Source organism: Pseudoxanthomonas daejeonensis, from assembly GCF_022637495.1.
GTDB lineage: Bacteria > Pseudomonadota > Gammaproteobacteria > Xanthomonadales > Xanthomonadaceae > Pseudoxanthomonas > Pseudoxanthomonas daejeonensis.
On record NZ_CP093331.1, the window covers coordinates 113,927 to 169,646 of the forward strand.

54 protein-coding genes (1 of these 54 only partly in view) are annotated in these 55,720 nt (G+C 69.4%); 23 read left to right on the top strand and 31 right to left on the bottom strand.

The features are described from left to right. Positions 1-25 precede the first annotated feature (25 nt). Complete coding sequence (locus MNQ95_RS00540) at positions 26-1,834, top strand: DUF885 domain-containing protein (protein WP_241953488.1); 1,809 nt, start codon at positions 26-28, stop codon at positions 1,832-1,834. 71 nt (positions 1,835-1,905) lie between these two features. Here the strand turns inward: MNQ95_RS00540 and MNQ95_RS00545 are convergent, their stop codons facing one another. Further along, a complete protein-coding gene (locus MNQ95_RS00545) occupies positions 1,906-3,558 on the bottom strand; it encodes a serine hydrolase (protein ID WP_241953489.1) in 1,653 nt (550 codons plus the stop codon). 160 nt (positions 3,559-3,718) lie between these two features. On the opposite strand from MNQ95_RS00545, the gene MNQ95_RS00550 reads away from it, so the two are divergent. The 3 genes from MNQ95_RS00550 (at position 3,719) to MNQ95_RS00560 (ending at position 6,297) form a co-directional block, all read left to right on the top strand. Then, the gene (locus tag MNQ95_RS00550; RefSeq protein WP_162409157.1) at positions 3,719-4,546 is read left to right on the top strand and encodes a DUF72 domain-containing protein; all 828 of its coding nucleotides are present in this window, start codon (positions 3,719-3,721) and stop codon (positions 4,544-4,546) included. Positions 4,547-4,611: 65 nt separating this feature from the next. Then, entirely contained in the window at positions 4,612-5,283 is a 672-nt protein-coding gene (locus MNQ95_RS00555; RefSeq protein WP_162409155.1) for a DUF2238 domain-containing protein, read from the top strand. 45 nt (positions 5,284-5,328) lie between these two features. Continuing rightward, a complete protein-coding gene (locus MNQ95_RS00560; protein ID WP_241953490.1) occupies positions 5,329-6,297 on the top strand; it encodes a DMT family transporter in 969 nt (322 codons plus the stop codon). A gap of 27 nt (positions 6,298-6,324) precedes the next feature. On the opposite strand, the gene MNQ95_RS00565 is transcribed toward MNQ95_RS00560, so the two are convergent. The 7 genes from MNQ95_RS00565 to MNQ95_RS00595 all read right to left on the bottom strand — a co-directional run bounded on the left by MNQ95_RS00565 (position 6,325) and on the right by MNQ95_RS00595 (position 12,411). Beyond that, the gene (locus tag MNQ95_RS00565; RefSeq protein WP_162409151.1) at positions 6,325-6,747 is read right to left on the bottom strand and encodes a universal stress protein; all 423 of its coding nucleotides are present in this window, start codon (positions 6,745-6,747) and stop codon (positions 6,325-6,327) included. A 95-nt stretch (positions 6,748-6,842) separates the two neighbouring features. Continuing rightward, a complete protein-coding gene (locus MNQ95_RS00570; RefSeq protein WP_162409149.1) occupies positions 6,843-7,562 on the bottom strand; it encodes a pseudouridine synthase in 720 nt (239 codons plus the stop codon). A 49-nt stretch (positions 7,563-7,611) separates the two neighbouring features. Next, the gene (locus MNQ95_RS00575; RefSeq protein WP_162409147.1) at positions 7,612-7,932 is read right to left on the bottom strand and encodes an ArsR/SmtB family transcription factor; all 321 of its coding nucleotides are present in this window, start codon (positions 7,930-7,932) and stop codon (positions 7,612-7,614) included. Positions 7,933-8,061: 129 nt separating this feature from the next. Next, positions 8,062-8,478 carry a hypothetical protein gene (locus tag MNQ95_RS00580; protein WP_202922833.1) on the bottom strand — a complete coding sequence of 139 codons (417 nt, stop codon included), beginning with the start codon at positions 8,476-8,478 and terminating at the stop codon, positions 8,062-8,064. A 188-nt stretch (positions 8,479-8,666) separates the two neighbouring features. Further along, positions 8,667-10,619 (bottom strand): DEAD/DEAH box helicase, encoded by a 1,953-nt coding sequence (locus MNQ95_RS00585; protein WP_162409145.1) that lies wholly within the window; start codon positions 10,617-10,619, stop codon positions 8,667-8,669. Between the two features lie 114 nt (positions 10,620-10,733). Next, positions 10,734-11,933: a COG3904 family protein gene (locus MNQ95_RS00590; RefSeq protein WP_241953491.1), complete on the bottom strand. Its 1,200-nt coding sequence runs from the start codon at positions 11,931-11,933 to the stop codon at positions 10,734-10,736. A gap of 88 nt (positions 11,934-12,021) precedes the next feature. Further along, positions 12,022-12,411, bottom strand: coding sequence for an MAPEG family protein (locus MNQ95_RS00595; RefSeq protein ID WP_162409143.1), 390 nt, complete (start codon positions 12,409-12,411; stop codon positions 12,022-12,024). A gap of 241 nt (positions 12,412-12,652) precedes the next feature. On the opposite strand from MNQ95_RS00595, the gene MNQ95_RS00600 reads away from it, so the two are divergent. Then, positions 12,653-13,012 carry a DUF1428 domain-containing protein gene (locus tag MNQ95_RS00600; RefSeq protein ID WP_162409141.1) on the top strand — a complete coding sequence of 120 codons (360 nt, stop codon included), beginning with the start codon at positions 12,653-12,655 and terminating at the stop codon, positions 13,010-13,012. A gap of 137 nt (positions 13,013-13,149) precedes the next feature. Further along, positions 13,150-13,554 (top strand): GFA family protein, encoded by a 405-nt coding sequence (locus MNQ95_RS00605; RefSeq protein ID WP_162409139.1) that lies wholly within the window; start codon positions 13,150-13,152, stop codon positions 13,552-13,554. 42 nt (positions 13,555-13,596) lie between these two features. On the opposite strand, the gene MNQ95_RS00610 is transcribed toward MNQ95_RS00605, so the two are convergent. The 6 genes from MNQ95_RS00610 to MNQ95_RS00635 all read right to left on the bottom strand — a co-directional run bounded on the left by MNQ95_RS00610 (position 13,597) and on the right by MNQ95_RS00635 (position 18,140). After that, on the bottom strand, positions 13,597-14,016 hold the full coding sequence (locus MNQ95_RS00610; RefSeq protein ID WP_241953492.1) for an EF-hand domain-containing protein: 420 nt from the start codon (positions 14,014-14,016) through the stop codon (positions 13,597-13,599). Between the two features lie 163 nt (positions 14,017-14,179). Further along, entirely contained in the window at positions 14,180-14,770 is a 591-nt protein-coding gene (locus MNQ95_RS00615) for an energy transducer TonB (RefSeq protein WP_162409135.1), read from the bottom strand. Positions 14,771-14,964: 194 nt separating this feature from the next. Then, the gene (hutU, locus tag MNQ95_RS00620; protein ID WP_162409133.1) at positions 14,965-16,632 is read right to left on the bottom strand and encodes a urocanate hydratase; all 1,668 of its coding nucleotides are present in this window, start codon (positions 16,630-16,632) and stop codon (positions 14,965-14,967) included. An 82-nt stretch (positions 16,633-16,714) separates the two neighbouring features. After that, positions 16,715-17,179, bottom strand: a complete 465-nt coding sequence (locus MNQ95_RS00625) for a hypothetical protein (RefSeq protein ID WP_241953493.1) — start codon at positions 17,177-17,179, stop codon at positions 16,715-16,717. Between the two features lie 64 nt (positions 17,180-17,243). Continuing rightward, positions 17,244-17,774 (bottom strand): YybH family protein, encoded by a 531-nt coding sequence (locus tag MNQ95_RS00630; protein ID WP_241953494.1) that lies wholly within the window; start codon positions 17,772-17,774, stop codon positions 17,244-17,246. Between the two features lie 9 nt (positions 17,775-17,783). After that, the gene (locus MNQ95_RS00635; protein ID WP_241953495.1) at positions 17,784-18,140 is read right to left on the bottom strand and encodes a hypothetical protein; all 357 of its coding nucleotides are present in this window, start codon (positions 18,138-18,140) and stop codon (positions 17,784-17,786) included. Positions 18,141-18,284: 144 nt separating this feature from the next. On the opposite strand from MNQ95_RS00635, the gene MNQ95_RS00640 reads away from it, so the two are divergent. The 3 genes from MNQ95_RS00640 (at position 18,285) to MNQ95_RS00650 (ending at position 21,715) form a co-directional block, all read left to right on the top strand. Further along, entirely contained in the window at positions 18,285-19,550 is a 1,266-nt protein-coding gene (locus tag MNQ95_RS00640; protein WP_241953496.1) for an alkaline phosphatase family protein, read from the top strand. A 123-nt stretch (positions 19,551-19,673) separates the two neighbouring features. Next, complete coding sequence (locus MNQ95_RS00645; protein WP_241953497.1) at positions 19,674-21,203, top strand: AlkA N-terminal domain-containing protein; 1,530 nt, start codon at positions 19,674-19,676, stop codon at positions 21,201-21,203. After that, on the top strand, positions 21,200-21,715 hold the full coding sequence (locus MNQ95_RS00650; protein ID WP_241953498.1) for a methylated-DNA--[protein]-cysteine S-methyltransferase: 516 nt from the start codon (positions 21,200-21,202) through the stop codon (positions 21,713-21,715). The genes MNQ95_RS00645 and MNQ95_RS00650 overlap by 4 nt, the downstream gene beginning before the upstream one ends. A 53-nt stretch (positions 21,716-21,768) precedes the next feature. Here the strand turns inward: MNQ95_RS00650 and trpA are convergent, their stop codons facing one another. Together trpA and trpB are read right to left on the bottom strand one after the other, a co-directional pair. Next, entirely contained in the window at positions 21,769-22,572 is an 804-nt protein-coding gene (gene trpA, locus MNQ95_RS00655) for a tryptophan synthase subunit alpha (RefSeq protein ID WP_241953499.1), read from the bottom strand. 110 nt (positions 22,573-22,682) lie between these two features. Then, positions 22,683-23,894, bottom strand: a complete 1,212-nt coding sequence (trpB, locus tag MNQ95_RS00660; RefSeq protein WP_241953500.1) for a tryptophan synthase subunit beta — start codon at positions 23,892-23,894, stop codon at positions 22,683-22,685. A 96-nt stretch (positions 23,895-23,990) separates the two neighbouring features. Between trpB and MNQ95_RS00665 the strand changes: the two genes are divergently transcribed. After that, complete coding sequence (locus MNQ95_RS00665; protein ID WP_241953501.1) at positions 23,991-24,887, top strand: LysR family transcriptional regulator; 897 nt, start codon at positions 23,991-23,993, stop codon at positions 24,885-24,887. A gap of 41 nt (positions 24,888-24,928) precedes the next feature. Here the strand turns inward: MNQ95_RS00665 and MNQ95_RS00670 are convergent, their stop codons facing one another. From MNQ95_RS00670 to prmB, 7 genes are all read right to left on the bottom strand, one after another. Next, on the bottom strand, positions 24,929-25,582 hold the full coding sequence (locus MNQ95_RS00670) for a phosphoribosylanthranilate isomerase (protein ID WP_162409113.1): 654 nt from the start codon (positions 25,580-25,582) through the stop codon (positions 24,929-24,931). Further along, positions 25,579-26,352 carry a tRNA pseudouridine(38-40) synthase TruA gene (truA, locus tag MNQ95_RS00675; protein WP_162409111.1) on the bottom strand — a complete coding sequence of 258 codons (774 nt, stop codon included), beginning with the start codon at positions 26,350-26,352 and terminating at the stop codon, positions 25,579-25,581. Before truA ends, MNQ95_RS00670 begins: the two co-directional genes overlap by 4 nt. 19 nt (positions 26,353-26,371) lie before the next feature. Then, positions 26,372-28,093, bottom strand: coding sequence for a type IV pilus assembly protein FimV (locus tag MNQ95_RS00680; RefSeq protein ID WP_241953502.1), 1,722 nt, complete (start codon positions 28,091-28,093; stop codon positions 26,372-26,374). Positions 28,094-28,202: 109 nt separating this feature from the next. Then, the gene (locus MNQ95_RS00685; protein ID WP_241953503.1) at positions 28,203-29,228 is read right to left on the bottom strand and encodes an aspartate-semialdehyde dehydrogenase; all 1,026 of its coding nucleotides are present in this window, start codon (positions 29,226-29,228) and stop codon (positions 28,203-28,205) included. A 126-nt stretch (positions 29,229-29,354) separates the two neighbouring features. Next, positions 29,355-30,422, bottom strand: a complete 1,068-nt coding sequence (locus MNQ95_RS00690) for a 2-hydroxyacid dehydrogenase (RefSeq protein ID WP_241953504.1) — start codon at positions 30,420-30,422, stop codon at positions 29,355-29,357. A 4-nt stretch (positions 30,423-30,426) separates the two neighbouring features. Beyond that, entirely contained in the window at positions 30,427-31,542 is a 1,116-nt protein-coding gene (aroC, locus tag MNQ95_RS00695; protein ID WP_241953505.1) for a chorismate synthase, read from the bottom strand. Between the two features lie 138 nt (positions 31,543-31,680). Further along, entirely contained in the window at positions 31,681-32,610 is a 930-nt protein-coding gene (prmB, locus tag MNQ95_RS00700) for a 50S ribosomal protein L3 N(5)-glutamine methyltransferase (RefSeq protein ID WP_241953506.1), read from the bottom strand. A gap of 132 nt (positions 32,611-32,742) precedes the next feature. Between prmB and MNQ95_RS00705 the strand changes: the two genes are divergently transcribed. Continuing rightward, complete coding sequence (locus MNQ95_RS00705; protein WP_241953507.1) at positions 32,743-33,396, top strand: SCO family protein; 654 nt, start codon at positions 32,743-32,745, stop codon at positions 33,394-33,396. Continuing rightward, positions 33,393-34,241 (top strand): archaetidylserine decarboxylase, encoded by an 849-nt coding sequence (gene asd / locus MNQ95_RS00710; RefSeq protein WP_162409101.1) that lies wholly within the window; start codon positions 33,393-33,395, stop codon positions 34,239-34,241. Before MNQ95_RS00705 ends, asd begins: the two co-directional genes overlap by 4 nt. Before the next feature lie 358 nt (positions 34,242-34,599). Here the strand turns inward: asd and MNQ95_RS00715 are convergent, their stop codons facing one another. Then, on the bottom strand, positions 34,600-36,147 hold the full coding sequence (locus MNQ95_RS00715) for a lytic transglycosylase domain-containing protein (RefSeq protein ID WP_241953508.1): 1,548 nt from the start codon (positions 36,145-36,147) through the stop codon (positions 34,600-34,602). 131 nt (positions 36,148-36,278) lie between these two features. On the opposite strand from MNQ95_RS00715, the gene MNQ95_RS00720 reads away from it, so the two are divergent. Genes MNQ95_RS00720 through greB form a run of 3 tightly spaced genes read left to right on the top strand, consistent with a single transcriptional unit; the run spans position 36,279 to position 38,753 of the window. Further along, positions 36,279-37,790 carry a helicase HerA-like domain-containing protein gene (locus tag MNQ95_RS00720; protein WP_241953509.1) on the top strand — a complete coding sequence of 504 codons (1,512 nt, stop codon included), beginning with the start codon at positions 36,279-36,281 and terminating at the stop codon, positions 37,788-37,790. Between the two features lie 23 nt (positions 37,791-37,813). Continuing rightward, positions 37,814-38,236: a hypothetical protein gene (locus tag MNQ95_RS00725; RefSeq protein ID WP_241953510.1), complete on the top strand. Its 423-nt coding sequence runs from the start codon at positions 37,814-37,816 to the stop codon at positions 38,234-38,236. A gap of 1 nt (position 38,237) precedes the next feature. After that, on the top strand, positions 38,238-38,753 hold the full coding sequence (greB, locus tag MNQ95_RS00730) for a transcription elongation factor GreB (protein ID WP_241953511.1): 516 nt from the start codon (positions 38,238-38,240) through the stop codon (positions 38,751-38,753). Between the two features lie 186 nt (positions 38,754-38,939). Here greB and rimO read toward each other — a convergent pair whose 3' ends face one another. Further along, on the bottom strand, positions 38,940-40,307 hold the full coding sequence (gene rimO, locus MNQ95_RS00735; RefSeq protein ID WP_241953512.1) for a 30S ribosomal protein S12 methylthiotransferase RimO: 1,368 nt from the start codon (positions 40,305-40,307) through the stop codon (positions 38,940-38,942). A gap of 235 nt (positions 40,308-40,542) precedes the next feature. Here rimO and MNQ95_RS00740 point away from each other — a divergent pair, with 235 nt between their 5' ends. From MNQ95_RS00740 to MNQ95_RS00750, 3 genes are read left to right on the top strand one after another with little or no spacing between them, the layout of a single operon-like run. After that, positions 40,543-41,241 (top strand): dienelactone hydrolase family protein, encoded by a 699-nt coding sequence (locus tag MNQ95_RS00740; RefSeq protein ID WP_241953513.1) that lies wholly within the window; start codon positions 40,543-40,545, stop codon positions 41,239-41,241. Further along, entirely contained in the window at positions 41,238-41,648 is a 411-nt protein-coding gene (locus MNQ95_RS00745) for an HIT family protein (RefSeq protein WP_241953514.1), read from the top strand. The genes MNQ95_RS00740 and MNQ95_RS00745 overlap by 4 nt, the downstream gene beginning before the upstream one ends. 30 nt (positions 41,649-41,678) lie before the next feature. After that, positions 41,679-41,843, top strand: a complete 165-nt coding sequence (locus MNQ95_RS00750; protein WP_202922832.1) for a LiaI-LiaF-like domain-containing protein — start codon at positions 41,679-41,681, stop codon at positions 41,841-41,843. Positions 41,844-41,909: 66 nt separating this feature from the next. Here MNQ95_RS00750 and dcd read toward each other — a convergent pair whose 3' ends face one another. Together dcd and apbC are read right to left on the bottom strand one after the other, a co-directional pair. Then, positions 41,910-42,482 (bottom strand): dCTP deaminase, encoded by a 573-nt coding sequence (dcd, locus tag MNQ95_RS00755; protein ID WP_162409092.1) that lies wholly within the window; start codon positions 42,480-42,482, stop codon positions 41,910-41,912. Positions 42,483-42,632: 150 nt separating this feature from the next. After that, the gene (apbC, locus tag MNQ95_RS00760) at positions 42,633-43,706 is read right to left on the bottom strand and encodes an iron-sulfur cluster carrier protein ApbC (protein WP_241953515.1); all 1,074 of its coding nucleotides are present in this window, start codon (positions 43,704-43,706) and stop codon (positions 42,633-42,635) included. A 165-nt stretch (positions 43,707-43,871) separates the two neighbouring features. On the opposite strand from apbC, the gene MNQ95_RS00765 reads away from it, so the two are divergent. From MNQ95_RS00765 to rnfB, 5 genes are all read left to right on the top strand, one after another. After that, a complete protein-coding gene (locus MNQ95_RS00765; RefSeq protein ID WP_241953516.1) occupies positions 43,872-46,889 on the top strand; it encodes a TonB-dependent receptor domain-containing protein in 3,018 nt (1,005 codons plus the stop codon). A 156-nt stretch (positions 46,890-47,045) separates the two neighbouring features. Continuing rightward, positions 47,046-47,483 carry a DUF2147 domain-containing protein gene (locus MNQ95_RS00770; RefSeq protein ID WP_241953517.1) on the top strand — a complete coding sequence of 146 codons (438 nt, stop codon included), beginning with the start codon at positions 47,046-47,048 and terminating at the stop codon, positions 47,481-47,483. Positions 47,484-47,780: 297 nt separating this feature from the next. Next, on the top strand, positions 47,781-49,901 hold the full coding sequence (gene metG / locus MNQ95_RS00775) for a methionine--tRNA ligase (protein WP_241953518.1): 2,121 nt from the start codon (positions 47,781-47,783) through the stop codon (positions 49,899-49,901). A 215-nt stretch (positions 49,902-50,116) separates the two neighbouring features. Continuing rightward, a complete protein-coding gene (locus MNQ95_RS00780; protein ID WP_241953519.1) occupies positions 50,117-50,707 on the top strand; it encodes an HAD-IB family hydrolase in 591 nt (196 codons plus the stop codon). A 27-nt stretch (positions 50,708-50,734) separates the two neighbouring features. After that, on the top strand, positions 50,735-51,160 hold the full coding sequence (gene rnfB / locus MNQ95_RS00785; protein ID WP_241953520.1) for an Rnf electron transport complex subunit RnfB: 426 nt from the start codon (positions 50,735-50,737) through the stop codon (positions 51,158-51,160). 159 nt (positions 51,161-51,319) lie between these two features. Here the strand turns inward: rnfB and MNQ95_RS00790 are convergent, their stop codons facing one another. The 4 genes from MNQ95_RS00790 to MNQ95_RS00805 form a co-directional block, all read right to left on the bottom strand. Further along, positions 51,320-52,228 carry a TraB/GumN family protein gene (locus tag MNQ95_RS00790; RefSeq protein ID WP_241953521.1) on the bottom strand — a complete coding sequence of 303 codons (909 nt, stop codon included), beginning with the start codon at positions 52,226-52,228 and terminating at the stop codon, positions 51,320-51,322. Positions 52,229-52,261: 33 nt separating this feature from the next. Then, complete coding sequence (locus MNQ95_RS00795; protein WP_425605689.1) at positions 52,262-53,224, bottom strand: DUF1684 domain-containing protein; 963 nt, start codon at positions 53,222-53,224, stop codon at positions 52,262-52,264. After that, the gene (gene mutL / locus MNQ95_RS00800; protein ID WP_241953522.1) at positions 53,221-55,041 is read right to left on the bottom strand and encodes a DNA mismatch repair endonuclease MutL; all 1,821 of its coding nucleotides are present in this window, start codon (positions 55,039-55,041) and stop codon (positions 53,221-53,223) included. Before mutL ends, MNQ95_RS00795 begins: the two co-directional genes overlap by 4 nt. 88 nt (positions 55,042-55,129) lie before the next feature. Next, a protein-coding gene (locus MNQ95_RS00805; RefSeq protein ID WP_241953523.1) for an N-acetylmuramoyl-L-alanine amidase crosses the window boundary here: on the bottom strand, positions 55,130-55,720 show its end. 969 nt of this gene lie beyond the right edge of the window; 591 of the gene's 1,560 nt are visible here — the last part of the coding sequence; the start codon falls outside the window, past its right edge — the gene reads right to left on this strand; it ends in the stop codon at positions 55,130-55,132.

Below are 55,720 nucleotides of genomic sequence, written 5' to 3' on the forward strand. Positions count from 1 at the left end.
CGCTTCACGTCACGCTGGAATCCCGATGCGCCATTCCCTGCTCGCCCTTGCCCTCCTCGCCAGCCTGGCCGCCTGCCAGAAGGCCGAAACGCCAGCCGCGCCGGCCGCTGGCGAGACGGCCGCCGCCACAGACACCACGCAGGCCGATGCCGCGTTCGCCGACCTGTCCACGCGCGCCCTCGACGGCTGGTTCCAGCTTTCCCCGGTGGGCGCCACCCAGACCGGCGAGCACCGCTACGACGGCGAACTCGACGACCTCAGCGCCGAAGGCCGGCAGAAGTCGCTGGACTTCAGCAAGAAGATCCTCGCCGAGCTCGATGCGATGGACGCAGGCAAGCTGTCGCGCGAAAACCAGGTCGACGCGGCGATCCTGCGCAACCAGCTCGGGTACGACATCTGGAATGCCGAAACCCTGCAGGGCTGGGCCTGGGATCCGCAGTCCTACAGCGGGCTGGCCGGCAGCGCGATCTACGGGCTGATGGCGCGCGAGTTCGCGCCGCTGCCCCAGCGCCTGAATTCGGCCACTTCGCGGATGGAGAAGATCCCGGCGCTGCTGGCCCAGGCCCGTGCCAACCTCGATCCCGCGCGCGTGCCCAAGGTCCATGCGGAAACCGTGGCCCGGCAGAACGCCGGCATCCTGAGCATTGTCGATACCTTCATCAGCCCGAACCTGGGCCAGCTGGGCGACGCCGATCGCCAGCGCGCCGACGCGGCGATCGAGGGGTTGAAGAAAGCGGTAGCCGAGCACCAGGAATGGCTGGACAAGACCCTCGTGCCGAACGCCAAGGGCGAATTCCGCATCGGCGCGGACCTGTACGACCAGAAGCTGCAGTTCGCGCTGCTCTCCTCGCTGTCGCGCGCCGACATCAAGCAGCGCGCCGAAGCCGAGCTGGTGCGCGTGCGCGGCGAGATGTACGGCATCGCGCAGCAGGTGCTCAAGGACAAGCCCGGCGCGCCCGAGCTGCCCGACAACCCCACGCCCGCGCAGCAGCAGAAGGCGATCGAGGCGGCGCTGGAGCTGGCGTATGCCGAGCGTCCGGAACGCGACAAGGTGGTCGCCGACGCGGAGGCCGCATTGGCCAGGGCCACCGAGTTCGTCCGCGCCAAGGACCTGGTGACCCTGCCCGACGCACCGGTGGAGATCATCGAGATGCCGGAGTTCCAGCGCGGCGTCGCGGTGGCCTACGCCGATTCGCCGGGCCCGCTCGACAAGAACCTGAAGACCTTCTACGCGGTCTCGCCGATCCCGGAAGACTGGACCCAGGCCCAGGTCGACTCGTTCCTGCGCGAATACAACTCGCGAATGATCGAGCTGCTGAGCATCCATGAAGGCACGCCCGGCCACTACCTGGAAGGCTGGCATTCGGCCAAGTTCCCCTCGACCCTGCGCGCGGTGCTGCGTTCGGGCATGTTCGCCGAGGGCTGGGCGGTCTACACCGAGAAAATGATGGCCGATGCCGGCTACCTCGACAACGACCCGCTGTTCCGCCTGGTCCAGCTCAAGTTCTACCTGCGCACCATTGCCAACGCGATCCTCGACCAGGGCGTGCATGTGGACGGCTGGAGCCGCGAACAGGCCATGGACCTGATGGTCAACCAGACCTTCCAGCAGGAGCGCGAGGCGGCCGGCAAGTGGACGCGCGCGCAGCTGACGTCCGCGCAGCTGCCGACCTACTTCGTCGGCGTGCAGGAGCACTTCGACACGCGCAAGGCCGTGGAGCAGAAACTGGGTGCGGACTTCAACCTGAAGGCCTATCACGACCAGGTGCTGTCCTACGGCGCGCCGCCGGTGCGCTTCGTGCGCGAGCTGATGCTGGACCAGCCTATCGAGTAAGACGTACGGCCAAGCCGCGGGTTCACAACGGCCCGCCCGGGCAACCGGGCGGGCCGTTGTGCTCCTGTGGATCAGCGTACCGGCTGCAGGCGCAAGTCCTGGAAGTCGAAGCTGAAATCCGTCAGGGTCGAGGCCGCCTCCATCCGCGCCTCGCGCACCTTGCCGTCGGTGTCGAGCGCGAAGGTCACGAAGGCGTCGCCGTTGAGTGTGCGGTCGTCCCACTTCACCAGGAAGGTGTCGTGCTGCCAGTGCTGCAGGGTGCCGCTCAACAGCGGGCTGGGCTTGAAGCGCATCCGCAGCCGCCCGCCCTCCTGCACGACTTCCACGTCGCCGTACCAGGCATCGCGATACAGGCCCGCATAGCCCGCCAGCGGCAGCGATGGCTTGGAGCGCGCATCGCGCGCAGCTACCCGCTTGCGCCACGCGTCATCGGCCTTCGCCCGCGCGTTGCCGGCGGCGTCCGCGTAGGCGGCGATCCAGTCGGTACGCTCTGCCGGCTGCAGGAAGGCATCGAGGATCTGCATCGTCAGCGCATTGAACGCCCCCCCCGCCTCCTGGTTGGTCAGCACCACGATGCCCAGGTCGCGGCCGGGCACCAGCGTCACCCGCGAGACCATGCCCGGCCAGCCGCCGGTGTGCCAGACCAGCTTCTCGCCACGGTAGGACGAGGTGATCCAGCCTTCGCCGTAGCCGAGGAAATCCGGCCGCGATGGGGCCAGCGCCGGCACCGCCGGATCGGGGATGGGCATGGGCGAGATCAGCGACCACATTTCCTTTTGCCGCTTTTCCGAGAACAGTCTTTGCGAGCGGCCCTGCGCGTCGGCGAAGCTGCCACCGGCCAGTTGCGCCCGCATCCAGCGGGTCATGTCGTGCACGCTGGAGTACACGCCGCCTGCGCCCGCGGCGTTGTGCCAGGTCAGCGGAAACGTCGGGCGCAAGGTGGTGAAGTCGGCCTTCGCGTGCCCGGTGGCGGCGTTGTCGCCAGGCCGCAGCGCGTCGGCGTTGAAGCGCGTGCCATCCATGCCCAGGGGATCGAAGAAGCGCTGCTGCAGGAAGGACGCATAGGACTGGCCGGAAACCTTTTCGACCAGCCGTGTCGCCGTCGCGTACAGGATGTTGTCGTAGGCGTAACGCTCGCGGAACCCGGTCTTCAGCGGCACATCCTTCAGCCGGCGCACGACTTCTTCGTTGCTGTAGCTGCTGCCGGGCCAGAACAGCAGGTCGCCGGCGCCCAGTCCCAGGCCGCTGCGGTGGGTCAGCAGGTCGCGAACGCGCATTTCGCCGGTGACGTAGGGATCGGACATGCGGAAGTCCGGCAGGTGTTCGACCACCTTGTCGTCCAGGGACAGCCTGCCTTCGTCGGCCAGCATCGACAAAGAGGCGGCGGTGAAGGCCTTGGTGTTGGAGGCGATCGCGAACAGGGTGTGCGCGTCGACCGCTTCCGGCTTGCCGAGTTCGCGCACGCCCCAGCCGCGCTCCAGCACGACCTGGCCGTCCTTGACCACGGCCACGGCCACCCCCGGAACCTCGAAGCGTTCGCGGACCTGCTCGACCCAGGCATCGAGCTGGGCGGGATCCAAAGGACCCACCTGTGTCGCGCTTGCGGGTATTGCATCCGCCGTCCGGGCCGACGCCTCGGCCGCCAGTGCGGTCAATGGCGCAAACGCAACCAGGCACAACCACAGGAGACAACGGACGGGACGTGGCGAAGAAAACAGGCGCATGCAGGAGGCTCCGGGTACCGGGCCTCGATTCTAGGCGCTGGCCATACCCGGATGGCCAGTGACAGAAGTCCGCGCCCGGCCCCACGGCGGACGTGCACGATGCCGACGCCCTCACGCGTGCGGCGACTATCATCGCCCCACGCAACCCGGAGGCCGACCGATGCAGGACCTGTTCGCCGCACCCGCTTCCGGCCCGGCCAGGCGCATCCATGTCGGCATCGGCGGCTGGACCTATGCGCCATGGCGCGGCGGGATGTTCTATCCGGCCGGACTGGTACAACGGCGCGAGCTCGAATACGCCAGCCGCGAACTGACCGCGATCGAGATCAACGGCACCTACTACGGCGCGCAGAAGCCCGCCACGTACGCGAAGTGGCGCGACGAGACGCCGCCCGGCTTCCTGTTCACCGCCAAGGCGCCGAAGCGGATCATGGCCAGCCGGCGCCTGGCCGGCACCGGGGCGCAGATCGAGGATTTCGTCGGCGGCATCGGCGAACTGGGCGACCGGCTCGGCGCGCTGTCATGGCAGTTCGAGCGCGGCCAGGCGCCGACGCCCGATGAGCTGGCGGCCTTCCTGATGCTGCTGCCGGCGCAGGTGGACGGACGGCGCCTGCGGCATGCGCTGGAACTTCGCGAGCCCGCGCTGTTCACGCCGGACCTGCTGGCCCTGCTGCGCCAGCGCAACGTCGCGCTGGTGTTCGCCGGCTCCGACGAGCATCCGGCCTTCGCCGATGTCACCGCCGACTTCACCTACGCGCGCGTCATGCAGTCCCGCGCCGACCTCGAGCACGGATATCCCGAAGCGGAGCTGGACGCCTGGGCGGCGCGGGCGCGCGCCTGGGCGGCGGGCGGCGATCCCGCCGAACTGCCGCACGTGGGCCCGCCCCGGCCCGGCACCGCGCCGAGGGAGGCGTTCGTGTTCTTCATCGCCAGCGCCAAGGAACGCAACCCGGCCGCTGCCCGCGCACTGATCGCTCGGCTCTCGTGACCCGCACCGCGGATGGCCATGCCCATGCTTGATGCCCGCACCGGCTTGCGTGAAAGGAGGCGCCCGTGAACACCGGTTTCCAGCGGACGCCTGCCACCTCCGGCTACGCGCTGGCCCTGCTCTGCCTGTTCGTTGCGGTATGGATCGCGCTGGCCATCTCGCCCTGGTACCGCGAGGACTGGGCCCTGGAAAACGTGCTGGTCCTGGTCGCCGTGCCGGTGCTGGCCTGGGGCTGGCGACGCATGCCGCTGACAAGGCTCAGCTACACCTGCCTGTTCGTGTTCGGCGTGCTGCACGAGATCGGCGCGCACTACACGTATGCGGAAGTGCCTTATGACGCCTCCATCCAGCGTGTCGCAGGATTCTCGATCGACGCCCTGCTCGGCCTGCAGCGCAACTCCTTCGACCGGCTGGTGCACCTGCTCTATGGCGTGCTGGTGACGCCGGCCTGCATCGAACTGCTCGACCGGGTGGCGCCGCCGCGCGGGGCCTGGCGCTTCGTGCTGCCAGTGAGCTTCATCATGTCGCACTCGCTGCTGTTCGAGATGTTCGAATGGCTGGCCGCCAGCCTCTTCGGTGGCGACCTGGGCCAGGCCTACCTGGGCACCCAGGGCGACGAGTGGGATGCGCAGAAGGACATGCTGCTGGCCACCCTGGGCTCGGTGCTGGCGGTGTCGGTGCTCGGCCTGCGTGGCTGGCTGGCGCCCTGCCCGAGGAAGGTCGCCTCGCCCGGGTGACGTTCGCGCCGGGACGCACGCCCGGCGCCGGGCGATAATGCGCCGATGCCGATGACCGATCGCACCCGCGCGCAACTGCAAATCCATTTCTGCGTCCTGCTGTGGGGGTTCACCGCGATCCTCGGCAAGCTGATCAGCCTGCCCGCGCTGCCGCTGGTGTGGTGGCGGATGCTGCTGGTGGTCGCCGCACTGGCGCTGGTACCGCGGGTCTGGCGCGGACTGCGCGCGCTGCCGCCGCGGCTGGTGCTGGCCTATGCCGGCATCGGCGTGGTGGTCGCACTGCACTGGCTGACCTTCTATGGCGCGATCAAGCTGGCCAATGCCTCGGTGGCCGCGACCTGTATTGCCCTGGCGCCGGTGTTCACCGCGGTGATCGAACCGTGGGTGGCCAAGCGTCCGTTCCGCCCGCGCGAACTGGCGCTGGGCGTGGCGGTCCTGCCCGGCGTGGCGCTGGTCGTCGGCGGGGTACCGGATGGCATGCGCCTGGGCGTGGCGGTCGGCGCGCTGTCGGCGCTGCTGGTGGCGATCTTCGGCTCGTACAACAAGCGCCTGGTCGAACACGCCGATCCGCTGACCGTCACCGCGATCGAGCTGGGCGCCGGTACCCTGGCCCTGACCGCGCTGGCTCCATTGATGCCGCTGCTGCTGCCCGCCTTCGCCGGCGACCTGCTGGTGGTTCCCGGCCTGCACGACGGCGCACTGCTGCTGGTGCTGGCACTGGGCTGCACCCTGCTGCCATTCGCGCTGTCACTGGTCGCGCTGCGCCACCTGAGCGCGTACACCGTGCAGCTGGCGACCAACCTGGAGCCGGTCTACGCGATCATCCTGGCCGCGCTGCTGCTGGGCGAGCAGCACGAACTCACGCCGCTGTTCTACCTGGGCGTGGCGGTGATCCTGGGCGCGGTGTTCCTGGATCCGCTGCTGGCGCGACGACGCTCCGGTGCAGCCCCGGACGCCGAGGTGCAGCATCCGGAAATGCTCGGCACATCCGAGGCCAAGCAACTGGTCGACTGACCTGGCGCAGCCTTGCCCGGTGGAGCCTCAGTGCACGACCAGCACCGGCACCGGACTCAACGCGACCACCTTCTGCGTCACCGAGCCCAGCAGCAGGCTCTTCAGCGCGCCCTTGCCGTGGCTGCCGATCACGATCATCTCCGCCTTCACCGCCTTGGCCTCGTCGAGCAGGGTCGGCACCACGTCGCCGATCGCCTTGCGCTCCTGGAACGCCAGCCGCGCGCGCTTGAGGTGCGGGCGCACCACCGCCATCGTCGCCTCGTACTGCGCCTCGTAGTAGCGGCCCGGGCCGGCCTTGCCGAATTCCTTCTCGGCGGCCTTGGACAGCCGCGGCACCACCTGCAGCACGTGCAGCTCGGGCGGCGCCTTCAGCGCCTTCGCCAGTTTCGCCACGCGGCGTACCGCCGCAGCGCCGACCGCACTGCCATCCACTGCCAGCAGGATTTTCATGGCTTCGCTCCGATTGCCGCGTCAGGGTATGGATCGATCGTATTCCCGGCGACGGCGTCCGGGAATGATCCGGATCAAGGCCGCCCGGCCCCGCGTCACCAGTCCGGGTGCCCGGGCAGCAGGCCCTGCAGTTCGGCCTCGCTGAGGTTGCGCCACTGGCCGGGCTTGAGCGCGCCCAGCTTGATGTTGTCGATCCGCACCCGGCGCAACTGGGTCACCCGGTAATCGAAGGCGGCGGCCATCAGCCGGATCTGGCGGTTGAGGCCCTGCTCGAGCACGATGCGGAAACCGAACTTCGCGATCCGCGCGGTGCGGCATGGCAGGGTCGTCTCGCCGTGGATCCGCACCCCGCGCGACATGCCGCGCAGGAACTCGTCGGTCACCGGCTTGTTGACCGCCACCAGGTACTCCTTCTGGTGGCGGTTCTCCGCACGCAGGATCTGGTTGACGATGTCGCCGTTGCTGGTCAGCAGGATCAGGCCCTCGGAATCCTTGTCCAGGCGACCGATCGGGAAGATCCTTTGCTCGTGGCCGATGAAGTCCACGATGTTTCCGTCGACCGAGCTCTCGGTCGTGCAGGTCACCCCGACCGGCTTGTTCAGCGCGATGTAGACGTGCCGACGCTTGCCGGCCTTGGCCGTGCGCACCTTCAGCGGCTGGCCGTCGACCAGCACCGTGTCGCCCTCCCCGACCACCGCGCCCATCCCGGCCGGCTGGCCGTTCACGGTGACGCGGCGCGCGGCGATCAGGCGATCGGCCTCGCGGCGCGAACAGAAGCCGGTTTCGGCGATGTGCTTGTTGAGGCGGACGGTCATGGGTCCATTATCGACGAGCGGACCCCGCCGCGTCCCCGCTGCGGCGCGATCAGGCCGCGCCGGCGGACTTCTTCGCCCGTCGCGACTCGCGCTTGAGCGGCGCGCCGACCGGGCAGATCTCGAAGGCGAACTGGGTCAGGGTGTTGACCAGGCTGTCGGGCACCAGCCGGTAGACCACGTACTGGCCGCGACGCTCGCCGGCGATCAGGCCGGCGTTCTCAAGCACCGCCAGGTGCCGTGATACCGCCGGCGCACTCATCTCGAAGCGCGCGGCGATGTCGCCGGCCGGCAACTCCTGTTCCGACAGGTAGGCCAGGATCTGCCGGCGCGGGCTGGAGGCGAGGGCTTCGAAAATCTTGTCGGTGCTCATGGTCCGGTACGTCTGCGCTGCGGTCGCGGTAGTGATCGCGGGACGGCACCGCGATCGCGATGCCGTCCCTGCCGAAAGTATCCCGGGTCCTGTCGGAACGCCAGCGCAATCCGTGCGCGGGCGCGCGCCTCAGCGCTGCTGCGGCGGCAGCGGCGGCAGGTGCGCCGGCAGCGGCGCGCGCATCGCTTCCTGGCCGTGCGCCCAGTTGGCGACCGTGCGTCCATAGCGGGCGATCATCGCCATGTTGAAGAAGTGCATCGCGCCCAGGACCAGTACCGACAGGCCGATCTTGGCCGCCACGTAGGGAATCATGGAGGCGACCGCCCTGCCCTCGTTCCAGCCATCCATGCGCAGGGCGATGAAGCCGATGTTGACCAGGTAGAACCCCACCACCAACAGGTGGTTGGTCGACTTCGCGAGCTGTTCGTCCTGGCCGAAGCACTTGACCAGGAACACCTCGCCATTCTTAGACAGCGTACGCGCCACCCAGATGGTCATGGCGATGGAAACGCCCAGGTACAGCAGGTATCCCAGTTCGAGTGTCATGGCGGTAGCTCCTTCTGCGGTCGGTTGATCGGTAATGAATTACTTATTTAACTAATATGCTAATTGCTTAAAAAAGCAAGTCAAGTGCCGTTTATCGGCTCGCGACGCCTGTGACGCCCAAAGAAAAAGGCCGACCCTTTGGGGGGCGGCCTTGCAGAGGATGCGACGCAGCGGGCGCCGACGGTCGATCAGCCGCCGTGCGGCTTGGGCGGACCCTTGCGGTGCGGACGCGGCGGCCCATTGCCGGGCTTGCCCGGACGGGCGCCCTGCGGCCGGAAGCTCTTCGGCGCCTGCGCTGCGGGAGCGTGGCTGCCGTCCCAGCGGGTGATCCGCAGCTGCTGGCCGACCACCCAGGCCTTCTGCAGGTGCGACATGATTTCCGGCGGCATGCCCTCGGGCAGGTCCAGGATCGAATGGTCGTCGTGGATGTCGATGCGGCCGATGAAGCGGCTCTCCAGCCCGGCCTCGTTGGCGATCGCGCCCACGATGTTCCCCGGCTTGACCCCGTGCGCGTGGCCGACCTCGACCCGGTAGGTTTCCATGCCGGTATCGGGCGCCGAACGCGGCGGCTTGGCCGCGCGCGGCGGGCGCGCGCCGAATTCGGAATCGGGCGCGCGAGCCGGGCGCGCGGCGAAGTCGGAATCGTGCGTGCGCTGCGGACGCGAGGTGGCATCGGATCCGTGCGGGCGTGGCGGGCGCGGCGTGAAGCCTTCATCGTTCGACCGCGGCGGACGCGGGCCGCGGCGCTCGTCATTGCCCGAGTCGCGCGACGGACGCTCGAAACGCGGAGCCGGCGCCGGCTCCCTCGCCTCGAGGAACAGCGGCGTCTCGCCTTGCAGCAACTTCGCGAGCGCGGCGGCGATCTCGTTGGAACCCACGTCGTGCTCGCCGGCGTAGCGGTCCATCAGCTCACGGTACGGCTCCAGGCCGCCGGCTTCCAGCGCGCCGGAAATCTTCTCGAAGAAACGCGCCACGCGGCGGTCGTTGACCGCTTCCACCGTCGGCAGGCGCATCTCTTCGATCGGCTGGCGGGTGGCGCGCTCGATCGCGCGCAGCATGCCCTTCTCGCGCGGGGTGACGAACAGGATCGCGTCGCCCGTGCGGCCGGCGCGGCCGGTGCGGCCGATCCGGTGCACGTAACTTTCGGTGTCGTACGGGATGTCGTAGTTCAGCACATGGCTGATGCGCTCCACGTCCAGGCCGCGCGCGGCCACGTCGGTGGCGACCAGCACGTCGAGCTTGCCGTCCTTGAGCTGCTGGATGGTGCGCTCGCGCTGCTGCTGCTGGATGTCGCCGTTGATCGCCGCGGCGGCCTGGCCGCGCGCCTGCAGCTTCTGCGCCAGCTCCTCGGTGCCGGCCTTGGTCCGGGCGAACACGATCATCGCGTCGAACGGCTCGGCTTCGATGATCCGGGTCAGCGCGTCGAGCTTGTGCATGCCGCTGACGAACCAGTAGCGCTGCCGGATATTGGCCGCGGTCGTGGTCTTGGCCTCGATCGTGACTTCGGTCGGATCCTTGAGGTAGGTCTGGGCGATGCGCCGGATCGGCGGCGGCATCGTTGCCGAGAACAGCGCCACCTGGCGCGTCGGCGGGGTCTTCAGCAGCACGGCCTCGACATCGTCGATGAAACCCATGCGCAGCATCTCGTCGGCTTCGTCCAGGACCAGGCACTTCAGCTCGGACAGGTCCAGCGTGCCACGGTTGAGGTGGTCGATCACCCGTCCCGGGGTGCCCACCACCACATGAACGCCGCGGCGCAGCGCCGCCAGCTGCGGGCCGTAGCCCTGGCCGCCGTAGATCGGCAGGACATTGAAGCCGGGCATCCTGGTGGCGTAGCGCTGGAACGCCTCGGCGACCTGGATGGCCAGTTCGCGCGTGGGTGCCAGCACCAGGGCCTGCGGCTTGGTCTTGGACAGGTCCAGCCCCGCAAGTACCGGCAGCGCGAACGCGGCGGTCTTGCCGGTGCCGGTCTGGGCGGTGCCCAGCACGTCGCGACCCGCCAGCAGGGCGGGAATCGTGGCGGCCTGGATCGGCGACGGCGATTCGTAACCGACGGAGGCCAGCGCGGCCATCAACGGTTCGGGCAGGCCGAGGTCGCCGAAGCGCAGGGCGGCAGGGTTTTCTTGATCGGGGGTTGACATCGGAGCTCCGGCGGCACGCGCGAAGGCGCGGCGAACGTGCTGGAAAGGCCCGCTATTGTGCGCCCATGGGCCGGGCCTTGTCGCGTTGGGCCTGAATAGGGGCCTTGCGCCCGTTCAGCCGGCGGGCGCAGCGGTATCGCCGCCTTGGCCTTCCCCTGCCGGCGGCTCGCCGGCCGTGGCCTGCGCATCGATTGCCGTCGCCGGCTCCCCGATCGTGGTCGTCGCCGGCGGCTCCATCTCGGCCGGCAACGCCTCCGGCAACTCGTTGAACTCCGCCAGCGGGCTCTCGGCGGGGCAGTCGTCGTCGGGGAAGCCGAAATCGCGCCGCAGTTGCAGGCCGCAGGCATTGAGCGCGTAGACCTCCGGCTGTTCGCGGCAGCGTCCGTCGAACGCGCGCACCCAGGCATCGCGCCGGCGCATGAAATCGTCGCCACACTTGTCCAGCAGCCGGACCCGGTCCAGGTCGTCCTGCGCGGCATTGTTGCCGTCCAGCCCGTACATCCGCAGCTCGTCGCCGGTGAGCAGGCGCAGGCTGCGGTTGGGCACGGTCTTCATCACGTCGGCCAGCAATGGCGAAGCACCATTGCGTTCCAGGTAGCCGCGCACCGTGGCATACACGGCCTGCAGCTCGGTGTTCAGTTCGGTGCGGCTGGTGGCGGTGGAACTGAGCCGGATGATGCGGTGGATGCCGACTCGACCCGCAAGCCGACGGCTGTCGCCGCCGGCCAGCACGAACACGCAGGCGCTGTGGCAGACCGAATCCTCTCGCACCCAGATCGTCCAGCGGTTGCCGCCGATCCAGTCGCCGGCGCGGATCGCGTCCTCGACCTGGCCACCGGTGGAGTCCAGGTCCAGCACGCGGCTCTCGATGCCCAGGCTGTCGGCCACCCGGGTGACGCGTTCGACCAGCGCGGTGAAATCGCTGGCGATCTTGCCGCGGTAGCGCAGGCGCAACACGTCGCCATCGCGGCACGGTTCCAGCAGGTGGCGCAGGTTGTCCCGGGTCGGCGTCGAGAACGGTTCGCCGTCGCCTTCCCGGTAGTCCAGGCGACAGTCGATCCAGGCCTGGCCGGAGGCCAGCTCCAGCGGCGACCAGTCCGGCACCTTCGCCACGGGAGGCGACGGCACGGGCGCTGCCACCGGCGTGGGCTGGGCGGGCGTGGCCATCGGCGCGCGGCTGACCGCGCCCCCCTCTTCCGGCGAAGCGACCGTCTGCGTCTGCACATCGTCGGCGGGCGCCGACGCCGGTTCGCGGCTGCAGCCGGCAAGCAGGCTGGCGCAGGCGAGGAACAGGCAGACGCGCAGGATCGGCATTACGGCGACATCACGACATGCGGGGGACGCGACCAGTCTAGGCGCAGCGAAGCCCGCGCAGCCAACCTGCGATGAACGTGTCGGCCACTCAGCGCAGCAGGGGCAGCAGTACCAGCACCAGCCCGGCCATCGCCACCACCCACGCCAGCGAACGGACGTAGCGCACGCCGCCCAGGTACAGCGGCACATAAACCACCCGCGCCCAGACGTACAGCTGCACGCCCAGCGCGGTGTGCTCAGAGGTTCGGCCGGCCATGGTGACAGCCAGCACCGCGGCGGCGAAGAAGGGGAAGGTCTCGAGGAAGTTGCGGAACGCCCGGTCGCTGCGCCCGGCCACGCCTGCCAGGGGTGGCGAGGTGTCGCGTGGCCCGGTATTCCAGGCCAGCCCACGCTGGCGGGTCACCAGCATGTCGGCCAGCAGCAGCTGGACGAACCCGAGCACGAGCGCCCAGGCCAGGAACTGCAGTTCGATCGCCATGCCGCTCTCCTTCCCTTGGATGCGGCCGCAGCGTAGCAGGCAGCGGGGCAGCGGGCGCCTGATGCGGGACGGACGGCGGCGGGCAAGGGTTCCAGGGGAGCCGCTGCGGGATTCCGGCCCGCCGCCTTGCCATGCCATGAACAAGGTCGGGGGCACGCTGGTTGCAGATGTCGATCCCGGCCGGTCCTGGCCGTCGCATCGCAAAGGACCAATGCCGGTCCGCCTTGGAGGAGACCCAACCATGTCCTACGTCGATGGTTTCGTGATTGCCGTTCCCACCGCCAACAAGGAAAAGTTCCTCGCCCATGCCCGCGAGTTCGACCCGATGTTCCTGGAATTCGGCGCGACCCGCGTGATCGAAGCCTGGGGCGACGACGTACCACGCGGACAGGTCACCGACTTCTTCCGCGCCGTGCAGGCCAAGGACGACGAGACCGTGGTGTTCTCGTGGGTCGAATGGCCGGACAAGGCCACCCGCGACGCGGGCGTCAAGAAGATGATGGAGGACCCGCGCATGGATCCGTCCGCAAGCCCGATGCCGTTCGACGGCAAGCGCATGATCTTCGGCGGCTTCACCGCGGCGTTCGAACTGACGCGCTGATCGCCGGACGCGCGGCAGGCGGCTGGCGAGGAACCGACGTGTTCGCCCTCGCCCGCTGCGCCGCGCGTCGGGTCCGGCCGGCCGGATGCGGGCGCGCGCAGCGCACTGGAATCCGCCTATCCAACGAAGGACAGCCCATGACCCGGACCGGAGGATGCCGCTGCGGATCGATCCGCTACACGCTGGCGGCCGAACCGCTGGCCACGCGCCTGTGCTGGTGCCGGGACTGCCAGTACTGGGCGCTCGGCAACGCCGCAGTGAACATCATGGTGCCGCGTGCCGCGGTCACCGTCGCCGGCACGCCGCGCCACTTCGACAGCCAGGCCGACAGCGGCAACCGCATGCGCCGCTCGTTCTGCGCCGACTGCGGGACCCAGCTGTTCAGCGAATCGAGCGGCAACCTGGCCAACATGGTGATCCGCGTCGGCACGCTGGACGACGCGTCGGGGATCACGCCGACCGTGGTGATCTGGACGGCGTCGGCCCCGGCCTGGGCGCACATCGATCCGGCACTGCAGGCGTTCCCGGCGCAACCGGGCTGACGCTCGCGCGGGCGGCGCCAGCCGTGGGAACAGCGTTTCGGCTCAGCGGACGCGCACGCCGAAACCGGCTGCGAACTCGGCCTCGTCGAGATTGCCGTCGCTGTCGCGATCCATCGAGGTAAAGCGCATCTCCGCTGCATGACGCAGCTCGTTCTCGTCCAGTTGGCCGTCGCGATCAAGGTCGGCGACCACGATGCGCTCGGACGCCGAGGGGCCGTCGTTGGCGAGGCGGCCCAGCACGGCGTCGAGCTCGGCGGCGGAAAGGCGCTTGTCGTGGTCGGCATCCAGCGTGGAGAAGATGTCGCCGTCGTATTCGTACCGGCTGACGACGCCGTCGCCGTTCGCATCCAGCGCCTTGAACCCGACCGTCGAGCTCACGGGCGAAGGCGATGCCTCCTGCGCTGCCAGGGGCGCGGCAAATCCGAGGGCCAAGAGGAGGATGGTGCCGCGGACGATGGACATGGCGAGGCGCTCCGGAACGGTTGGCCCGCAGCATAGGCAGCCGTTCCTCGCGCGACGAAGGGGACCTTGTACCTACGCGGATGCTGCGGCTGGCGACCCGGCGCCCATCGGGCCGCCCACCCGGCGCGGCGGCCGGTTCATCCGCCCCAGGGCGCGCCCACGCTCAGCGCGCGCGTGCGAACGGCAGCCCGCGCATGATCATCTTCCGGTCCTGTTCGCAGGTCGCCGGAGTGGCGTCGCAGAGATACGCCACGCGCACCACCGGCTCGTCCCCCACCGATCCGAGGCGGTAACGGGTCGCCATGCGTGGCTCGCCCTGCAGGTACACGAACAGCCAGTACTCGTCCGGATCGCTGCGCTGGCGGAAGAACATGCTGCGCAGGCTCGGGTACGGCGGCGTGATCATGCTTGCCGGATCCAGCGGATACCGGTCGAGCACCTGCTGCGGCGACTCGTAACCGGGCAGGACGTCCTGCACGTAGCGCACGCGCTTGTGGCTCTTCGGCCACCCGTGCGGGCCGTACGCATAGATCTTGGGTCGCTCCATGCCGAAGGCGAGCGGAACCTCGATGCGGCCACCCGCCGCGCGCGCGCGGTCGGCGGGATTGAGGACCCATCGCCGGGCCGCGACCAGCGCTGCCTCGTCCAGTGATGGATGGCCGCTGCCGCGCTTGACCCGGGCCTGGGTGACCCGTCCGCAGGTATCGACGGAGAGGTCCAGCAGCACCTCCCCACCCAGCTCCTGCTGGCGCATGCTTTCTGGATATACAGGCTCCACGTAGGCGGGGAACGGACACGCCCCGGCCGTGGCCGCGGCCATGTCTTCCGCCGGGGCAGCCCCACTGGCAAGCGCCAGCAGCATTGCCCACCGCCACCCGCCAACCGCTCGAACCGCCATTCACGCCCCCTGCCGTACCAGCCCCCTGCTGGCCCCGACATGATGCCCGATCAGGCCATCGGCAGCTTCAGTCCCAGCTCCTGGGCGCACTGGCGCGCGATCTCGTAACCGGCATCGGCGTGGCGCATCACCCCGGTACCGGGGTCGTTCCACAGCACCCGCGCCAGGCGACGATCGGCGGCCTCGCTGCCATCGCAGACGATGACCACGCCGCTGTGCTGGCTGTAGCCCATGCCCACGCCGCCGCCGTGGTGCAAGGACACCCAGGTCGCGCCGCCGGCGACGTTGAGCATCGCGTTGAGCAAGGGCCAGTCCGAGACCGCGTCGCTGCCGTCCTTCATCGCCTCGGTCTCGCGGTTGGGCGAGGCCACGCTGCCGGAATCGAGATGGTCGCGGCCGATCACCACCGGCGCCTTCAGCTCGCCATTGCGGACCATCTCGTTGAACGCCAGGCCCAGCTTGTGGCGCACGCCCAGGCCGACCCAGCAGATTCGCGCCGGCAGCCCCTGGAAGCTGATCCGCTCGCGCGCCATGTCCAGCCAGCGGTGCAGGTGCGGATCGTCCGGAATCAGTTCCTTGACCTTGGCGTCGGTCCTGTAGATGTCCTCCGGGTCGCCGCTCAGCGCGACCCAGCGGAACGGGCCGATGCCGCGGCAGAACAGCGGCCGCACGTAGGCCGGCACGAAACCGGGGAAATCGAACGCATTCTCCAGGCCCTCGTCGAGCGCCATCTGCCGGATATTGTTGCCGTAGTCCACGGTGGGGATGCCCTGCGCGTGGAAGGCGAGCATCGCTTCGACATGCGTGCGCATCGACGCCTTGGCCGCGTCGCGCACCTTTTCCGGATTCGCCTTCTGCTCGGCCAGCCACTGGTCCACGCTCCAGCCGATCGGCAGGTAGCCATGCACCGGGTCGTGCGCGGAGGTCTGGTCGGTGACGCAATCCGGACGCACGCCACGGCGGACCAGCTCCGGCAGTAGCTCCGCTGCGTTGCCGAGCAGCGCGATCGATTTCGCCTCGCCGGCCGCGGTGTACCGCGCGATCCGCGCCAGCGCGTCGTCCAGGTCGCTCGCCTGTTCGTCGACGTAACGCGTGCGCAGCCGGAAATCGATGCACTTCTGCTGGCATTCGATGGTCAGCGAACTGGCGCCGGCCAACGACGCTGCCAGCGGCTGCGCGCCGCCCATCCCGCCCAGGCCGGCGGTGAGGATCCATTTGCCGGCAAGGCTGCCGCCGTAGTGCTGGCGCCCCATTTCCACGAAGGTCTCGTAGGTGCCCTGCACGATGCCCTGCGAGCCGATGTAGATCCACGAGCCGGCGGTCATCTGGCCGTACATCATCAGGCCCTTGCGATCGAGCTCGTTGAAGTGCTCCCAGGTCGCCCAGTGCGGGACCAGGTTGGAGTTGGCGATCAGCACCCGCGGCGCGTCGGCATGGCTGGGGAATACGCCCACCGGCTTGCCGGACTGGACCAGCAGGGTCTCGTCGTCGCCGAGCGTTTTCAGGGTGGCCAGGATCGCGTCGTAGCTGGCCCAGTCGCGCGCGGCGCGGCCGATGCCGCCATAGACCACCAGGTCTTCCGGACGCTCGGCCACGTCGGGGTCGAGGTTGTTCTGGAGCATGCGGAACGGCGCTTCGGTGAGCCAGCTGCGGCAGTTCAGCTGGGCGCCGCGCGGGGCGCGGACGACGCGGGAGGGATCGTGGCGCGGGTCGGACATGCCGGGGGATCTCGAAGGACAGGCCGGCATTATCGCAGGGTGACCGCCCCGCCATCCCGCGGCGCTGCAGCGTGCGGGTGGATCAGGGCTGCGGCGGCGCGGGACGCGCCTCGGAAGCGGCACGTTGCCGCTCCAGTTCCTCGCGCTCACGCTCGTAGGCCTGCCGGCGCTGTTCGTAGTCCAGGCGCATCCGCTCGGATTCGACAGGGTTCTGTGCCGCGGCGCGCCGGCGATCGGTGCGTGCGCGATCCACCTCGACCTTGCGCCGGTTGGCGTCGATGGCGAGCCCGATGCGATCCTGCTCGGCCTGGCGCGACGCATCATCCTGGCGACGCTGCGTGTCTTCGGTCACCTGCCGCTGGCGCTCGTAGGTACTGCTCGGCGGCGGGATCGCCGGCGTGCCGTAGCGGTTGGGTGCGACCGACTGGGCCTGCGCGGGGGCGGCCAGCCCCGCCAAGGCGAACAGCAGCGAGATCACACAAGCACCGGGCAGCCGAGCCAGGGCACCGGATACGACTGCATGCGGGGAAATACTGCGGGCGTCCATCCCTCGCTTATACCCCGCAGGATTCGACGCCGAGGTGAACCATCGGCGCGACTTCAGCCCGCGCTCACGCCGGGGGGCAAGCCCCGACGCGGCCGCGATGGAACGCCTCGACCTTCGCCGGATCGGCCGGCTGCGGCGCCAGGCCGTCGTCGAACACGACGCGCCACACGCCATCGGCACCGCGCTGCCACACGGAGCTGAAACGGCCCAGCCGGGATTGCCCGCTGGCGACGTCCTGGTAAAGCGCCGGACCGCTGGACGAAACGATGCCGGCATCGCCGCCGGCATGGACATGTTCCGGATACCACCACAGGCGCGTCTGGCGGCCTGCGATCAGTCCCGCCCAGGCTTCGAGGATCTCGCCTTGGCCGCGCTGCGGGTTGGGCCGACTTACCCCGAACACCGCGAACGGATGCAGGTGGGAAGCGAAAGCCTCGGTGTCATGGTCGGCCACCGATTGCGCGAAGGACAGTTCGCGATTCCAGACTTCACACCGGGCCGCGTCGGCGGCCGCCGATGGCGCGAAGGCATGCGATGCCGGTGACGCCAGCAGCGACGCCAGCACGGCGAACACGACGCTTGGACCTGCGCGCATGCAGGCGCCTCAGCGTTCGGGAAAGTAGGCCCGGCCATAGCCGCTGCAGCCAGTCGATCCACCGCCTTCCCGTTTCAGGCGACTGCCCGTGCCCTGCAGGCAATGGTCCGGCGGCGGCTTGTCCCCGGCCTGGATCTCCTGGTACATGGCCGAAAAACGCATCACCAGGCGATCTTCCGGCGCCACATCGGCCATCCGGCTGCGCCGCGGGGCGGGCTGGACCGACGGGTCCGCGGCGTCACGGCTTTCCGGTGCAACCGGCGCCTCCACCCGCAAGGGGGAAGCATCCTGCCGCACGGGATTGCCCAGCGAAGCATGCGCATCGGACAACGGGGCAAGGGCGAGACCGGCAACCAGCGCGAGCATGGGTTTCAAGGCGGCAACTCCAGGGAGTGACGTCGCGAGCATCGGCGTGCCCAGTCACCGCGTCAAGCCGTCCGGCGGCGCGATGCCATGCGCATTGCGCGGGAGTCTGCCAAGCTGTGACGGTCGTTCCAGCCGCGTTGCGCAATGTCCGGTCGCCTGATCCGTCTCGCCAGCCTCGTCCTGCTGCTATCCCTGTCCGCCTGCGCGGCCTCGCCCCACCGCCCTCGATCCCCGGTCCCCGTCGCCGCCAGCGAACCGGCCTTGCTGCTGCTGGTGTCGATCGACGGCCTGCGCGCGGACGCGCTGGGACGCGGCGACACGCCGCACCTCGACCGCCTCGCCGCCGGCGGGGTCCGCGCGCAATGGATGCGGCCGTCCTACCCGGTGCTCACGTTCCCGAACCACTACACGCTGGTGACGGGCCTGCGCCCGGACCACCACGGCATCGTCCACAACTCGATGAAGGATGCCCAGCTGGGACGCTTCATCGTCGCCGACCAGGATGCGGGCCGCGTCCCGGGCTGGTGGCAGGGCGTGCCGTTGTGGACCAGCGCCGAGCAGGCCGGCATCGCGACCGGGGTATGGGCCTGGCCGGGCGCATCGGCGCCGCGCGATGGATTGCTGCCGCGTTACTGGCACGCCTTCGATGCAGCCGTGCCGCTGGACACGCGGGTCGACGAGATCGCCGGATGGCTGCAGGCAGCGGACGGCCCACGCCCGGGCCTGGTCGCCGTGTACCTGGAGAACGTCGACGGCGCCGGGCACGACCATGGCCCGGCGGCACCGGAAACCCACGCCGCGATCCGTGCCGTCGATGCGGCACTGGGCGCATTGCTCGCCCGACTGGACGCCGCCGGCCTTTCCGATCGGACCAACGTGGTGGTGGTCTCCGACCACGGCATGGCCGAGGTGCCCGATGGCCATTACATCGCCGTGGAGGACATGGCGTCGATGGAGGAAGCCGAGGTGGTGAGCATCGGCCAGGTGATCGGACTGATCCCGCGCACCGGCCACGAAGCGGCGGTGGAGAGCCGCCTCGTGGGCCGTCATCCGCATTACCAGTGCTGGGACCGTGCCGGCATCCCCAAGCGCCTGCAGTACGGCAGCCACCCGCGCATCCCGCCGATCGTGTGCCAGATGGACGAGGGCTGGAACGCGCTGCCCCGCACGATCCTCGACCGTCGCGATGCCAACGGCAGCCACGACCGCGGCGCCCATGGCTACGATCCGGACCTGCTGGCGATGCGCGCGGTGTTCATCGCGCGCGGCCCGGCATTCCGCGAAGGCGCGGTGCTGGCGCCGTTCGACAACGTCGATGTGTATCCGCTGCTGGCGCGGCTGCTGGGGATCACGGCGCAGCCGAACGACGGCGATCCGGCCACGCTCGCGCCGGCGCTGCGCGAACCCTGAGGCAAGGCCGCCAGCGGCGTTGCCGCGATGCCCGCGACGCGGCGACGGCACGCTCCGCCCGCGTCCGGCATCCATGTCCGAAAACGGCGAGTCCGGGCTGCCGGCAGGTGCTAGCCTGCTTGCATGTCGTCCGCGCCCTCCCCCGCCGCCCTGCCCGATCCGCGCGTGTGCGAACGCGCCCGGCTTAGCCGCGACGCACGCTTCGACGGACTGTTCTTCACCGCCGTGCGCAGCACCGGGATCTACTGCCGCCCGGTATGTCCCGCCCCGGCGCCCAGGCCCGAGAATGTCGATTACTACCGCAGCGCCGCGGCGGCCGAATCGGCGGGCTTCCGGCCCTGCCTGCGCTGCCGCCCCGAGCTGGCGCCGGGGGACGGCGCCTGGCGCCGTGGCGACGAGACGGTGGCTCGCGCACTCAAACTGATCGACCAGGGATTCCTGGCCGAATCCACGCTGGCCGACCTGGCCGCCCGGGTACACCTTGGCGAGCGCCAGTTGCGCCGCCTGTTCGTCGAGCGCCTCGGCGCGGCGCCGATCGGGGTGCACGGAACCCGGCGCCTGCTGTTCGCCAAGCAACTGCTCACCGAAACCACGCTGCCGGTCACCGAGGTGGCGCTGGCCGCGGGCTTCTCCAGCCTGCGCCGTTTCAATGCGACGTTCCTCGAGGCCTATCGCATGGCACCGCGGGAACTGCGCCGGCGCACCCCCGCCGAACCGGCCGTGCGCGATGCGTCGCAGCCGCTGGTGTTGAAGCTCGGCTATCGCCCGCCCTACGAGTTCGGCGCGATGCTCGACTTCCTGCGCGGCCGCGCACTGCCCGGCGTGGAAACGGTCGATACGCGCAGCTATGCGCGGGTGGTCGGCACGGAGCAGTCGCCGGGCTGGCTGCGGGTCAGCGCCTGGCCGGGCAGCCGCGGTGGTCGCATCCATGCTCTGAAGCTGGAACTGCACGGTGCCGCGCCCACGCAACTGGCCGGCATCGTCGCCCGGGTTCGACGCATGTTCGACCTCGATGCCGATCCGCAGGCGATCGCGGCCGCACTGTCGGCCGATCCGCACCTGCGCCCGCTGTTGAAGAAGCATCCCGGCCTGCGCCTGCCCAGCGGGTGGGACGGCTTCGAGATCGCGGTGCGCGCCATCATCGGCCAGCAGGTCAGCGTCGCCGCCGCGCGCACGCTGACCACGCGGGTGGCCCAGCGCCATGGCCGGCCGGTCGCCATCGCCGGACCGGACGGGCTCGACCGGCTGTTCCCGGAACCGGTCGCGCTGGCGACGGGTAACCTCGAAGGCCTGGGCCTGACCGGCGCGCGTGCAGCCACGGTGCGCGCAGTCGCCGTCGCCCTGCTCGAAGGACGCGTCGATTTCCGCGCCGAGCAGACCCTTGAAGAATTCACCGACTCCTGGAGCGCGCTGCCCGGCATCGGACCGTGGACCGCACATTACCTGGCGCTGCGCGCGCTCGGCCATCCCGACGCGTTCCCCGCCGAGGACCTGGTCCTGCAAAGGGCATTGACCGGCGATGGCAGCCGTCTCAGCGCACGACAGCTGCGCCAGCACGCCGAGGCCTGGCGGCCCTGGCGCGGCTACGCCGTGATCCATCTCTGGCGCGATGCGATGGCAGCAGCGCCCGCCCCCGTGGAGAAGAAACGATGAGCACCATCCGTTACCGCCGCATCGCCAGCCCGGTCGGTCCGCTGACCGTGGCCGCGTCCGACGCCGGCCTGCACGCGATCGAATTCCCCAGCAACCGGCATCCGGTGCGCCGCGACCAGGACTGGCGGGAGGGCGACCACCCGCTGCTGCAGGAGGCCGAAGCGCAACTGGCGGATTACTTCGCTGGCCGGCGCCAGAGCTTCGAATTGCCGCTGGCGCCGCAAGGCACGCATTTCCAGCGCGAGGTGTGGTTCGCGCTGGCCGCGATTCCCTACGGACAGACCGCCAGCTACGCGCAACTCGCGGCACGCGTGGACCGGCCATCGGCGACACGCGCGGTCGGCGCGGCGAACGGGCGCAACCCACTGCCGATCGTGCTGCCCTGCCATCGCGTGATCGGCGCCGACGGTTCGCTCACCGGTTTCGGCGGCGGCCTGCCGACCAAGCGCTTCCTGCTGGAACTGGAAGGGGCACTTCCGCGGACCGCACCTGCGCCGGATCTGTTCGCGTAGAGCCGCCCACCCGCGTCGCGTTCGACTACCGGAAAAGCGGGGCAATCCCCGCGTCAGGCGGCGTCTATCGCCTGTCGCAACGGAGCCAGGAATGCCTTCGCGCGTGCCGCCGCCTCGTCGGCATCGCGCGCATCGGCCAGCGTCGACACCAGCGCGCTGCCGACCACCACGCCATCGGCGTCGACGGCCATTGCGGCGGCGCTGGCCGCGTCCTTGATGCCGAAGCCGGCCACGACCGGCACCCCCGAAGCGGCACGCAGCGCATGCAGGCGCTTGCCCGCCGCCCCGGTATCGAGCCGGTCGGCACCGGTCACGCCGGCATAGCTGACGTAGTACAGGTAACCCCGGGCGTTGGCGCTCAGCATCGCTGCACGCTCCGGCGAGGTGGTCGGCGAAGCCAGCATCACCAGCGCCAGCCCGGCCTCGTCGAACGCCTGCTGGAATCCGGCCGCCTCCTCCGGAGGCAGGTCGACCAGGAGTACGCCATCGACACCGGCCGCGACCGCGCCGGCGGCAAAGCGCGCTGCGCCGCGGATCTCGACCGGGTTGAGGTAGCCCATCAGCACCACGGGTGTCTGCGCGTCGCGTTCGCGGAAACTGCGCACGCACTCGAAGACGTAGCCGGTGCCCGCGCCGCGCGCCAGCGCGCGCTCGGAGCTGCGCTGGATCACCGGCCCGTCCGCCATCGGATCGGAAAACGGCACACCCAGTTCGATCACGTCCGCGCCGGCCTCGACCAGCGCGTGCATGACCGGAACGGTCGCCTCCAGCGATGGATCGCCGGCGGTGACAAAGGGGATCAGGGCCTTGCGACCGGCGCTGCGGAGGTGCGCGAACCTGTTGTCTAAGCGGCTCATGGGTGGCCTGTCGGGTCTGGGGGCGCGCCTGCGAACTTCGTGGAGCGGTTCGCCAGGCATCGCATTCAACATGGGGATGGATACCGCATCGGGTCGCCGTCGGTACGCGCCTACAGGGTGATGCCTTCGCGCGCGGCGATCGTGTGCACGTCCTTGTCGCCGCGCCCGGACAGGTTGCACAGCACCAGCGCGTCCTTTGGCAGTTCGCGCGCCAGCTTGATCGCCTGGGCGACGGCGTGGCTGGATTCCAGCGCCGGCAGGATGCCTTCGGTGCGGGTGAGCTTGTGGAACGCGGCCAGTGCCTCCTCGTCGGTCACGCCGACGTACTCGGCGCGGCCGCTGTCCTTCAGGAACGCGTGTTCCGGGCCCACGCCCGGGTAGTCGAGACCTGCGGAGATCGAGTGCGTCTCGATGATCTGCCCGTCGTCGTCGCAGATCACGTAGGTGCGGTTGCCGTGCAGGACGCCGATGCGGCCGGCGGCCAGCGAGGAGGCATGGCGGCCGGTTTCGATGCCGTCGCCGGCCGCCTCGGCGCCGACCATCCGCACCGAGGCGTCGTTGAGGAACGCATGGAACAGGCCGATGGCATTGCTGCCGCCGCCGACGCAGGCGGTGATCGCGTCCGGCAGGCGGCCGTAGTCGGCCAGCATCTGCGCACGCGCCTCGCGCCCGACCACCGCGTTGAAATCGCGGACCATGCGCGGATACGGATCGGGACCGGCCACCGTGCCGATGATGTAGAACGTGTCCTCCACGTTGGTCACCCAGTCGCGCATGGCCTCGTTGAGCGCATCCTTGAGCGTGGCCGAACCGCTGGTCACCGGCATCACCGTGGCGCCGAGCAGCTTCATCCGATAGACATTTATCTTCTGCCGCTCGATGTCGGTGGCGCCCATGTAGACCACGCACTCCAGGCCCAGTCGCGTGGCCACGGTGGCGCTGGCGACGCCGTGCTGGCCGGCGCCGGTCTCGGCGATGATCCGCTTCTTGCCCATGCGGCTGGCGAGCAGCGCCTGGCCGATGGTGTTGTTGATCTTGTGCGCGCCGGTGTGGTTCAGGTCCTCGCGCTTGAGCAGGATCTGCGCACCGCCCGTTTCGCGGCTCAGCCGCTGCGCGTGGTAGATCGGGCTGGGGCGGCCGACGTAGTGCTTCAGGTCCTTCTCGAACTCGGCGATGAAAGCCGGATCGACGCGTGCGGCGTCGTACGCGGCCGCCAGTTCCTGCAGCGGGCCGACCAGGGTCTCGGCGACGAAACGGCCGCCGTGCGGGCCGAAATGGCCAGCAGCATCCGGAAAGGCGTGGAAGTCGACAGGGGCGGACATGGACGGGGTCGCGATCGGAGATGCCTCAGGCTAACGCACACATCCATGCGTGTTAATCGACAATTTCGGCCAATCATGTGAGATAAACTCACATGTATGTCGCGCCCCCTGCCACCACTGAACGCCCTGCGCGCCTTCGAGGCCGCAGCCCGGCTGGGCAGCATCAGCCGCGCCGCGGACGAATTGCATGTCACCCATGGCGCGGTCAGCCGCCATATCCGGACCCTGGAGGAGGCGCTGGGGGCGCCGCTGTTCGAGCGCGAGGGACGTGGCATCGCACCGACCGCGGCCGGCCTGCGCCTGCGCGGAGCAGCGGGCGATGCGTTCACCACCCTGCAGACGGCCTGGGCCGGCCTGCGCCGCGACGGCCGCCCGGCGGCACTGGTCCTGGGCTGCCCGGGCAGCCTGCTGGCCCGCTGGGTGATTCCGCGGCTCGAGCGCCTGGCCGTGGCGCTGCCCGAGCTGAAGCTGCACCTGTCGGCGCAGGAGAGCGGTTTCGATGCGGCCTTGCCGGGACTGGATGCGGCGCTACTGCTGGGCGAATCACCCTTGCCATCCGAGTGGCAGATCCATGTCCTGGGCCCCGAACGCATCGGCCCGGTGCTGAGTCCGCGGCATCCACGCTACGCGGCCTTGCGCGAAGCCCCACCGGCGGCACTGCTGGAGCAGCCGCTGCTGCACACCGCTTCGCGCCCGCAGGCCTGGCCACGCTGGTTCGCCGCGCATTCGCTGGCGCCCGATGCGTGGCGGCCCGGCACTGGCTTCGACCACCTCACCTACCTCCTGGAGGCCGCCGCCGCCGGCCTGGGCGTGGCGATAGCGCCGCAGGAACTGGTCCAGGCCGACCTGGACAGCGGCCGCCTGATCGCACCGTGGGGCTTCGCGGCCACCGGAGGCGAATGGGCGCTGTGCACGCTGCGCGGCAATGATGACCCGCGGATCCGCGCGCTCGCAGGCTGGCTGCGGCACGAACTCGGCGGCAGCGGCGACTGAAGCGGCCCAGGAAGCCGCGGGGACGCGGAACACCGGCCTCGCTAGTCGCTGTGGCAGTCCGCCCGTCGCACCTCGGCTACGAAGCGGCGCATCTTCTCGCCGTCCTTGATGCCGGGCGACACCTCGATGCCACTGGCCACGTCCACTGCCCACGGCAGCGTGGCCTGGATCGCGTCGAACGCGTTGTCCGGCGTGATCCCGCCCGCCAGTACGAACGGACGATGCAGCCCGGTCGGAATGCGGCTCCAGTCGAACGCTTCGCCGGTGCCGCCGGCACCGCCGCGACGGTGGCTGTCGAACAGGAAGCCGTCGGCGTTGGGCCAGCGCTGCTGCAGGACATGGGCGTCCCAGGCTTCGCCGGACGCCATCGGCACCGCCTTCATCCATGGCACGCGGAACGCGCGGCAGAACGCATCGTCCTCGTCGCCATGGAACTGCAGCAGGGCCGGACGCACCTGGCGCACGACTTCGCGCACCTCGGCGGCGGTGTTGTCGCGGAACAGCGCGACCGCACTGACCATCGGCGCCAGCGCGAGCCGCAACTGGCGCGCTTCGGCCGCGGTCAGCCGGCGCGGACTGGCATGGGCGAAGACGAAACCCACCGCATCCACGCCCAGTTCGCCCGCCAGCCGCACGTCGCCCGGACGGGTCATGCCGCAGAACTTGATCCGGGTGCGATAGAGGGTGCGGTTCACAGCGTCACTTCCGCGGGAAGGGCCCATTGGGGAGGATACAGCGGACGCAGGAACACCAGTCCCTGCGGCGGCGCGGTCGGCCCGGCCAGGGTGCGGTCGCGCCCGGCCAGCAGCTGCGCGATCCAGCTTTCCGGTTGCGTACCCGCGCCCACTTCGAGCAACGAGCCCACGATATTGCGAACCATGTGATGGAGGAATGCGTTCGCCTGGACCTCGATCTCGACCGTCTCGCCGATCCGGCGGACGATGATCTCCTGCAGGTCGCGGCGCGCGTGCGGCGCCTGGCAATGGACCGTGCGGAAGGCGCTGAAGTCGTTCTCGCCAAGCAGTGACTGGGCCGCGCGGTGCATCGCACCGGCGTCCAGCTCGCGCCGCTCCCACGCCATCAGCTGGCGATACAGCGCCGGGCGCACCTGCCGGTTGACCAGCCGGTAGCGGTAGCGGCGCGCGCGCGCGGAAAAACGGGCATGGAAGTCGTCCGCCACCGGCACGCACCAGCGTACGCATACCGCTGGCGGCAGCCGGCCGCTGACACCCAGCGTCCAGGCACGCGGATCGCGCGCGGCGCTGCTGTCGAAATGCACCACCTGGCATTCGGCATGGACGCCGGCGTCGGTGCGCCCGGCGCAGCTCACGGTGATGGCCTGGTCGGCGACCGAGCTCAGCGCCCGTTCGAGCGCGGCCTGCACGGTTGGCGGGCCGGACGGCCCGAGTCCCTGCCAGCCCTGGAATCCACCGCCGTCGTACTCCACGCCCAACGCGTAACGCATGTCGGCCGCTCGCCCCGGCTCAACCGATCTCGCGCAGCAGCTGTGCCGCTTCGTCGCGCGCGGACGGATCCTGGCCGATGGCGACCTCGTGCAGCAGGCTGCGTGCGGTCTCCACGTCGCCCAGGTCGAGGTAGGCGATGGCGAGCTCCAGCCGTTCGCGACCGGCCGGTGCCGGATTCAGCGAAGCCAGGCCGATCGCCGCGCCGGAGGCACCGGTGTGCCAGGCCGGGACCGCGCCATCGTCCGGATGGGTCGGCGCCGGGTAGGACGGTGCCTCTTCGCGCACGTGCTCCACCTCATCGACGCCATCATCGGCATGCGCCGACTCCGGCGAGGCTTGCGGCAGCGCCGCAGCCAGCGCGGCCGCATCGAATCCGCTGCGGCGGCTGGCCGGGATCGACATCGGCTTGGGTCGACGCGCCAGCCACCACACCAGGGCGGCCGTCACCAGCAGGCCCAGCCCGCCCCACAGCCACACCGGCGCCGAAGCCCCCGGGGTCGCCGACGCGGCATTGGTCTGCGCCAGCGTCTGCTGCGCGGCCGCCAGTTCGCTGTCCTTGAGTTCGATCAGCTTGAGCTGCGCCTGCTGCATCTTCTCCAGGTCTTCGACCCGGGTACGCAGTTCCTGCAGCTCCGAGTCGCGCGTAGCCAGGTCTTCCTGGGCCTGACGCAGTTGTTCGTTTGCCAGCATGTCGCCCTCGCCGCCGGCGCCGAGTCCGGATTCTGTCGCCTGTGAACCGGCCGCCGCGACCGCCGGTGCGATTTCCAGCCGGGCGCCCGATGCGCCTGCCGCTGGCGCCGGAGGCGGTGCCGGCGCAGCCGCGGCACTGGCCGCGATCGGCGTCGTGCCTGCATCGGCCGGTTGCTGGACCGGCCGCGTCGCCTGCCGCCACTGTGCGGTCTGTTCGCGCACGAGTGCCGCCGCGGCTGCCGCATCGGCCTGGCCGAAGTCGGCCGCGCCGGGCATGCGCAGTACCGCACCGCTGCGCACGCGATGGATATTGCCGCCGATGAAGGCTTCCGGATTGGCCCGCAGGAGCGCGACCATCGCTTCGTCGAGCGTGTGCCCGCCGCGATCCATGCCCGCGGCGACCTGGGAAAGGGTCTGGCCGCGCTCGATCCGGGCCAGCACGTCGCCGGCCGCGAGCCTGGCACCGCTGTCGACGCTGGCGGTTCGGGGAACCGGGGCGGGCGCCACGGGTGCGGGCTCGGATTCCTGGATCGACGCTGGCGCGGTCGGGGCGGGCTGCGCTTCGCGGACGATCGCATCGGACGGCATCGCCTGCGGCGCCTGGATGGCCGGCGCCTCGATCGCCACCGCGGTCTGCGGCGCGTTGACCAGGGCCGAATACTCGCGCACCAACCGTCCCTGTCCCCAGTCGACCTCGACCAGGAAACCCAGTGCCGGCACGTCCACCGGCGCGGAGCTGGTCACGCGCACGACCGCGCGGCCCTGGGCGTCGCTGGTGATCTCGAACTGCAGGTCGTTGACCAGGCCCGACGGCGGCTGCAGGCCGACGCGGGCGAAGGTCTCCGGCGAGGCCAGCCGCGCGCGCGCGTTCTCCAGCTCGCCGGGCTCGTTGGAGATGATCGGGATCTCGGCCAGCAGAGGCTGCCCCGGCGATGACAGGACCCGGATCTGCCCCAGGCCAAGCGCCATCGCCCCGCTGCTGAGCAGCGCCAGGCCGATTCCCAACAGCCAATGCCATGGGCGCGTCGCGCCCCGTCCCCTTGTGCTCATGCGGCGCACTATAGCCGAGGCCCCGCCGTTGTAGGAGCCGGGATACGGCCCGTTCCCCGGCTCGGACCATCGACACCGCGGCGCGGACCCCGTCCGCGCCGCGGCCGGCTCAGCCTTCCTTCGCGACCAGCTCGGCCAGCTGCACCGCGTTGAGGGCGGCACCCTTGCGGATGTTGTCCGAGACGATCCACAGGTTCAGGCCGCGCGGATGCGACAGGTCCTCGCGGATGCGGCCGACGTACACCGCGTCGTTGCCCGAGGCATGGGTCACCGGCGTCGGATAACCACCCGGCTTGCGCTCGTCGACCACTTCCACGCCCGGCGCGTTCTCCAGCAGCGCACGCGCCGCTTCCGGGGTGACCTTGCGCGTGGTCTCGATCGACACCGCCTCGGAATGGCCGTAGAACACCGGCACGCGCACCGCGGTCGGATTCACCTGGATGTTGTCGTCGCCGAGGATCTTGCGCGTCTCCCAGACCAGCTTCATCTCTTCCTTGGTGTAGCCGTTGTCCATGAAATCGTCGATCTGCGGGATCAGGTTGAAGGCGATCTGCACCGGGAAGCGCTGCGGATCGGCGTCCTGGAAATTGAGCAGTGCGCCGGTCTGGCGGCCCAGCTCCTCCAGCGCCGAGCGACCGGCGCCGGACACCGACTGGTAGGTGGCCACGTTGATCCGCTCGATGCCGTACTCGCGGTGGATCGGCGCCAGCGCGACCAGCATCTGCATGGTCGAGCAGTTCGGGTTGGCGATGATCCCGCGCGGACGGTTCTTCACCGCTTCCGGATTGACCTCCGAGACCACCAGCGGCACGTCGTCGTCGTAGCGGAAGGCGGAAGAGTTGTCGATCACCACCGCGCCGGCGGCGGCGAACTTCGGGCCGTATTCCTTCGACACCGAGCCGCCGGCCGAGAACAGCGCGATGTCCACGCCGGTGGGATCGAACTTGGCCAGGTCATGGACGTCGACCTTGCGGCCGGCGAACAGGACATCACCGCCGGCGGAGCGCTCGGACGCCAGGGCGATGAGCTTGCCCACCGGGAACTGGCGCTCGGCCAGGATGGCCAGCATGGTCTCGCCGACCGCGCCGGTGGCGCCGACGACGGCGACGGTGAAACGACGTTCTGCAGTGCTCATGGATGTTCTCGTTTGTGTTCTGTCTGGGTTTGAATGGATGCGATGTCGCGCGATGCGCGTGCGTGCCGTATTCGGGGAACCTCGTCCCGGGTGCTGCCCGATCGCGTCGAGCGCCTGGGTGGTTCCCTACCGTTTGCCGTTCGCGGTTTTGACCGCGCCGGCAATCCCGGTAGTGGCGGCTTTCGTGGCGACGGCCTTCGCGGTAATCGTCGCGGTGACCGGAGTCGGCGGATGACCGGCCTGCGGGCCGAAGCCCAGCGCGGCCAGCAGGTTGTCCACGGCCAGCTGCACCATCGCCCGGCGCGTGGCCAGGGAGGCGCTGCCGATGTGCGGGGTGAGGACCACGTTGCGCAAAGCCAGCAGCTCAGGGCGTACGTCCGGCTCGCCTTCGTAGACGTCCAGCCCGGCCGCGGCGAGGCGGCCGTTCGCCAGCGCGTCTGCCAGGGCCAGTTCGTCGACAAGTCCGCCACGGGCGATGTTCACCAGCGTGGCGGTGGGCTTCATCTTCGCCAGCGCCGCCGCATCGATGACGTGGTGCGACGCCTGCGAGTACGGCAGCACCAGCACGAGATGATCGGCCCGGGCGACCAGCGCGTCGAAATCGACGTAGCGCGCACCCGTTTCGCGTTCGACGTCGCCCGGCAGGCGCGAGCGGTTGTGGTACAGCACGTCCATCCCGAAGCCGTGGTGCCCGCGGCGGGCGATGCCCTGCCCGATCCGGCCCATGCCGAGGATGCCCAGCGTGCTGCCATGGATGTCGGCGCCCAGCATGGTCGAGAACGACCACTGGTCCCAGCGGCCCTCGCGCAGCCAGCGCTCCGATTCGGTGATCCGGCGGGCAGCCGCCATCAGCAGGGCGAAGCCCAGGTCGGCGGTGGTTTCGGTGAGGACATCCGGCGTGTTGGTGGCGATCACCCCGCGCGCGTCCAGCGCGGCGATATCGAGGTTGTTGTAGCCGACGCCGACGTTGGCGACCGCGCGCAGCCGGGGGGCGCCGGCAAGTTCATCCGCGCCGATGCGTTCGTTGAGCGTGACCAGTGCGCCGTCGACGCCGCGCAGCGCAGCGGCGATCGCGGCCGGGGCGTACTGGCTCACTTCGGTCGCGGCATCCACGTCGCAATGCGCCGCCAGCTGGCCGACGATATCGTCGAACAGCGGCTGCGAAACCCACACGCGTGGACGGTCGCCGGGCATCGGTCTATCCCGCGTCGCCCAGGCCAGGGCCGCCCGGGATGCGCGGCGTGATCGTGCCGACATCGCCGCACTGGGCACGATGGCGCAGCGCCTGGTCCATCAGCACCAGCGCGACCATCGCCTCGGCGATGGGCGTGGCGCGGATGCCGACGCAGGGATCGTGGCGGCCGGTGGTGACCACCTCGACCGGATTGCCGTTCACATCGACCGTCGGCCCGGGCAGGCGCAGGCTGGAGGTCGGCTTGAGCGCGATCGAAGCGACCACCTGCTGGCCGGTGGAGATGCCGCCGAGGATGCCGCCGGCGTGGTTGCTGGCGAATCCTTCCCGCGCGATCAGGTCGCGATGATGGGTTCCCTTCTGCGCGATCACGTCGAAGCCGTCGCCGATCTCCACGCCCTTGACCGCGTTGATGCTCATCAGCGCCGATGCGAGTTCGCCGTCGAGCTTGCCGTAGATCGGCTCGCCCCAGCCCGGCGGCACGCCGTCGGCGACCACGGTCACGCGCGCGCCGACCGAATCGCCGGACTTGCGCAGCGCGTCCATGTAGCTTTCGAGCTCCGGCACCTGCGGTGCATGCGGCCAGAAGAACGGGTTGTCCTCCACCGCGCTCCAGTCGAAGCCACCTGGCTTCACGTCACCGATCTGGGCGAGGAATCCACGCACGCTGACGCCATGGCGCTGCTGCAGCCACTTCTTGGCGATCACCGCGGCGGCCACGCGCATGGTGGTCTCGCGCGCCGAGCTGCGGCCACCGCCGCGCGGGTCGCGGATGCCGTACTTCTGCCAATAGCTGTAGTCGGCGTGGCCCGGGCGGAACTGCGCGGCGATGTCGGCGTAGTCCTTGCTGCGCGCATCCGTGTTGCGGACCAGCAGCGCGATCGGCGTGCCGGTGGTACGGCCCTCGTACACGCCGGAAAGGATCTCGACCTCGTCGGCTTCGCGCCGCGCAGAGGTGTGCCGCGACTTGCCGGTGGCGCGCCGTTGCAGGTCGTGCGCGAACTCCTCCGCTGCGAGCTCCAGGCCCGGCGGGCAGCCGTCGACGACGCAGCCGATGGCCGGCCCATGCGATTCGCCGAAGGTGGTGACCGACAACAGTCTGCCGAAGGTGTTGCTGCTCAAGGCGCCGCTCCGCGGGGAACCGGTGGGGAGACGGGCAAGGATCGCATATTCGGCGCCGCCTGCTGCAGTGCGGCAGCGACGCCGGAAACGTTGCCGCGGTAACGGTCGCACGCGCTCAGCGCACGCGCGAATGCGCCGTCATTTACGCTGCGCGGCCAGCTCGGCGATGCGCGCGTTGTGCGTGATCAGTTCGCGGCACTCGACCGCGAAGATGCCCATCTGCCCGACCTTGAACTCGATCCAGGCCAGGTCGAGTTCGGGCAGCAGCTTCACCAGGTGCTGTTCGGACTCGCCGACTTCGCAGATCAGCAGGCCGTCCTGCGACAGGTGCAGCGGCGCATCGCGCAGGATCTTCAGCACCAGGTCCAGGCCGTCCGGGCCGGCGCGCAGGCCCAGCTCGGGCTCGTAGGAGTATTCCTTCGGCAGCGCGTCGGTCTCGTCGTCGGTGACGTAGGGCGGATTGGTGACGATCAGCTCGTAGTGGCGCCCGGTCAGGCCGGCGAACAGGTCGGACTTGAGCAGGGTGACGTTGCCGGCGTGCAGGCGCGCCTTGTTCTCGCCGGCCAGGGCCAGCGCGTCGTCGCTGATGTCCACGCCGTCGACCTGCCAGTCCGGGTTGTAGTGGCCCATGGCGATGGCGATACAGCCCGAACCGGTGCACAGGTCCAGCGCACGGCGCACCTCGCGACCGCCCAGCCAGGGCTCGAAGCCGCCTTCGATCAGCTCGGCGATCGGCGAGCGCGGCACCAGTGCGCGCGCGTCGCTCTTGAAGTTGAGGCCGGCGAACCACGCCTCGCCGGCCAGGTAGGCGGCCGGCACGCGCTCGTCGATGCGGCGCTGGAACAGGGCCAGGATCTTGTGCTTTTCCCGGGTGGTCAGCCGCGACTGGCCGTAGACCGGGCTCAGGTCGTGCGGCAGGTGCAGCGCGTGCAGGACCAGCTGGGTCGCCTCGTCCATCGCGTTGTCGTAGCTGTGGCCGAAGGTCAGCCCGGCTTCGTTGAAGCGGCTGCCGCCATAGCGGATCAGGTCGATGATGGTGTGCAGCTCGGCAGCCGGATCTGCGGTCATGGCGCGGCGCCACGCGGGCGCATCATCGGGAAAGGCCGGCGATTATAGGCCATTGGCCGGCGGCGACGGCCCTGCCCGCCGCTGCCGCACGTATCATGGCTGGCCCGAAAGCCGCTTCCGGACGCCTTCCGCATGTTCAACCGCACCTTCGGCTACATCCTGGTCGCCGCGCTGGCCGCCGGCCTAGGCCTGTTGGCCGCACGCCACTTCCTCGGCGGCGAGCGCGCGCCCGCCGCGCCGGCGCTGCAGACCGTGACCCTGCTGCCGCAGCCGCGCGAGCTGCCGGCCTTCAACCTGCGCCAGTCCGATGGCACCCCGCTGGTCGCCGGCGAACTGGCCGGGCACTGGACCCTGGTGTTCCTGGGTTTCACGTTCTGCCCGGACGTGTGCCCCACGACCCTGGCGGAGCTGGCCCAGGCGCAGAAGCAGTGGCAAGCGTTGCCCGAATCCACCCGCCCGCGCGTGCTGTTCGTGTCGGTGGACCCCGATCGCGACACGCCCGGCAAGACCGGCGAGTACGCCCACGCCTTCCACCCGGACACGCTGGCCGCCACCGCCGACGTGCCCGCGCTGGAGAAGTTCGCCACCTCCGTCGGCTTCGTCTTCATGAAGGTGCCGGGCAAGAACTTCGAACAGAACCCGCAGGACTACAGCGTGGACCACTCGGCGAACATCGCGGTGCTCGATCCGCAGGGCCGCCTGGCCGGGCTGATCCGCCCGCCGTTCCAGCCGCAGGCCATCGCCAGCGACCTGGCCCTGCTGACTGCCGCGGACCGCGCGCCGTGAGCCTGGCCACCACGCTGAGCTGGGTGCTGCCGCACCGGCTGCTGTCCTCGATCGCGCGCAGCGCCGCCTACTCGGAAAACCCCTGGCTCAAGCAGCGCTTCATCGACACGGTGCTGCGCAATTTCGATGTCGACCTGGCCGAGGCCGCCAACCCGGATCCAGCGTCGTACGCCAGCTTCAATGCTTTCTTCACCCGTGCGCTGAAGCCCGGCGCGCGCACGCCCGACCCGGATCCGCGTGCGCTGCTGATGCCCGCCGACGGGCGGATCAGCCAGCTCGGCGCGATCGAGGCCGACGGCCGCATCTTCCAGGCCAAGGGTCAGTCGTTCACGGCGGCCGAACTGCTCGGCGACAGCGAAGCGGCGCGGGTATTCGCCGGCGGCAGCTTCGCAACCGTCTACCTGTCGCCGCGCGACTACCACCGCGTGCACATGCCCTGGACAGGCACCCTGCGCGAGACCGTGCACGTGCCCGGCCGGCTGTTCAGCGTCGGCCCGGCCGCGGTCCGCAAGGTGCCACGACTGTTCGCGCGCAACGAGCGGCTGGTCTGCCACTTCGACACCGACTTCGGGCCGATGGCCTCGGTGATGGTCGGTGCGCTGCTGGTATCGGGCGTGGAAACGGTGTGGAGCGGTGAGGAGATCCCGGCCTACGGCGACGACATCACGCGCAAGGACTGGCGTGGCAAGGGCATCGTGCTGGAGCGTTTCGCCGAGATGGCGCGCTTCAACTACGGCTCGACGGTCATCGTGCTGCTGCCGCCGGGTGCAGCGACGCTGGCGCCGGGGCTTGCCGCCGAATCACCGGTGCGCCTGGGCCAGGCGCTGGCGCACCGTCGAAGCTGAGCAACGGCTACTGGCGGCGCCTGCGGGCGCTACACGACCCTACCCGCCTGTGCGATATCGCGCGTCAGCGAGGCGCGCCCCAGCGCCGCGTACTGCGCGCCGCCTCCGTGGACCGTGTTCCGCAGGCTTTCCAACCGCATACGTCCTGCACCCGTCCGCGGCGCGTCAGGCCTCGCACGCAGCCGCTGCGCTGGCGTCCTGCACGCTCTTGATCCTTGTAGGAGCGGCATGACCGCGACACCGACATCCTCTGAATGCCGGAGCGTCGCACACGCCGACGTCGTCGGTGTCGCGGTCATGCCCGCTCCTACAGAACACAGGCAGAGCCCGGCGCGAAAGGCTGGCCAGCGACGTCCGCTTACCGGCTGCAACCGTCGAGCCGGATCTGCTGGCCCTGGCGGACGCTGTAGCCCGGCGCCTTGAGCCCGTTGGCGCGCGCCAGGGTTTTCACTTCGCAGCCGTAACGCTGGGCGATGCGGCCCAGGGTGTCGCCCTTGGCGACGCGATGGGTGCGCGCTTTCGGCTTCGCCGCCGGAACCGGCGCCGGCACAAACGCGGCATCGCCCGGCAACGGCACCACTTCGCCTACGGCGACATTGCCCGATCGCGTATCGCTGACGATCGCGGCATTGACGTCGGCGGTGACCAGCGCACGCGCCAGATCCGTGCGGGCACCGCCGCTGCAATGGCGTGCGTACAGGCCAGCGACGCGGGTGGTGGCGTTGAGCGTGGTGCCGGCCGGGATCCAGCTCTCGGCCTCGTAGCGCGGATTGAGGTTGCGCAAGGTGCGCATGTAGCCGTCGCGGTTGCCGTGGTTGCCCAGGCAGATGGTCAGCTCGTAGATGCTCGCCGGCCGCGCCAGCTTGAACGTTGCCGGATGCGCGTCGACCTTGGGGAAGCTGACCCCGTACTGGCGCGGGTGCAGGTAGATCCAGGCCGCGGCGATGACCATTGGCACGTAGTCGCGGGTCTCGGCCGGGAACTGGCCGTAGACCGACGCGTCCCAGAAACCGGTGCCGCCGCTTTGGCGGTGCACGCGCAAGGCGCGGCCTTCGCCGCCGTTGTAGCCGGCCAGCGAGAGCTCCATGTCGTTGTTGAGCTGGCGCAGCCGCTCGTTCAGGTAGGCGGCGCTGGCCATGGCCGCGCTGCGCGGGTCATAGCGGCTGTCGAAGCCGCTGTCGTCGGGACCGAGGCCGAAGCGGCGACCAGTGGCGGGCATGAACTGCATCGGCCCGGCCGCGCCTGCGCGCGAAACCGCATGCACGCGGCCGTTGGATTCCTTGGCCATGATCCCGAACAGCAGCGCCTCCGGCAGCCCGCGTCGCTCGAACTCCGGCCACATCAGGTGGCGCATGACCTGGTAGTTCTCGTAGCTGTCCATCAGCTGCGGGCGCATGTCGGTCAGCCAGCGGCGGATGCCGGCCTGGATCGCCGGGTTGAACTTCACCATCCGGTCGAACGCATGGCGATCGTCATCGCCGAGCAGGCGCGCGGCGCGGGCCGCCTCCGGGATGTCGGCCGCCAGCGCGGTATCGGCTTCCAGCAGGGCCTCTTCGCCCGGGTCCTCGTCCAGCTCCTCGCCGGCTGTATCGATCTCGGCCTTGAGCAGCCGCTTCCAGGTCGCCAGCAGGTCCGACATCGGGCAGCCGCGCTGCTTTACGCAGGCGTCGACCACGTCTTCCATGTCCTCGAGCGCGGCATTGCTTTCGGTCACGCCCTTGGCGTCGCCATTGGCGGCCAGGACCAACGCGTTGTTGTAGCGCTGCTCGGCGGTGGCCATGCGCTGGACCAGCACGTCGGCCGCGACCTTGTCCTTGGCGGAGACGCGCTGCGCAAGGGCGGATGGACTGGCGCAGACCAGCAGGAGGGCCGCCAGCGGCCAGTATTTCGGAAAGCGGGGGAACATCAGCGACTTCGTACGACGAAAGCGACCGGCAGGTTAGCCGTGGGAAGCGCCGGGCGGCAAGCCGCGGCACACCGGCTAGAATCGCCGGGGCAACCCACTCCGCGATCCGCAATACCGCCAAGAGGCCATGAATGGACCCGATCCTGCTGGGCAAGGGCATCACCGACGACATCCCGGTCACCCTGCTGCCGAAGTACGGCAACCGCCACGGGCTGGTCGCCGGCGCCACCGGCACCGGCAAGACCGTGACCCTGATGACCCTGGCCGAAGGCTTCTCGCGGATCGGCGTGCCGGTGTTCATGGCCGACGTGAAGGGCGACGTGGCCGGACTGGCCGTGGCCGGCCAGGGCGGCGATGCGCTGGCGCAGCGCGCCGCGGAAATCGGCGTGGCCGGCTACGCGCCGGAGGCCAGCCCGGTGGTGTTCTGGGACCTGTACGGCAAGCTCGGACATCCGGTACGCACCACGGTCAGCGAAATGGGGCCGACCCTGCTTGGGCGGATCCTCGAACTCAACGACACCCAGTCCGGGGTGCTCGACATCGTGTTCAAGCTGGCCGACGACCGCGGCCTGCTGCTGCTGGACCTGGACGACCTGCGCGCATTGCTCGCCCTTGTCGTGGAGGAGCGCAAGTCGGTGTCGACCGAATACGGCCTGGTCAGCGCGCAGTCGGTCGCGGCGATCCAGCGCGCGCTGCTGCGCCTGTCGCAGAACGGTGGCGAAGGTTTCTTCGGCGAGCCGGCCCTGGAACTGGCCGACCTCATGCGCGTCAACCACGACGGTCGTGGCGTGATCGGCATCCTTGCCGCCGACCAGCTGGTGCTCAAGCCGCGCCTGTACGCGACCTTCCTGCTGTGGCTGCTGTCGGAGCTGTTCGAGAACCTGCCCGAGGTGGGCGACCTGGACAAGCCGAAACTGGCCTTCATCTTCGACGAGGCCCACCTGCTGTTCGACGACGCGCCGGCCGCGCTGCAGCAGCGCATCGAACAGGTGGTGCGCCTGATCCGCTCCAAGGGCGTGGGCGTGTATTTCTGCTCGCAGTTCCCCGACGACGTGCCGGACAACATCCTCGGCCAGCTCGGCAACCGCGTGCAGCATGCGCTGCGCGCCTATACCCCGCGCGACCAGAAGGCGGTCAGGACCGCCGCCGAGACCTTCGTGCCGAATCCCAAGCTGGATGTCGCCGCGACGCTTTCAAAACTCGGCACCGGCGAAGCGCTGGTCTCGACCCTGCAGGACAAGGGCGTGCCCTCGCCCGTGCAGCAGACCAAAGTCGCGCCGCCGCGCTGCCGGATGGGTGCGATCAGCGAAACCGAACGCAGCCAGGTCCGCGCCGGCAGCCCGGTCGGCACCCGCTACGACCAGGCAGTCGATCGCGAATCGGCCGCGGAAAAACTGGCCGGGCGCGCGCAGGCCGCGGCCGATGCCGCCGAAGCGCCGCCGGCACGTGGCACCGGCACGCGCGGCGGACGCGCCCAGCCGCAGGAAGAAGGCGGCATCGGCAAGACCGTCAGCGACGTGCTGTTCGGCAACGGCCGTCGCCAGGGCGTTATCGAAGCGTCGAGCAAGCAGGCCGCGCGCACCATCACCAACCAGATCGTGCGTGGGATCCTGGGTGGCCTGTTCGGCGGCAAGAAGCGCTGAAACATGTGCGCAGCAACATTTCCATGATGTTTCTCCCTCGCAACCTGCTGGCGCTGCTGGCGATCGTCGTTCCAGCAGGCGCGCTCGCATCGGATGCGGCCGACCGTGAGCTTCCGGCGATGTCCGGCACGTTCTTCGGAAGCGTCCCGCTCGCAGGCTGCGCCCACGCCGACGCCCTGCTCCGGCTCGGCCCCGACCGGCGCTATGCGATGCAGGCGCATTGCCGCACTACCCTCGAGGACCTGCCACTCGAACAGGGCGACTGGTCGGTGGAGTGGAACGGCACCTGTGTGCGGCTGGTGCCCGACGGCCTGGCAGGAGCGCGCGAGTTCGCTGTCGCACTGGACGACCTGCTGGTGCTCGCCGAAGGCAGCTGCATCGAACCGGTCGAGGATCCCCGCGGCCGCAGCCTGCACCGCGCGCAACCCACCCCGTGGGGACGCTGACATGTCGCGCTGGCGGCCACCACCGGAGAAAAGCACCGCGCTGATCACGCGCGCCGGCCATGACCGGCTCAAGGCAGAGCTGGACGAGCTTTGGCGCGTGAAACGACCGGAAGTGGTGAAGGCGCTGGCGGCAGCGGCAGCCGAGGGCGACCGCTCGGAGAACGCCGAATACACCTACCGCAAGAAGCAACTCGGCGAGATCGACCGGCGCGTACGCTACCTGAGCAAACGCCTGCCCGCCCTGCGCGTGATCGACGAAGTCCCGGCCGATCCGGAAGCGGTGTTCTTCGGCGCGTGGATCGAGCTGGAGCGCATCGACAACGGCGACCTGAGCCGTTATCGCATCGTCGGACCGGACGAAACCGATGCGGCGACCGGCTGGATCAGCATCGATTCGCCGATGGCGCGTGCGCTGCTGAAGAAGCGCGTCGACGACGAAGTCGAAGCACAGCTGCCGGGCGGACCGGCACGCTTCGCGATCATCTCGGTGAAGTACGGCGCAGCGCCCCTGCCGTAGGCGCGGGCATGACCGCGACCGGGCGTCGGGACAACGATATCGTCGCCTGTGCCGGCGACATCGGTGTCGCGGTCATGCCTGCTCCTACAGATGCGGCACCGGTTCCGCCCAGGCAGACCGGTTCCCTGCGCGCAGTCCGATCGCCCGGAGCGACCGTCGCACCGTCCCCGCTGCATGCCGCGTCGCTCAGACCAGGCGCAAACCCAGCGGCGCGCTGTCGCCGGTTTCGGCGTATTCGACCTCGCCGTACAGGTCGTGCTCGTCGCTGCCCATGATCCGCACGTCGACGAATTCGCCCGGTTGCAGGCCGGCATCGCGGCCATCCTGGATCTGCACGACACCATCGATCTCCGGCGCATCGGCCATCGAACGGGCGATCGCCAGTTCACCGTCGACCAGGTCGACCAGGCAGCGCTGCACGGTGCCGACCTTCGCTTCCAGGCGTGCGGCGGAAATTTCGCCCTGCCGTTCCATGAAGCGGGCCAGGCGCTCCTGCTTGACCTCTTCGGGCACCGGATCGGGCAGCGCGTTGGCAGCCGCGCCGTCCACCGGCGAATAGGCGAACGCGCCGACGCGATCCAGCTGCGCTTCGTCGAGGAAGTCGAGCAGTTCCTCGAACTCGGCCTCGGTCTCGCCGGGGAAGCCGACGATGAAGGTCGAGCGCAGGGTCAGCTCCGGACATATCGCGCGCCAGCGCTGCACGCGCTCCAGGGTCTTGTCGACCGCGCCCGGGCGCTTCATCAGCTTGAGCACGCGCGGGCTGGCGTGCTGGAACGGAATGTCCAGGTACGGCAGCACCTTGCCCTCGGCCATCAGCGGGATCACGTCGTCCACGTGCGGATACGGGTAGACGTAGTGCAGGCGCGTCCACGCGTCCAGCTCGGACAGGCCTTCGCACAGCGCCTTCATCCGGGTCTGGTATTCGCGGCCACGCCAGCTACGCGACGCGTATTTCAGGTCGACGCCGTAGGCAGAGGTGTCCTGCGAGACGACCAGCAGTTCGCGCACGCCGCCCTTGACCAGGCGCTCGGCCTCGCGCAGCACCTCGTCGACCGGGCGCGACACCAGGTCGCCACGCATCGACGGGATGATGCAGAAGCTGCAGCGATGGTTGCAGCCCTCGGAAATCTTCAGGTACGCGTAGTGGTGCGGCGTCAGCTTGAGTCCGTAGTCCGGGACCAGATCCAGGAACGGGTCGTGCTTGGGCGGCAATGCCGCGTGCACCGCTTCCATCACGCTGCCGTAGTCCTGCGGACCGGAGACCGCCAGCACGTCCGGATACTGCTCACGGATCAGCTCCGAGCGCTTGCCCAGGCAGCCGGTGACGATGACCTTGCCATTCTGGTTCATCGCCTCGCCGATGGCGTCCAGCGATTCAGCTACCGCCGACTCGATGAAGCCGCAGGTGTTGACCACCACCACGTCGGCGGCGTCGTACGTGGGGACGATGTCATAACCCTCGACCCGGAGCTGGGTGAGGATGCGCTCGGAATCGACCAGCGCTTTCGGGCAGCCGAGGCTGACGAAGCCGACTTTGGGGTTCTGCAGGGACATGGGCGGGGACTTGGGGAGCGGGCTGCCGGAACGGTGGCGGTCCCGGCGTGGCCGGGGCGCGGAATTATACCTGCCGCAGCTGTACCGCCCTGGACGCCGCGCGCCGCGCCGTAGAGCGGGGCTTGCCCCGCTGCGCCGGCAGCCGGAGCGCAGCCGCGCAAGCCCAGCTCCACCGGACAGCCCTGTGCGGCGGTGGCGCCCATAATGGGCGCCCGACCGGACGAGGCAGCCACCCATGGGCCATTGGATCCAGCTCGACACCCCGCACGGCGCGGTGGCCGCATGGCAGGCCGACCCGGGACCGGCGCCGAAGGCCGGCCTGGTCGTGATCCAGGAGATCTTCGGGGTCAACGCGCACATCCGCGACGTCGCCGACGGTTACGCCGCCGACGGCTATGCGGTCCTGGCCCCGGCCCTGTTCGACCCGGTCGAGCGCGGCGTCGAGCTGGGCTACGACGAGGCCGGCTTCGCCCGCGGCCGCGAGCTGGTCGGCCAGCTCGGCCAGGACCCGGCCCTCGACATCGTCGCCAGCGCCGCCGCGCACCTGCGCGCCCACCTGGCCGCCTCCCAGGCCCGGCAGGTGATCGGCACGGTCGGCTACTGCTGGGGCGGCACCGTGGCGATGCTGTCGGCGCTGAAGCTGGGGCTGCCCTCGGTCAGCTACTACGGCGCGCGCGACCTGCCGTTCCTCGAGGACCCGGCCCTGGTCGCGGCGCCGCGTGCATCGGTGATGTTCCACTTCGGCGAGCACGACCCGTCGATCAAGCCCGAAGCGGTCGAGGCGCACCGGCGCGCCCTGCCCTCGATGTCCGTGCATGCCTATCCGGCCGGCCACGCGTTCAACCGGGACGTCGATCCAAAGGCCTACGACAAGGGCAGCGCCACCCTGGCGCGGGCGCGCAGCCTGGCGTTCTTCGGCGAGCACCTGCGATGAGCGGCGGATTCGAACTGGATCCGCGCCTGGCCGCCGACAGCGTGTTCGTCGCCGACGGTCCGCTGTCGCAGGTGCGACTGATCGACGACACCCGTTTCCCGTGGCTGGTGCTGGTGCCACGCGTGGCCGGCGCGACCGAGTGGATCGACCTGGACGGCAGCCAGCAACGCCTGCTGCTGGCCGAACTCAACCAGGTCTCGCAGCTGCTGCGCGGCGAGCCGGGGGTGGAGAAACTCAACATCGGCGCGCTCGGCAACATCGTCCGCCAGCTGCACGTGCACGTGGTCGGCCGCCATGCCGGCGATCCGGCCTGGCCAGGCCCGGTCTGGGGCAGTGGCCCGATGCAGCGCCACGCACCCGAAGCGCTGCAAATGCTTACGGCGCGCTGGCGGCAACGGCTAGCATAGGCGCCCGTTCCCACTGCCGACCTGACCACCATGGGCTCCAACCTGTTCGCCGCACTCGTCCTGATCGTCCTGGGCCTGTTCTTCCTGGCCCGCAACCTGGGATGGATCGACAGCGGGCTGGGCAGCCTGCTGGCTACCTGGTGGCCGGCGATCCTGGTGGCGGTCGGGGTCGGCCTGCTGTTCAAGCGCAAGTAGCCCCCCCGCCCGCAAGCAGAAGGGCGCGGAATCCGCGCCCTTCGTGCATCCGCGTGCCTGTGAAGCTCAGGTCCGCGGCAGGGTGACCCCGGTCTGGCCCTGGTACTTGCCGCCGCGGTCCTTGTACGAGGTCTCGCAGACGTCATCGGCATCGGACTGGAAGAACAGCATCTGCGCCACGCCCTCATTGGCATAGATCCGCGCCGGCAGCGGCGTGGTGTTGCTGAATTCCAGGGTCACGTGCCCTTCCCACTCCGGTTCCAGCGGGGTCACGTTGACGATGATCCCGCAACGCGCATAGGTGCTCTTGCCCAGGCACACCACCAGCGTGTCGCGCGGGATCCGGAAGAACTCGACGGTACGCGCCAGGGCAAAGGAGTTCGGCGGGATGATGCACTCGTCGGCCTCGATGTCGACGAAGCTCTTCGGGTCGAAGTGCTTGGGGTCGACGATCGTGGAGTTGATGTTGGTGAACACCTTGAACTCGCGCGAGCAACGCACGTCGTAGCCGTAGCTGGAGGTGCCGTAGCTGACGATGCGTTCGCCGTTCGCGTGCTTGACCTGGCCCGGCTCGAACGGCTCGATCATTCCGTGCTGCTCGGCCATGCGGCGGATCCAGCGGTCGCTCTTGATGCTCATGCGGTGTTCCCTGGGGCGCCCCGGCCCGTGACCGTCGAATTGTAGAGCGGGCCCGGCCGGCCTGCATGCCGCGCCGGCCCGGTTGCCCTTCGTGATGGCCGCCACCGCTGCCCGGCCAGCCGGGCAGGCCCGGCTCTCCGGAACGGCGGCCTACGCCAGCGTTGCGCTGATCGGAATCGACGCTCGCGGCCTTCCGGCCAGGTGCGCGGCCAGCGACTGCGCAGCGGCGAGATAGGCCCGCGCCGGCGCCGAATCCGGCGCGGCCGCAACCACCGGCGTACCGGCATCGCCCTGTTCGCGGATGCGCAGGTCCAGCGGCAGCGACCCGAGCAGCGGCACCCCGTACTGGGCGGCCATCGCCTGGCCGCCGCCCTGGCCGAACAGGTGCTCGGCATGCCCGCAGTTCGAACACACGTGCACGGCCATGTTCTCGACAATGCCCAATACCGGCACGTGCACCTTCTCGAACATCTTCAGCGCCTTGCGCGCGTCGAGGGTGGCGATCTCCTGCGGCGTGGTCACGATCACCGCGCCGGCCACCGGGATCTTCTGCGCCAGGGTCAACTGGATGTCGCCGGTGCCCGGCGGCAGGTCGATCAGCAGGTAATCGAGGTCGCCCCAGCGGGTGTCGGCGAACAGCTGGGTCAGCGCCGAGGTGGCCATCGGCCCGCGCCAGATCATCGGCGTGTCGGCATCCACCAGCAGGCCGATCGACATGGCCTCGACGCCGAACGCGCGCATCGGCTCGATCGACTTGTCGTCGGGGCTCTCGGGCCGGCCGGACAGGCCGAGCATGGCGGGCACGCTCGGCCCGTAGACGTCGGCGTCGAGCACGCCCACCCTCGCCCCCAGCCGCTGCAGGGCCAGGGCCAGGTTCACCGCGGTGGTCGACTTGCCGACGCCGCCCTTGCCCGAACCGACAGCGATGACGTTGCGCACGCGAGTGGCGGGCGCCAAGCCCGCCTGAACGGCATGTGCGGCGATGCGATGACGGACCTCGACCCGGACCGGCCCCACCCCGTGCGCCGCGGCGGCCGCCTCGATCTGCGGACGCAACGCTACGACGACCTCAGGCGCGAGCGGATATCCGGATTGCAGCACGACCCGGCACCCCTCCCCCTCCGCATGCACCTCCCAGCGCGCGCGTGAATCCGCCAGAACGAGGCCGGAGACGGGGTCCTTCAGGTCCTGCAGGGTCTTGGATAAGAGGTCGAGAGTGTTCATTCCGCCGCGCTGTCAGATAGGTAGGTCGTCATTGTGACAAATGATGCATCTGAAATTAAAACCGTGTTAAGTTCCGGCCACGCCGGCTAAACCCCGGTCGTATTCAGCTCCGGCCCGGGGATGGGCCGATGACCAGAAGTCTTCAATTTTTCGGGGAATGACATTATGAATTCACGCCATTGCGCGCCCAAGCGCAACCGTCTGACTGCTGCGCTTTTCGCTGCGTTGATCCTTCCTGCCGCCGGTAACGCCCTGGCCCAGGAAGAGGCCCAGGAAGCACAGGAAACCAAGACTGCGGACCTTGATCGCGTCACCGTGACCGGTTCGCGCATCGCTCGCGTCGGATTCGTTACGCCTGCACCTGTTACCTCGATCACCGCCGAGGAAATCCGCACCACCGGCGCCGTCAACATCGGCGACCTGATGACCAAGCTGCCGCAGCTGTCGCCGAACTATACGCTGGGCAACTCGACCCGCTTCATCGGCACCGCCGGCCTTGGCATGCTCGACCTGCGCGGCATGGGCACCGCCCGCACCCTGGTGCTGGTGAACGGCCGTCGCCATGTCGGCTCCAGCCCCGGCTCGACCGCGGTCGACGTCAACACCATCCCGGTCGAGTGGATCGAGCGCGTCGAGGTCATGACCGGCGGCGTGTCGGCCGTGTACGGCGCCGACGCCGTCGCCGGCGTGGTCAACTTCATCATGAAGAAGTCGTTCGAGGGCTTCGACCTGCGCGGCCAGGGCGGCATGGCCAGCGAAGGCAGTTTCAATCGCTCCTTCGCCAGCTTCTCGGCGGGCGACAGCTTTGCCGACGGCCGCGGCAACGCCGCGTTCTCGATGGAATACAGCAAGCAGGACCGCTTCGGCCGCGGCAACCGCGACATCGGCACCCAGTACCTGGTGTCGGTCCCGAACCCGAGCTACGACCCGAGCCAGCCGCCGAGCCAGAGCAACCCGCAGACCGTGGTCAGCGGCCCGGGCGGCAACCACTCGATCTCGTACGGCGGCACCTTCACCATCGGTACCTTCAGCCCGACCAACCCGGCGACCTGGGGTAACCGCTACCTGTTCAACCCGGACGGCACCTTCCGCAAGAACCGCTATGACGGCACGGTGGTCAGCGCCACGTCCTGCGTGGATTGCGACTTCGCCGACCTGAACGCGGTGGCCGACCTGCAGCCGGCGTTCGATCGTTTCAGCACGAACATGATGTTCAACTTCGATCTGAACGACAACCACCGGATGTTCTTCGAAGGCAAGTACAGCAAGACCGAGTCGCAGTTCTACGGCCAGCCGTCCTTCGACCAGCCGATCCGCATTCGCCGCGACAACGCTTACGTCTCGCCGCAGCTGGGCGCGCTGATGGATGCCTCCGCCCTGACCGTGCAGGACGGCCAGAAGATCCTGCAGGTGTCGCGCTTCAACGTCGACGCCGGCCGTCGCGGCGAGAACGTGGAGCGCCAGACCGCGCGCGCCGTGTTCGGCTTCGAGGGCTACCTGGGCGACTGGAACTACGAGGCCTCGGCCAACTACGGCCAGACCACGATCGACCGCCTGAACCTCAACAACCGCATCAACGAACGCTGGCAGGCCGGTATGGATGCCGTGCGCGACCCGGCCACCGGCAACATCGTGTGCCGCACCACGCTGAACGCCGGCGCGATCAACCCGCACACGAACGCGATCTATTCGTCGTTCGCGCGCACCGGCTGCGTGCCGTTCAGCACCTTCGGCAACGGCGCGATCAACCCCGAGGCGGCCGCTTGGTTCAACACCAATTCGTTGAACACCTCCAAGCTGCAGCAGACCGTGCTCGAAGCGTCCATCGCCAACAGCTCGCTGTTCTCGCTGCCGGCCGGCGACGTGGGCTTCGCCGCGGGCCTCGAGTACCGCGAGGAGAAGAGCCAGGAGAACACCGATCCGCTCGCAGCGCTCGGCCTGACCTTCCTCAACGCGATCCCCAGCCGCGGCGGCAAGTACGACGTCAGCGAGTTCTACGCGGAAACCACCGTTCCGCTGCTCGCCGACATCCCGGGCATCGAAATGCTGTCGGTGGACCTGGCCGGCCGTCTGTCGGACTACAGCACCATCGGCAACACCTTCACCTGGAACGCCGGTCTGAACTGGCAGATCATCGACTCGCTGCGCTTCCGCGGCACTCTGGCTCACGCGGTTCGCGCGCCGAGCATCGGCGAGCTGTACAACCCGCAGTCGCAGAACTTTGCCACCATCGCCGACCCGTGTAACTACCAGAACACCAACACCAACCGTCCGTCGACCGCGAAGGACCCGGCCCTCCGCCAGGCCAACTGCTCGGCACTGGGCGTTCCGGTGGGTTGGGTTGACACGTACAGCGCCAATCGCCCCGGCGTCAGCGGCGGCAACCCGGCCCTGTCCGAGGAGCAGGCCGACAGCTGGACCCTCGGCCTGGTCTGGCAGCCCGGCTTCATCGAGAACCTCGGCATCGCCGTCGACTACTGGAACATCCGCCTGGAAGACGCGATCGGCGCCGTCACCGCGCAGACCAATGCGAGCCGCTGCGTGGACTCGCCCGGCGGCATCGACAACGAGTTCTGCCGCATGATCGAACGCGCTGGGTCCGGTGGCTACACCGACTCGCAGGGTCGTATCTTCCCGGCCTACAGCATCACCAACTGGATCGCGCTGAACGAAAACCTGGCCAAGTCCCGCCGCGTCGGCGTCGACCTGGAGGTCGACTACAACTTCGACCTGCTCGGTGGCAACACCGCGCTGCGCTTCGTCGGCACCCGCATGATCCAGTCGCGCGAGTGGCCGTTCCAGGCGTTCCCGGGCGAGTTCAACGAGTACGTCACCTACGTGACCGATCCGCGTTGGCGCGCCAACCTGGAAACCGGCTACACCTGGAACGACTGGCGTGCCACCTGGAACATGCAGTACGTGGACGGCAACCTGCGCGTCACCCCGGCCAGCTACGCCAGCAACCCGGGTTCGGCCGCGCCGATCGCCAACGGCTCGTACACGTACCACAACTTCCAGTTCGGCTATACCTTCCCGGGCGAGAACAAGCTTGACGTCTACCTGGGCATCGACAACGCATTCGACAAGGATCCGCCGCTGAACTACTTCGGCGCCGACATCGGAAGCGCGATGTACGACAACGTGGGCCGCTACATGTACATGGGCGCAACCTACCGGTTCTGATCGAAGTCCATCAGGATCTGCTGACGGGGGCCCGGCGCAAGCCGGGCCCCCTTTTTTCGCCCGGCCACCTCTCCATACGCAGGCGAATGCGGTATAACCATCCTGCCTTTCCAGGCATCGAGATACCGATCAACTGACGCCCCTTGGGAGGGGAACATGCGCATCACCCTGCTCGCCCTGCTTTCGGCCGCCGTCCTGGCCTCCCCCGTTTCCGCCATCGCCGCCGACTCGGTCGTTGGCCGCTGGAAGACCGTCGACAGCGAGACCGGCAAGCCCAAGTCGATCGTCGAGATCACCCAGGCGCCGAACGGCGTCATCAGCGGCCACATCGTCGAGCTGCTCAACCCGAGCAAGCCCAACCCGGTCTGCGACAAGTGCAAGGACGACCGCAAGAACAAGCCGATCACCGGGATGGAGATCATCCGCGGGATGAAGGCCGAAGGCGGCGGCGCCTACGCCGGCGGCACCATCCTCAAGCCCGACGAAGGCAAGGTCTACAAGTCGAAGATGGAGCTGGTCGAGGGCGGCAAGAAGCTGGAGGTGTCCGGCTGCATCGCCTTCATCTGCAAGTCGCAGACCTGGATCCGCCAGTAATTCCACGCGACACGCGGCACGCGCGCGACCCGGCCCCGGCCGGGTCGCTGCATTTCGGGCCTGCGTTACGGCTGGTAAGCCACGCGGGGAGCCACCCCGGCGCCGCACCCTTTGGACGCGAAATCAACAAGGAGGCAGCGGCCACCGGCCGATGCCGGGCGGTATTCGCACCCGAGGGGTGGGCAGGGCCTCGCTGCAGCCTTCCCGGCCACGCAGGCGCCCATCAGGAATCGCGTGCCGGAGCGGGCCCGCTCCGGCAGCGTGCGATAATCGCCGGCCCCTGGATCCAAGCCGACCATGACCCGCTCCGCGCTCGTCACCAACGCCCTGCCCTACGCCAACGGCCCGCTGCACCTGGGCCACCTGGTCGGCTACATCCAGGCCGACATCTGGGTCCGGGCGCGACGCATGCGCGGCGATACGGTGCATTACGTCTGCGCCGACGACACCCATGGCACGCCGATCATGCTCGCCGCGGAAAAGGCCGGGGTCACCCCCGAGGCCTTCATCGCCGGCATGCAGGCCAGCCATGAGCGTGACTTCCTTGGTTTCGGGGTCGCATTCGACCACTACGACTCGACCAACTCGACGGCCAACCGCGAGCTGACCGAACTGCTCTACTCGCGCCTTGAAGCCGGCGGCCACATCGGCCGGCGCTCGATCGCGCAGTTCTACGATCCGGCCAAGGGCATGTTCCTGCCTGACCGCTACATCAAGGGCACCTGCCCCAACTGCGGCACGGCCGACCAGTACGGCGACAACTGCGAAGTCTGCGGCGCGACCTACGCGCCGACCGACCTGAAGGACCCGAAGTCGGTGCTGTCCGGCGCCACGCCGGAAATGCGCGACTCCGAGCATTTCTTCTTCGAGGTCGGCCGGTTCGAGGGCTTCCTGCGGCAGTGGCTGGCCGGCGACGTGGCCCTGCCGGGAGTGAAGGCCAAGCTGATGGAGTGGCTGGACGCCGAGGGTGGCTTGCGCGCCTGGGACATCTCCCGCGACGCACCCTACTTCGGTTTCCAGATCCCCGGCCAGCCGGGCAAGTACTTCTATGTCTGGCTGGATGCGCCGATCGGCTACCTGTCCAGTTTCCGCAACCTGTGCGCGGAGAAGGGCCACGACTTCGAAGCATTCCTGCGCAAGGGCACCGACGCCGCGCCCAACCCCACCGAACTGCACCATTTCATCGGCAAGGACATCGTCAATTTCCACGGCCTGTTCTGGCCGGCCGTCCTGGAAGGCGTCGGGTTCCGCGCACCCACCCGGCTGCACGTCAACGGCTACCTGACCGTGGACGGCGCCAAGATGTCCAAGTCGCGCGGTACCTTCATCATGGCCCGCACCTACCTGGACGCGGGCCTGGAACCGGAGGCGTTGCGTTACTACTACGCCTGCAAGTCCTCGGGCGGCGTCGACGACCTGGACCTGAACCTGGGCGACTTCGTGGCGCGCGTGAACAGCGACCTGGTCGGGAAGTTCGTGAACCTGGCAAGCCGCTGCGCGAAGCTACTGGAGACCCACTTCGGCAACACGCTGTACCGTTTCTCCGGTCAGGCGGGCGAAGCCGACGCGTTCACGGAGGGCTGGCTGCAGGAATCACGTGACTTGCTGGCGAACATCCTGGCCGGCCTGCAGCTCGGCGCGGACCAGTACGAGAAGAACAACTTCGCGGCCGTCGCGCGCCACGCCATGGCCGCAGCCGACGTGGCCAACGAATACATCGCCAGGACCGCACCATGGGCGCTGGCCAAGGATCCGGCCCGCCGCAATGACCTGCACCTGGTGCTCACCACCGCGCTGCAGGCATTCGCCGACATCGCCGGCTTGCTCAAGCCGATCCTGCCGGCCACCGCCACCAAGGCCGAGCAGTATCTCGGCGTGACGCTCGCACTGGGGCAGCGCGTCGAACTCGAAGACCGCACCCTCGCCGCGTACCAGCCCCTGTTCACCCGTATCGACACCAAACTCATCGCCGCCATGACCGAAGCCTCCAGGGACACCCTCGCCGCTGCCGCCCCCGTCGCACCGACGATCGAGAAGAAGGTGGAATCGAAGCCCGCCGCACCGGTGGCCGACAACGCTGCTGCGCCGAACATCGGCATCGAGGATTTCGCCAAGCTCGACCTGCGCATCGGCACGGTGCTCGAATGCGGCTTCGTCGAGGGCTCCGACAAGCTGCTGCGCTTCCTGCTCGACGCCGGTGACCTGGGCAAGCGCCAGATCTTCTCCGGCATCCGCGCCAGCTATGGTGAGCCGGAGAAGCTCGTCGGCCGCAGCGTGGTGTTCATCGCCAACCTCGCGCCGCGCAAGATGCGTTTCGGGATCAGCGAAGGCATGATCCTGTCCGCCGGTTTCGACGGCGGCGCGCTCGCGCTGCTGGACGCCGACACCGGTGCGCAGCCCGGCATGCCGGTACGCTGACCCGCTTCGGGAGAATGCCGCTTCCGGCCGACTCCGCCTGAAGCAGCGTTGCTGCTCCCGCTGACGGGAAGTAAAGGAGGAGATGCCGGCCGCAGGCCGGCATCAGGAGACATGGACGACAGCGGGAGCGGCAACGCTGCCGCGACGACGCACACAGTCCCCGTCAACGTGCTGTTTTGCCAATCTTCCGCCACCGCCGTCGCCACAGTGACCCGATGGATCTCGCGCTCGTCGACTTCGACCACACCGTCACCACCTGCGACACCTATGCGCGCTTCCTTCGCAGCCTGGCAACGCCGCAGCAGCTCACTGCGTCGAAGTGGAGCATCGGTCCGTGGCTGGCCGGCTACCGGCTGGGCGTGGTATCAGCCGCGGCGCTGCGCACGCGGGTGACCCGCGTCGTGTTCAGCGGGCGCGATCCGCAGCAAGTGGCCGAAGCAGGCGCCCGCTACGCCGCCGAACAGCTACCCGCCCTGTTGCGGCCGGAAATGATGCAGCGCCTGGACTGGCACCGCGATCGCGGCGATACCGTGGTGCTGGTCTCAGGCTCGCTGGATGCGTACCTGCAACCCTGGTGCGATCGCCACGGCCTGGAACTGGTCTGCAATCGACTGGAGGCAATCGACGGACGCCTCACGGGCCGCTACCTCGGCGGCGACCGTGGCGGGCACAAGGCCGCCGACATCCGCGCGCGCTACGATGTGCACGCCTACGCGCGCATCCACGCCTACGGCGACAGCCGCGAGGACCAGCCGATGCTGGCCCTCGCGCACGAGCGCTGGTACCGCGGCCGCCGCGTCGCCTGACACGGCTGGCCAAACCGCAACGAACCGATGCCCGACCACGCCCCCGACCTCAGCGAACACCTCGACCGCCTGCTGCCGCAGACCCAATGCGGCCAGTGCGGCTATCCGGGGTGCCGGCCGTATGCCGAGGCGATGGCGCGTGGCGAGGCGGGTCCGGACCATTGCCCGCCCGGGGGCGACGCGGGCGCACGCGCACTTGCCCTGCTGCTCGACGTAACGCCCGTGCCGTACGACCGCGGCCGTGGCACGCACAAGCCGGCGCAGGTGGCGGTCGTGGTGGAGGCCGACTGCATCGGCTGCACCAAGTGCATCCAGGCCTGTCCGGTCGATGCGATCATCGGCGCCTCCAAGCTCATGCACGTGGTGATCGATCCGCTGTGCACGGGTTGCGAGCTGTGCGTGCCGGCGTGCCCGGTCGATTGCATCGTGATGGAGCCTGTAGCGCACGCCTAGATGTGGATTTCGGTTCGTGGGCGCGTGTTGCGATCACGATGGCGATGTCGATATCCGGGGCGTCGGTGTCGCGGTCGTGCCCGCTCCTACAAGAGAGGCGTCGTCGGTCTCACAGGCATGCCCGCTCATGCGAAGGCATGGGCCGGCGGGCGACGCCGATCAGCGCGTGCAGGCCGAGCAGATCCGCTCGACCTTGTAGCCCTTGGCACGCAGCTTCTCGACCACACCGTCCTCGCCGAGCAGGTGCAGCGCGCCGACCACGACCAAGGTGTCATCGTCCTTCTGTGCCAGGCGCTGTTCCAGCCTGGGCAGCCACGCGTCGTTGCGCTCGACATTGATCCGCCGGTACAGCGCGGGATAGTCGCGCTTCATCTCGGCGGCCATTTCCTTCCACATCCGCTCCGCATCGCCTGCGCGCCAGGCCTGGTGCAGGTCGCGGTATTTTTCCGGACCTTCCTCAGCCTGCTGCAGCGCTTCGGCCAGCATCTGCTTCTGCTCGGGTAGGCTCATTCCGGCCAGCACCGCGATCTGCTCGTCAGCGCGCTCCAGTCCAGCGGTCGGCTTGCGCGCGCTGGCGGCGGCGTCCATGAAGTGCCGGTCCAGCCCCAGTGCAGGATCCAGCCCCATCTTGCCCATTTCCATCAGGCTCACCGTCAGCCCGATGAACCAGGGCTCGAACGCCGCCAGCTGCTGCAGCGGCAGGTTGTTGGCTTTCGCGTAGGCCTCCAGCCGCGCCCACTGCCCGGGCCCCAGGTCGTCCTGCAGGGTGCCGGGCCGGGTACGCATCGCCGCCCGCGCCATCTGCGCCGGCAATGCCGGCGATGCGACCTCTTCAGGCGACAGTTCGAACACCAGCGCCTCGGCGTCCGCGTACGCCGCGTCCACGTCCGCGGCCAGGGGATAGTCGGCCGGGGTCAGCAGGTGGAACGAACCGAGCAGGTAGATCGCGTTGTCGGCATCGGACACCTTCCACAACAGCGGTACCGGCGGCTCCGCCTGCGCCGGCAAGGTGGCCGCGGCAAGGACAACCAAAGCGGTGGCAAGGTGGCGCAGAGCACGGATCATCATGTCTTCCTTGAGAGTGCGCCGGACGCCGGCAGCTCAGTGCACCGGCGACACATAGGTCTTCTCGCCCGCGTCGATCGCCACGTCCAGGCGATTTTCAGGCGGCGGCAAGGGACAGGTGGCGAACAGGGTGAACGCACACGGCGGGTTGTAGGCGCGGTTGAAATCCAGCACCACCTTGCCGCCCTCGCCGGGCCATGCGGCTTCGAGGAAACGACCGGCCGGGTAGCTGCCATGCCCGCTGGTGCGGTCGGCGAGCACGAAGAACAGCTCGCGCCCCGCCTCGCCCAGCGCCTCCAGGCGATAGGTGACGCCATCGCGCTCGAACTCGACCAGGCCCGGATTGGGCGAATCGCTCTGCGTGCCGACGATGTCGCCGATCGGCAAGGTCTTGCCGGGCGTGTGCGGGATGAAGCGGCCCTCGATACGCCATGAGGGATCGGGCGCCCAGTACTTCAGGCCGGCAAACTGCAGGCGCGTGGGTGCGTCGGCGTACTTGACCCGCAACGCGTCGCGGTCGCCTCGCCGGAGCAGGGTCAGCTGCCCCTTGCCCTCGTCGAATCCGATTACGGCCGGCTCGGGATCCTGGTCGCTGTGCAGCGCCACGCGCCCCTTGAGCGGTTCGCCGTTGAGCGTGAGCGCGACGCCGCTTTCCGGCGTGAACGACCAGCCGCCCGCGCCATCGCGCGAAATCATGCCCATCTTCTCGGGGCCGAAAGCGAAGCGCACGCCGTTGCCGATGCGCGCGCCGCTGCCGACGTAGTGGGCCTTCAGTTCCAGCCAGTGCAGCCCGACCAGGCTGGTCCAGCCGTCGGGCCGCAACAGGTCTTCCAGGCGCTGGTTGCGCCAGGCCTGCTGCTCGGCCATGAACGCCTGGTCGACCTTGGGGGCGGAAGCCTTCTTTTCTTCGCCGCCCCCGCCCAGCCCGCCGCATGCGACCAGCATTCCCGCCAGCGAAGCCATCCCCATGGCGATGCCGGCGACACGTGCAATCCTCATCTTCCCCTCAGGAACCATCGATCGATCTCCCCCAGACTGAAGCGCGCCCAGGTCGGGCGGCCGTGGTTGCATTGCCCCGAACGTTCGGTGGCTTCCATGTCGCGCAGCAGGCCGTTCATTTCCGGCAGGGTCAAGCGCCGGTTCGCACGGACCGCACCATGGCAGGCCATCGTCGACAGCAGTTCGTCGCGCGCCGCGGCGACGCGACGGCTGGCACCGTGTTCGCGCAGGTCGGCAAGCACGTCGCGCAGCAGCGCCTCAGGTTCGGCATGCCCGAGCAATGCAGGCACGCTGCGCACGCTCAGCGCCTGCGGCCCGCTGCGGGTGACGTCGAAGCCCAGGTCGGCCAGGGTCTGCGCCTCGCGCTCGGCCACGTCGGCCTCGCGTTCGCCGACGGCCAGCATCAAAGGCACCAGCAGCGGCTGCGCGCGCAGGCCGATGCCATCGTGCGCGTTCTTAAGCCGCTCGTAGCCGATGCGTTCGTGTGCGGCATGCATGTCGACCACCACCAGGCCGTCGGCGTTCTCGGCCAGGATGTAGATGCCGTGCAGCTGCGCAATCGCATACCCGAGGGGTGGCACCTGGCCGTTGCCCTCGGGCAACGCGGTGCCGTGCTGCGGCATCGGCTGCACAGTGCCGGCTTGCATCGCATCGGCAAGCGTCGTGGCCGGCTGTGCATAGAGCGACGCATAGGCGCCGACGGCTTCGTCCACGCGCAGGCCCAGCGGCTGCGCAACCGGCGTCCAGGACGATGTCGTGGCGGCATTGCCGGCGAAGGATGCCGTGCCCGCCGCGGGTGCGGCCACCACGGCCGCATCCATGCCGGCGCGCGTATGCGACAGCGCCTCCTGCAATGTGCGATAGACGAAATCGTGGATCAGCCGCGCGTCGCGGAAACGGACCTCGTGCTTGGCCGGATGCACGTTGACGTCCACCCGCACCGGATCGAGTTCGAGGAACAGCACGTACGCCGGCTGGCGGCCATGGAACAGGACGTCCTGGTAGGCCATCTTCACCGCATGGGCGACGCTGCGGTCACGCACGGAGCGGCCATTGACGTAGAGGTACTGCTGGTCGGCGCTGGCGCGCGAATAGTGCGGCTGCGCGATCCAGCCGTGCAGGCGCAAACCGGCGCCGCTGTGGTCGATGCGCAACGCACTGCGCGCGAAGTCCTCGCCCAGGGTCTCGCCCAGGCGCGCGGCCGCTTCGATGTCGCCGGCCCGGTAGCGCCGCGACGGCTTGCCGTTGTGGCTCACCCGCAGTTCCACGTCCGGCCGCGCGAGTGCCAGCGAGCGCAGCCATTCCTCGATGTGGCCCAGTTCGGTGCGCTCGGCGCGCAGGAACTTGCGGCGCGCGGGCACGTTGAAGAACAGGTCGCGCACTTCCACCGTGGTGCCTTGGGCATGCGCCCTGGGCGTGATCTCGCCGACGCGTCCGCCATCGACCTGCAAGCTTGCCCCGTGCTCGTCGTCCGGACGGCGTGAAGCCAGCAGGAAGCGGCTCACCGAAGCGATCGACGGCAGCGCCTCACCGCGGAAGCCCAGCGTGGCCACCGCTTCCAGGTCGTCGAGCGAGGCGATCTTGCTGGTCGCGTGGCGCGACACCGCCAGCGGCAGTTCCTCCGGCGCGATGCCGCCGCCGTCGTCGCGGATCCGGATCAGGCGGATGCCGCCCTCCTCCAGGTCGATGTCGACCCGGCGTGCGCCGGCATCGAGCGCGTTCTCGACCAGCTCCTTGACCACCGAAGCGGGCCGCTCGACGACTTCGCCTGCGGCGATCTGGTTGATCAGGGTGTCCGGAAGCGGTCGGATCGGCACGGCGTCGCGGCGTCGTGCGCCGGTTCGGAAGACAGGTGTCGATGATAGCCGCTGGCGGCGCCGCTCGCGCCCGGCGGCGGCGGAAATGTCAGGGCGTGCCGCCCGCACCGGCCATCGCCAGGCTCTCGGCCTCGGCACGCGCGGCGAACAACGTGCCCGGCGGTGGCTGGCGGGTGAAGTAGGTATTGATTCCGTCGACCACGGCGCTGGCGACCTTGCGCTGGTAGGCGGGGTCGATCAGGCGCTTCTCTTCCTCGGCGTTGGAGATGAAGGCCGTCTCCACCAGCATCGCCGGCATGTCCGAGGTGCGCAGCACGGCGAAGTTGGCGCGCTCGATGTTGGGCTTGTGGTTGTTGCCGACCCGCTTGAGTCCGCCCAGCACGTGGTTGGCCGCGTCCTCGGAAGCGCGCATGTGGCCGCTCTGGGCCAGGTCCAGCAGCACGCTGGCCAGCACGTTTTCGGTCTGCTGCAGGCGCACGCCGCCGACCAGGTCGGCCGCGTTCTCCTTGTCGGCCAGCCAGCGCGCACGTTGCGAGGATGCACCCTTGGTCGACAGCACGTAGACCGACGAGCCGCGCGCACTGCGGTTCTCCGCGGCATCGGCGTGCAGGGAAACGAAGATGTCGGCCTTCGCCGCGCGCGCGCGCTGGGCGCGCATCGGCAGTGGGATGAACACATC

Bases quoted from the DNA above. Each gene is read 5' to 3' on its own strand.
- MNQ95_RS00540 (WP_241953488.1), top strand. From the start codon at position 26: ATGCGCCATTCCCTGCTCGCCCTTGCCCTCCTCGCCAGCCTGGCCGCC.
- MNQ95_RS00545 (WP_241953489.1), bottom strand. From the start codon at position 3,558: ATGCGCCTGTTTTCTTCGCCACGTCCCGTCCGTTGTCTCCTGTGGTTG.
- MNQ95_RS00550 (WP_162409157.1), top strand. From the start codon at position 3,719: ATGCAGGACCTGTTCGCCGCACCCGCTTCCGGCCCGGCCAGGCGCATC.
- MNQ95_RS00560 (WP_241953490.1), top strand. From the start codon at position 5,329: ATGCCGATGACCGATCGCACCCGCGCGCAACTGCAAATCCATTTCTGC.
- MNQ95_RS00565 (WP_162409151.1), bottom strand. From the start codon at position 6,747: ATGAAAATCCTGCTGGCAGTGGATGGCAGTGCGGTCGGCGCTGCGGCG.
- MNQ95_RS00570 (WP_162409149.1), bottom strand. From the start codon at position 7,562: ATGACCGTCCGCCTCAACAAGCACATCGCCGAAACCGGCTTCTGTTCG.
- MNQ95_RS00575 (WP_162409147.1), bottom strand. From the start codon at position 7,932: ATGAGCACCGACAAGATTTTCGAAGCCCTCGCCTCCAGCCCGCGCCGG.
- MNQ95_RS00580 (WP_202922833.1), bottom strand. From the start codon at position 8,478: ATGACACTCGAACTGGGATACCTGCTGTACCTGGGCGTTTCCATCGCC.
- MNQ95_RS00585 (WP_162409145.1), bottom strand. From the start codon at position 10,619: ATGTCAACCCCCGATCAAGAAAACCCTGCCGCCCTGCGCTTCGGCGAC.
- MNQ95_RS00590 (WP_241953491.1), bottom strand. From the start codon at position 11,933: ATGCCGATCCTGCGCGTCTGCCTGTTCCTCGCCTGCGCCAGCCTGCTT.
- MNQ95_RS00595 (WP_162409143.1), bottom strand. From the start codon at position 12,411: ATGGCGATCGAACTGCAGTTCCTGGCCTGGGCGCTCGTGCTCGGGTTC.
- MNQ95_RS00600 (WP_162409141.1), top strand. From the start codon at position 12,653: ATGTCCTACGTCGATGGTTTCGTGATTGCCGTTCCCACCGCCAACAAG.
- MNQ95_RS00605 (WP_162409139.1), top strand. From the start codon at position 13,150: ATGACCCGGACCGGAGGATGCCGCTGCGGATCGATCCGCTACACGCTG.
- MNQ95_RS00610 (WP_241953492.1), bottom strand. From the start codon at position 14,016: ATGTCCATCGTCCGCGGCACCATCCTCCTCTTGGCCCTCGGATTTGCC.
- MNQ95_RS00615 (WP_162409135.1), bottom strand. From the start codon at position 14,770: ATGCGCCAGCAGGAGCTGGGTGGGGAGGTGCTGCTGGACCTCTCCGTC.
- hutU (WP_162409133.1), bottom strand. From the start codon at position 16,632: ATGTCCGACCCGCGCCACGATCCCTCCCGCGTCGTCCGCGCCCCGCGC.
- MNQ95_RS00625 (WP_241953493.1), bottom strand. From the start codon at position 17,179: ATGGACGCCCGCAGTATTTCCCCGCATGCAGTCGTATCCGGTGCCCTG.
- MNQ95_RS00630 (WP_241953494.1), bottom strand. From the start codon at position 17,774: ATGCGCGCAGGTCCAAGCGTCGTGTTCGCCGTGCTGGCGTCGCTGCTG.
- MNQ95_RS00635 (WP_241953495.1), bottom strand. From the start codon at position 18,140: ATGCTCGCGCTGGTTGCCGGTCTCGCCCTTGCCCCGTTGTCCGATGCG.
- MNQ95_RS00640 (WP_241953496.1), top strand. From the start codon at position 18,285: ATGTCCGGTCGCCTGATCCGTCTCGCCAGCCTCGTCCTGCTGCTATCC.
- MNQ95_RS00645 (WP_241953497.1), top strand. From the start codon at position 19,674: ATGTCGTCCGCGCCCTCCCCCGCCGCCCTGCCCGATCCGCGCGTGTGC.
- MNQ95_RS00650 (WP_241953498.1), top strand. From the start codon at position 21,200: ATGAGCACCATCCGTTACCGCCGCATCGCCAGCCCGGTCGGTCCGCTG.
- trpA (WP_241953499.1), bottom strand. From the start codon at position 22,572: ATGAGCCGCTTAGACAACAGGTTCGCGCACCTCCGCAGCGCCGGTCGC.
- trpB (WP_241953500.1), bottom strand. From the start codon at position 23,894: ATGTCCGCCCCTGTCGACTTCCACGCCTTTCCGGATGCTGCTGGCCAT.
- MNQ95_RS00665 (WP_241953501.1), top strand. From the start codon at position 23,991: ATGTCGCGCCCCCTGCCACCACTGAACGCCCTGCGCGCCTTCGAGGCC.
- truA (WP_162409111.1), bottom strand. From the start codon at position 26,352: ATGCGTTACGCGTTGGGCGTGGAGTACGACGGCGGTGGATTCCAGGGC.
- MNQ95_RS00680 (WP_241953502.1), bottom strand. From the start codon at position 28,093: ATGAGCACAAGGGGACGGGGCGCGACGCGCCCATGGCATTGGCTGTTG.
- MNQ95_RS00685 (WP_241953503.1), bottom strand. From the start codon at position 29,228: ATGAGCACTGCAGAACGTCGTTTCACCGTCGCCGTCGTCGGCGCCACC.
- MNQ95_RS00690 (WP_241953504.1), bottom strand. From the start codon at position 30,422: ATGCCCGGCGACCGTCCACGCGTGTGGGTTTCGCAGCCGCTGTTCGAC.
- prmB (WP_241953506.1), bottom strand. From the start codon at position 32,610: ATGACCGCAGATCCGGCTGCCGAGCTGCACACCATCATCGACCTGATC.
- MNQ95_RS00705 (WP_241953507.1), top strand. From the start codon at position 32,743: ATGTTCAACCGCACCTTCGGCTACATCCTGGTCGCCGCGCTGGCCGCC.
- MNQ95_RS00715 (WP_241953508.1), bottom strand. From the start codon at position 36,147: ATGTTCCCCCGCTTTCCGAAATACTGGCCGCTGGCGGCCCTCCTGCTG.
- MNQ95_RS00720 (WP_241953509.1), top strand. From the start codon at position 36,279: ATGGACCCGATCCTGCTGGGCAAGGGCATCACCGACGACATCCCGGTC.
- MNQ95_RS00725 (WP_241953510.1), top strand. From the start codon at position 37,814: ATGATGTTTCTCCCTCGCAACCTGCTGGCGCTGCTGGCGATCGTCGTT.
- greB (WP_241953511.1), top strand. From the start codon at position 38,238: ATGTCGCGCTGGCGGCCACCACCGGAGAAAAGCACCGCGCTGATCACG.
- rimO (WP_241953512.1), bottom strand. From the start codon at position 40,307: ATGTCCCTGCAGAACCCCAAAGTCGGCTTCGTCAGCCTCGGCTGCCCG.
- MNQ95_RS00740 (WP_241953513.1), top strand. From the start codon at position 40,543: ATGGGCCATTGGATCCAGCTCGACACCCCGCACGGCGCGGTGGCCGCA.
- MNQ95_RS00745 (WP_241953514.1), top strand. From the start codon at position 41,238: ATGAGCGGCGGATTCGAACTGGATCCGCGCCTGGCCGCCGACAGCGTG.
- MNQ95_RS00750 (WP_202922832.1), top strand. From the start codon at position 41,679: ATGGGCTCCAACCTGTTCGCCGCACTCGTCCTGATCGTCCTGGGCCTG.
- dcd (WP_162409092.1), bottom strand. From the start codon at position 42,482: ATGAGCATCAAGAGCGACCGCTGGATCCGCCGCATGGCCGAGCAGCAC.
- apbC (WP_241953515.1), bottom strand. From the start codon at position 43,706: ATGAACACTCTCGACCTCTTATCCAAGACCCTGCAGGACCTGAAGGAC.
- MNQ95_RS00765 (WP_241953516.1), top strand. From the start codon at position 43,872: ATGAATTCACGCCATTGCGCGCCCAAGCGCAACCGTCTGACTGCTGCG.
- MNQ95_RS00770 (WP_241953517.1), top strand. From the start codon at position 47,046: ATGCGCATCACCCTGCTCGCCCTGCTTTCGGCCGCCGTCCTGGCCTCC.
- metG (WP_241953518.1), top strand. From the start codon at position 47,781: ATGACCCGCTCCGCGCTCGTCACCAACGCCCTGCCCTACGCCAACGGC.
- MNQ95_RS00780 (WP_241953519.1), top strand. From the start codon at position 50,117: ATGGATCTCGCGCTCGTCGACTTCGACCACACCGTCACCACCTGCGAC.
- rnfB (WP_241953520.1), top strand. From the start codon at position 50,735: ATGCCCGACCACGCCCCCGACCTCAGCGAACACCTCGACCGCCTGCTG.
- MNQ95_RS00790 (WP_241953521.1), bottom strand. From the start codon at position 52,228: ATGATGATCCGTGCTCTGCGCCACCTTGCCACCGCTTTGGTTGTCCTT.
- MNQ95_RS00795 (WP_425605689.1), bottom strand. From the start codon at position 53,224: ATGAGGATTGCACGTGTCGCCGGCATCGCCATGGGGATGGCTTCGCTG.